The 57,671-nt window shown below is 25.7% G+C and carries 65 protein-coding genes and 1 pseudogene (1 of these 66 running past the window's edge); 35 read left to right on the forward strand and 31 right to left on the reverse strand.

From position 1 onward, the window contains the following. Positions 1–391 precede the first annotated feature (391 nt). The 35 genes from EJL03_RS12880 (at position 392) to EJL03_RS13030 (ending at position 24,806) form a co-directional block, all read left to right on the forward strand. Positions 392–634, forward strand: a complete 243-nt coding sequence (locus EJL03_RS12880) for a hypothetical protein (protein ID WP_125154381.1) — start codon at positions 392–394, stop codon at positions 632–634. Continuing rightward, positions 627–776: a hypothetical protein gene (locus tag EJL03_RS16130; protein WP_164509080.1), complete on the forward strand. Its 150-nt coding sequence runs from the start codon at positions 627–629 to the stop codon at positions 774–776. The genes EJL03_RS12880 and EJL03_RS16130 overlap by 8 nt, the downstream gene beginning before the upstream one ends. A 28-nt stretch (positions 777–804) precedes the next feature. Next, positions 805–999, forward strand: coding sequence for a hypothetical protein (locus tag EJL03_RS12885; protein ID WP_125154382.1), 195 nt, complete (start codon positions 805–807; stop codon positions 997–999). Positions 1,000–1,080: 81 nt separating this feature from the next. Then, entirely contained in the window at positions 1,081–1,320 is a 240-nt protein-coding gene (locus EJL03_RS12890; protein ID WP_164509081.1) for a hypothetical protein, read from the forward strand. A 210-nt stretch (positions 1,321–1,530) separates the two neighbouring features. Beyond that, positions 1,531–1,737 carry a hypothetical protein gene (locus EJL03_RS12895; protein ID WP_125154384.1) on the forward strand — a complete coding sequence of 69 codons (207 nt, stop codon included), beginning with the start codon at positions 1,531–1,533 and terminating at the stop codon, positions 1,735–1,737. A 3-nt stretch (positions 1,738–1,740) separates the two neighbouring features. After that, complete coding sequence (locus EJL03_RS12900; protein WP_125154385.1) at positions 1,741–1,920, forward strand: hypothetical protein; 180 nt, start codon at positions 1,741–1,743, stop codon at positions 1,918–1,920. Continuing rightward, positions 1,913–2,170 carry a hypothetical protein gene (locus EJL03_RS12905; protein ID WP_125154386.1) on the forward strand — a complete coding sequence of 86 codons (258 nt, stop codon included), beginning with the start codon at positions 1,913–1,915 and terminating at the stop codon, positions 2,168–2,170. Before EJL03_RS12900 ends, EJL03_RS12905 begins: the two co-directional genes overlap by 8 nt. Positions 2,171–2,319: 149 nt before the next feature. Beyond that, positions 2,320–2,847 carry a hypothetical protein gene (locus EJL03_RS12910; RefSeq protein ID WP_125154387.1) on the forward strand — a complete coding sequence of 176 codons (528 nt, stop codon included), beginning with the start codon at positions 2,320–2,322 and terminating at the stop codon, positions 2,845–2,847. A 33-nt stretch (positions 2,848–2,880) separates the two neighbouring features. Next, a complete protein-coding gene (locus EJL03_RS12915) occupies positions 2,881–3,375 on the forward strand; it encodes a hypothetical protein (protein WP_125154388.1) in 495 nt (164 codons plus the stop codon). A 38-nt stretch (positions 3,376–3,413) separates the two neighbouring features. Then, entirely contained in the window at positions 3,414–4,697 is a 1,284-nt protein-coding gene (locus EJL03_RS12920) for an ATP-dependent DNA ligase (protein ID WP_125154389.1), read from the forward strand. A 69-nt stretch (positions 4,698–4,766) separates the two neighbouring features. Then, positions 4,767–5,621 carry a hypothetical protein gene (locus tag EJL03_RS12925; RefSeq protein WP_125154390.1) on the forward strand — a complete coding sequence of 285 codons (855 nt, stop codon included), beginning with the start codon at positions 4,767–4,769 and terminating at the stop codon, positions 5,619–5,621. An 83-nt stretch (positions 5,622–5,704) separates the two neighbouring features. Further along, positions 5,705–6,067 (forward strand): hypothetical protein, encoded by a 363-nt coding sequence (locus EJL03_RS12930; protein ID WP_125154391.1) that lies wholly within the window; start codon positions 5,705–5,707, stop codon positions 6,065–6,067. A gap of 82 nt (positions 6,068–6,149) precedes the next feature. Beyond that, positions 6,150–6,311 (forward strand): hypothetical protein, encoded by a 162-nt coding sequence (locus tag EJL03_RS16135; protein ID WP_164509082.1) that lies wholly within the window; start codon positions 6,150–6,152, stop codon positions 6,309–6,311. A 13-nt stretch (positions 6,312–6,324) separates the two neighbouring features. Further along, positions 6,325–6,669, forward strand: a complete 345-nt coding sequence (locus EJL03_RS12935) for a hypothetical protein (protein ID WP_125154392.1) — start codon at positions 6,325–6,327, stop codon at positions 6,667–6,669. Between the two features lie 36 nt (positions 6,670–6,705). Continuing rightward, a complete protein-coding gene (locus EJL03_RS12940; RefSeq protein WP_125154393.1) occupies positions 6,706–6,894 on the forward strand; it encodes a hypothetical protein in 189 nt (62 codons plus the stop codon). Positions 6,895–6,907: 13 nt separating this feature from the next. Further along, on the forward strand, positions 6,908–7,087 hold the full coding sequence (locus EJL03_RS12945) for a hypothetical protein (protein ID WP_125154394.1): 180 nt from the start codon (positions 6,908–6,910) through the stop codon (positions 7,085–7,087). Between the two features lie 45 nt (positions 7,088–7,132). Beyond that, positions 7,133–7,678, forward strand: a complete 546-nt coding sequence (locus EJL03_RS12950; RefSeq protein ID WP_125154395.1) for a hypothetical protein — start codon at positions 7,133–7,135, stop codon at positions 7,676–7,678. Continuing rightward, the gene (locus tag EJL03_RS12955) at positions 7,662–7,880 is read left to right on the forward strand and encodes a hypothetical protein (protein WP_125154396.1); all 219 of its coding nucleotides are present in this window, start codon (positions 7,662–7,664) and stop codon (positions 7,878–7,880) included. The genes EJL03_RS12950 and EJL03_RS12955 overlap by 17 nt, the downstream gene beginning before the upstream one ends. A gap of 28 nt (positions 7,881–7,908) precedes the next feature. Continuing rightward, positions 7,909–8,052 (forward strand): hypothetical protein, encoded by a 144-nt coding sequence (locus tag EJL03_RS16140; protein WP_164509083.1) that lies wholly within the window; start codon positions 7,909–7,911, stop codon positions 8,050–8,052. A 45-nt stretch (positions 8,053–8,097) separates the two neighbouring features. Then, on the forward strand, positions 8,098–8,574 hold the full coding sequence (locus EJL03_RS12960; protein ID WP_125154397.1) for a hypothetical protein: 477 nt from the start codon (positions 8,098–8,100) through the stop codon (positions 8,572–8,574). A gap of 588 nt (positions 8,575–9,162) precedes the next feature. Continuing rightward, on the forward strand, positions 9,163–10,263 hold the full coding sequence (locus EJL03_RS12965; protein WP_125154398.1) for a radical SAM family protein: 1,101 nt from the start codon (positions 9,163–9,165) through the stop codon (positions 10,261–10,263). Positions 10,264–10,305: 42 nt separating this feature from the next. Then, on the forward strand, positions 10,306–10,572 hold the full coding sequence (locus tag EJL03_RS12970; protein WP_125154399.1) for a hypothetical protein: 267 nt from the start codon (positions 10,306–10,308) through the stop codon (positions 10,570–10,572). Positions 10,573–10,713: 141 nt separating this feature from the next. Further along, a complete protein-coding gene (locus tag EJL03_RS12975; protein WP_125154400.1) occupies positions 10,714–11,556 on the forward strand; it encodes a Dam family site-specific DNA-(adenine-N6)-methyltransferase in 843 nt (280 codons plus the stop codon). Positions 11,557–11,677: 121 nt separating this feature from the next. Beyond that, positions 11,678–13,684, forward strand: coding sequence for a toprim domain-containing protein (locus EJL03_RS12980; RefSeq protein ID WP_125154401.1), 2,007 nt, complete (start codon positions 11,678–11,680; stop codon positions 13,682–13,684). Between the two features lie 12 nt (positions 13,685–13,696). After that, positions 13,697–15,964: a DNA gyrase/topoisomerase IV subunit A gene (locus EJL03_RS12985; protein ID WP_125154402.1), complete on the forward strand. Its 2,268-nt coding sequence runs from the start codon at positions 13,697–13,699 to the stop codon at positions 15,962–15,964. Between the two features lie 63 nt (positions 15,965–16,027). After that, the gene (locus EJL03_RS12990; protein ID WP_125154403.1) at positions 16,028–16,222 is read left to right on the forward strand and encodes a hypothetical protein; all 195 of its coding nucleotides are present in this window, start codon (positions 16,028–16,030) and stop codon (positions 16,220–16,222) included. A gap of 79 nt (positions 16,223–16,301) precedes the next feature. Then, on the forward strand, positions 16,302–17,063 hold the full coding sequence (locus EJL03_RS12995) for a tetrahydrofolate dehydrogenase/cyclohydrolase catalytic domain-containing protein (RefSeq protein WP_125154404.1): 762 nt from the start codon (positions 16,302–16,304) through the stop codon (positions 17,061–17,063). 57 nt (positions 17,064–17,120) lie between these two features. After that, positions 17,121–17,459: a helix-turn-helix domain-containing protein gene (locus EJL03_RS13000; RefSeq protein ID WP_125154405.1), complete on the forward strand. Its 339-nt coding sequence runs from the start codon at positions 17,121–17,123 to the stop codon at positions 17,457–17,459. Between the two features lie 53 nt (positions 17,460–17,512). After that, a complete protein-coding gene (locus EJL03_RS13005) occupies positions 17,513–17,863 on the forward strand; it encodes a hypothetical protein (RefSeq protein WP_125154406.1) in 351 nt (116 codons plus the stop codon). Positions 17,864–17,899: 36 nt separating this feature from the next. Next, a complete protein-coding gene (locus EJL03_RS13010) occupies positions 17,900–21,199 on the forward strand; it encodes an N-6 DNA methylase family protein (protein WP_125154407.1) in 3,300 nt (1,099 codons plus the stop codon). A 154-nt stretch (positions 21,200–21,353) separates the two neighbouring features. Continuing rightward, positions 21,354–21,635 carry a hypothetical protein gene (locus EJL03_RS13015; RefSeq protein WP_125154408.1) on the forward strand — a complete coding sequence of 94 codons (282 nt, stop codon included), beginning with the start codon at positions 21,354–21,356 and terminating at the stop codon, positions 21,633–21,635. A gap of 54 nt (positions 21,636–21,689) precedes the next feature. After that, positions 21,690–21,857 (forward strand): hypothetical protein, encoded by a 168-nt coding sequence (locus tag EJL03_RS16145; RefSeq protein ID WP_164509084.1) that lies wholly within the window; start codon positions 21,690–21,692, stop codon positions 21,855–21,857. Between the two features lie 4 nt (positions 21,858–21,861). Then, positions 21,862–22,431, forward strand: coding sequence for a deoxynucleotide monophosphate kinase family protein (locus tag EJL03_RS13020; protein ID WP_125154409.1), 570 nt, complete (start codon positions 21,862–21,864; stop codon positions 22,429–22,431). Between the two features lie 245 nt (positions 22,432–22,676). Next, positions 22,677–23,252 (forward strand): RusA family crossover junction endodeoxyribonuclease, encoded by a 576-nt coding sequence (locus tag EJL03_RS13025; RefSeq protein WP_125154410.1) that lies wholly within the window; start codon positions 22,677–22,679, stop codon positions 23,250–23,252. Between the two features lie 96 nt (positions 23,253–23,348). Continuing rightward, positions 23,349–24,806: a hypothetical protein gene (locus EJL03_RS13030; RefSeq protein ID WP_125154411.1), complete on the forward strand. Its 1,458-nt coding sequence runs from the start codon at positions 23,349–23,351 to the stop codon at positions 24,804–24,806. Positions 24,807–24,976: 170 nt separating this feature from the next. Here EJL03_RS13030 and EJL03_RS13035 read toward each other — a convergent pair whose 3' ends face one another. The 31 genes and pseudogenes from EJL03_RS13035 to EJL03_RS13180 form a co-directional block, all read right to left on the reverse strand. Then, the gene (locus tag EJL03_RS13035; protein ID WP_125154412.1) at positions 24,977–25,195 is read right to left on the reverse strand and encodes a hypothetical protein; all 219 of its coding nucleotides are present in this window, start codon (positions 25,193–25,195) and stop codon (positions 24,977–24,979) included. A 123-nt stretch (positions 25,196–25,318) separates the two neighbouring features. Then, a complete protein-coding gene (locus tag EJL03_RS13040; protein WP_125154413.1) occupies positions 25,319–26,338 on the reverse strand; it encodes a tyrosine-type recombinase/integrase in 1,020 nt (339 codons plus the stop codon). A gap of 228 nt (positions 26,339–26,566) precedes the next feature. Next, entirely contained in the window at positions 26,567–27,385 is an 819-nt protein-coding gene (locus EJL03_RS13045) for a tyrosine-type recombinase/integrase (protein WP_125154414.1), read from the reverse strand. Positions 27,386–27,818: 433 nt separating this feature from the next. Next, positions 27,819–28,202: a hypothetical protein gene (locus EJL03_RS13050; RefSeq protein ID WP_125154415.1), complete on the reverse strand. Its 384-nt coding sequence runs from the start codon at positions 28,200–28,202 to the stop codon at positions 27,819–27,821. A gap of 356 nt (positions 28,203–28,558) precedes the next feature. Then, positions 28,559–29,239: pseudogene (locus EJL03_RS13055) on the reverse strand (N-acetylmuramoyl-L-alanine amidase); the annotation flags it as partial. Between the two features lie 35 nt (positions 29,240–29,274). Then, the gene (locus EJL03_RS13060; RefSeq protein WP_125154417.1) at positions 29,275–29,508 is read right to left on the reverse strand and encodes a hemolysin XhlA family protein; all 234 of its coding nucleotides are present in this window, start codon (positions 29,506–29,508) and stop codon (positions 29,275–29,277) included. 74 nt (positions 29,509–29,582) lie between these two features. Next, positions 29,583–29,801: a type II toxin-antitoxin system HicA family toxin gene (locus EJL03_RS13065; protein WP_125154418.1), complete on the reverse strand. Its 219-nt coding sequence runs from the start codon at positions 29,799–29,801 to the stop codon at positions 29,583–29,585. Continuing rightward, positions 29,780–30,232, reverse strand: a complete 453-nt coding sequence (locus EJL03_RS13070) for a hypothetical protein (RefSeq protein ID WP_125154419.1) — start codon at positions 30,230–30,232, stop codon at positions 29,780–29,782. The genes EJL03_RS13065 and EJL03_RS13070 overlap by 22 nt, the downstream gene beginning before the upstream one ends. Positions 30,233–30,510: 278 nt before the next feature. Next, positions 30,511–30,936, reverse strand: coding sequence for a hypothetical protein (locus EJL03_RS13075; protein WP_125154420.1), 426 nt, complete (start codon positions 30,934–30,936; stop codon positions 30,511–30,513). A gap of 110 nt (positions 30,937–31,046) precedes the next feature. Further along, positions 31,047–32,120: a hypothetical protein gene (locus tag EJL03_RS13080; RefSeq protein ID WP_125154421.1), complete on the reverse strand. Its 1,074-nt coding sequence runs from the start codon at positions 32,118–32,120 to the stop codon at positions 31,047–31,049. Between the two features lie 35 nt (positions 32,121–32,155). After that, on the reverse strand, positions 32,156–33,232 hold the full coding sequence (locus EJL03_RS13085; RefSeq protein ID WP_125154422.1) for a hypothetical protein: 1,077 nt from the start codon (positions 33,230–33,232) through the stop codon (positions 32,156–32,158). Between the two features lie 11 nt (positions 33,233–33,243). Then, positions 33,244–34,470 carry a hypothetical protein gene (locus tag EJL03_RS16470; protein WP_243108718.1) on the reverse strand — a complete coding sequence of 409 codons (1,227 nt, stop codon included), beginning with the start codon at positions 34,468–34,470 and terminating at the stop codon, positions 33,244–33,246. Position 34,471: 1 nt separating this feature from the next. Then, complete coding sequence (locus EJL03_RS16270; protein ID WP_125154423.1) at positions 34,472–35,185, reverse strand: cell adhesion protein; 714 nt, start codon at positions 35,183–35,185, stop codon at positions 34,472–34,474. An 89-nt stretch (positions 35,186–35,274) separates the two neighbouring features. Beyond that, positions 35,275–35,487, reverse strand: a complete 213-nt coding sequence (locus EJL03_RS13100; protein ID WP_125154424.1) for a hypothetical protein — start codon at positions 35,485–35,487, stop codon at positions 35,275–35,277. 14 nt (positions 35,488–35,501) lie between these two features. Further along, positions 35,502–37,265, reverse strand: coding sequence for a DNRLRE domain-containing protein (locus tag EJL03_RS13105; protein ID WP_125154425.1), 1,764 nt, complete (start codon positions 37,263–37,265; stop codon positions 35,502–35,504). Positions 37,266–37,278: 13 nt separating this feature from the next. Then, positions 37,279–38,418 carry a hypothetical protein gene (locus EJL03_RS13110; protein WP_125154426.1) on the reverse strand — a complete coding sequence of 380 codons (1,140 nt, stop codon included), beginning with the start codon at positions 38,416–38,418 and terminating at the stop codon, positions 37,279–37,281. Positions 38,419–38,432: 14 nt separating this feature from the next. Beyond that, positions 38,433–39,044 (reverse strand): hypothetical protein, encoded by a 612-nt coding sequence (locus EJL03_RS13115; protein WP_125154427.1) that lies wholly within the window; start codon positions 39,042–39,044, stop codon positions 38,433–38,435. 32 nt (positions 39,045–39,076) lie between these two features. Continuing rightward, positions 39,077–39,673, reverse strand: a complete 597-nt coding sequence (locus EJL03_RS13120) for a hypothetical protein (protein WP_125154428.1) — start codon at positions 39,671–39,673, stop codon at positions 39,077–39,079. A gap of 75 nt (positions 39,674–39,748) precedes the next feature. After that, complete coding sequence (locus EJL03_RS13125) at positions 39,749–41,212, reverse strand: hypothetical protein (RefSeq protein ID WP_125154429.1); 1,464 nt, start codon at positions 41,210–41,212, stop codon at positions 39,749–39,751. 29 nt (positions 41,213–41,241) lie between these two features. Further along, positions 41,242–41,379 (reverse strand): hypothetical protein, encoded by a 138-nt coding sequence (locus tag EJL03_RS16155; RefSeq protein WP_164509085.1) that lies wholly within the window; start codon positions 41,377–41,379, stop codon positions 41,242–41,244. A 17-nt stretch (positions 41,380–41,396) separates the two neighbouring features. Continuing rightward, a complete protein-coding gene (locus EJL03_RS13130) occupies positions 41,397–41,582 on the reverse strand; it encodes a hypothetical protein (protein WP_125154430.1) in 186 nt (61 codons plus the stop codon). A 13-nt stretch (positions 41,583–41,595) separates the two neighbouring features. Further along, a complete protein-coding gene (locus tag EJL03_RS13135; protein ID WP_125154431.1) occupies positions 41,596–42,024 on the reverse strand; it encodes a hypothetical protein in 429 nt (142 codons plus the stop codon). A 10-nt stretch (positions 42,025–42,034) separates the two neighbouring features. After that, positions 42,035–43,303 carry a radical SAM/SPASM domain-containing protein gene (locus EJL03_RS13140; RefSeq protein ID WP_125154432.1) on the reverse strand — a complete coding sequence of 423 codons (1,269 nt, stop codon included), beginning with the start codon at positions 43,301–43,303 and terminating at the stop codon, positions 42,035–42,037. Between the two features lie 17 nt (positions 43,304–43,320). Then, positions 43,321–46,914, reverse strand: coding sequence for a phage tail protein (locus EJL03_RS13145; protein WP_125154433.1), 3,594 nt, complete (start codon positions 46,912–46,914; stop codon positions 43,321–43,323). 16 nt (positions 46,915–46,930) lie between these two features. Continuing rightward, complete coding sequence (locus EJL03_RS13150) at positions 46,931–47,683, reverse strand: phage tail domain-containing protein (RefSeq protein ID WP_164509086.1); 753 nt, start codon at positions 47,681–47,683, stop codon at positions 46,931–46,933. Positions 47,684–47,740: 57 nt separating this feature from the next. After that, a complete protein-coding gene (locus EJL03_RS13155) occupies positions 47,741–54,859 on the reverse strand; it encodes a phage tail tape measure protein (RefSeq protein ID WP_164509087.1) in 7,119 nt (2,372 codons plus the stop codon). 63 nt (positions 54,860–54,922) lie between these two features. Then, positions 54,923–55,708: a hypothetical protein gene (locus tag EJL03_RS13160; RefSeq protein WP_125154436.1), complete on the reverse strand. Its 786-nt coding sequence runs from the start codon at positions 55,706–55,708 to the stop codon at positions 54,923–54,925. A 181-nt stretch (positions 55,709–55,889) separates the two neighbouring features. Further along, on the reverse strand, positions 55,890–56,417 hold the full coding sequence (locus EJL03_RS13165; protein ID WP_164509088.1) for a hypothetical protein: 528 nt from the start codon (positions 56,415–56,417) through the stop codon (positions 55,890–55,892). A 335-nt stretch (positions 56,418–56,752) separates the two neighbouring features. After that, positions 56,753–57,022, reverse strand: coding sequence for a hypothetical protein (locus EJL03_RS13170; protein ID WP_125154438.1), 270 nt, complete (start codon positions 57,020–57,022; stop codon positions 56,753–56,755). 144 nt (positions 57,023–57,166) lie between these two features. Beyond that, positions 57,167–57,367: a helix-turn-helix transcriptional regulator gene (locus EJL03_RS13175; protein WP_164509089.1), complete on the reverse strand. Its 201-nt coding sequence runs from the start codon at positions 57,365–57,367 to the stop codon at positions 57,167–57,169. A 220-nt stretch (positions 57,368–57,587) separates the two neighbouring features. Beyond that, on the reverse strand, positions 57,588–57,671 hold the end of the coding sequence (locus tag EJL03_RS13180; protein WP_125154440.1) for a hypothetical protein. The gene runs 366 nt beyond the window's last position; the window shows 84 of its 450 coding nt (coding positions 367–450); its start codon lies off the right edge, out of view; it ends in the stop codon at positions 57,588–57,590.

Below are 57,671 nucleotides of genomic sequence, written 5' to 3' on the forward strand. Positions count from 1 at the left end.
ACTGTAAAAGAAAGGTATACAGCATGTGTATCTGATACTAATAGATATAACATGTTGGGTGATGGTTGGACAATTAATGTGATAGCGCACATTTTAAAAGGATTATGTTAGTGTTACAATTCAAAAAAAGTCTACATTTAAGAAAGAGGGTAATAGATTGGATAAAGAAGTAGAATATGATTTAAATATGTATAGGAAATGGAAGAATAACGTTGAGTATGCTTGTAAAGAAGCGAATATAACATTTGAACAAGCAGTAAAATTTATGGATGCACTGAGAGTAAACGAAATTAACGATAAGTCATAATCACAAATATATTAATATAAAAGTTCAATTTTATAACATAAAACAATTTAAAGAGATAGTTTTAAAAAGGAAGGCGTTGAAATAATGAAAAACAAAATTTTTTCAGATGCATTGTTAGAAGTTGAAAAACAAGGTTTTAAAATTATAAAACAACCTAATGGAGAATATCATTGTATTTCACGTTGTAATTGTTGTCAGCAACTATTTCTATATGAAGTAGACATTAAAGAAACTTGTGGGGAAGTAGAAATTGATAGGCTTCATTGGTACTGCGATGCTTGCGTAAATGAAACAATTCAAAGTTATGAAGGTGATTTAAATGTGTAAACATGAAAACAGAAAACCAATTATTGAATATAATAAAAAAGGCGACAAAGTTGTATATTCAACAGTTTGTCAGGATTGTTTTCAAGAATTTGTTATAAGTCCAATGTTATATAGTGAATACATAAGAATAATAAGGAGATAAAGATTTTCTAAAACAATTACAACATGAAATGTTAACTCAAGATACTGTTGGTCAAGCTAATCCTAGATTTTGGGTTATTAAGCAAGATGTAAAAATATATGGAATTGAAGATAGTTTCGATATTACAGGGCAAACAATTATTTATGATAATGAAGAAATAGGAGACTCTTTAGTAGAAGTTTATGATTTTTTGATAGATTGTATTTATGATAACTGTTTATAATATACAATTAAATTTTTAAATGGATCAATATTCATTGATGGATTTAAACCAATGAATACAATAGGAGATGTTTTTCATTTTATGAATGATGAATTGCATTTAGAAAATATAAGTTTAGTTAATTATAGAATTGAGAGACAAGTTGCTTCAGATACAATGTTTTTAACTTTAAGAGAATGCAAAGAACATATTAAGTCAAATAATTATCATTATAAAAACCCTCGTCCATATGCTATGACTGCATGGAGAAGCCCACAGGTAGCAAGACTTTATGAAATACTTATGTATACAGATTGGGAAAAATGTTTAATTACAATATAAACAGAAGGGGGAAATAATATGTAAGTTAAATATGAAGCTACAATTAAACTTACTGCAATAGGTGAAATTTATAGTAGAGATAATCTAATAGATAATCCTAAAGAAAAATTTGATAAAAATATTAAACAAGTTTTAGAAGATGAAATTGGTGGAAAGGTAGATGTTAATATAGATTCAACATTTAATATAGAAGAATAGAGAGGGAGAGATATGAAAACAAAGATAGGATGTTTAATATTTATGATTGTATTAATTATAAATATTACTATAGGAGCATGGTCAATAATCGAAATATTATCTTGGTTTGGAAAATCAATTCCTTTATGGAGTAGTATTTTATTAGGTTTGTTTACAGGAGAATTTTTGATCCCTATAGCTATAATAGGGAAAATATTAAGAATATGTGGGGTATTTTAATAAATGAACATTAACGACAAAGAAGAATTGCAAAAGTTATTGAATTTTACTTTTTATATAAGTGGAGAATGTCCTAATGAAATTCTAGGTTGCGATATAAGTTGTAAAACGATAGAAAATTGTGTGATGTGCTGGAGAAAAGCATTAAGTGAAAGAATTAATGTATTAAAAGAAGGTGAATAATATAGAAAATATTAAAACAATATGTACAAACTGTAATAAAAAAGCAGACATTATATCTTGTAGAAGAATTGAAAAAAATGAAGTTTTAATTACCTATATTTGTCCATATTGCGGTAATGGAGATGAAGGAATCCATTATTTATATGAAAATTTATTAAATGAAAGAGAAAAACAACTTTTGCACGAAGGAATTGCTTTACTAATAGAAGAGATAGAATTAGAGTTTGTCATGCTATCTGCCAAGCTTTAGCTTGTGATGAGGTTCAGTATCAAGTTGATAAAGGGACAGAAAGTTTGAAAGAATGTAGAGGAGATAAGCTTAAAGAAATTATTCAATTAAGGAACAAAATATTATAAAATTTTAGTTTTAATAAAATTTAATTTTGGAGGGATTTATTAATGAAAAATCAATTACAAGAAGTTAAGAATCATTTTGCAAAGGAATTATTTGAAATGATGAAAATTGAAGCAAAGTGCAATAATAATATTTTATTTGATTATTATAATCTAATTATAGCAAATATAGACAAGCATAATAATATGTTTAAAAATATATTAGAAAGTGGATTTGAGAAATTGGATTATAATATAGATAGTTGGGGCTATGATGATGGAGAAATTAGTATTTATTTAAATAACAATACATACTTTAATATAAAATTAATAAGTGAATATGACAATGTTTTTGATATTTATAGAAAAAGCTATAGTATTACAAAAACATCTAATATTATAGAAATTTCAGAAGAAGATACCAATGCAAATATATTACATCAAATTAAAATAGAAACAGAAAATAAACTACAACAATTCAGATTACAACAAAAACAAGATAAGCTAAATAAGCTAAACCAAATGTTAGAAGATAGAAAACAATTAAATTTAGATATAGAAGAATTACAGAAAGAATTAGCATTTGTATCTTAATTATAAACAATTCAATAAACAAAGGAGAAAAATATGTTAGAATTACTATTGCTATTTATTTTAAAGATACTAGATAGTGGTATTTCAGTTGCGAAAACATTATTATTAATAAGAAATAAAGACTTTGCCTCAAGTATGTGTATGGCAATATCTCAGTTTCTATATTTGACTATACTTGTTAAAATAGCTAAAAATGATACAACATTAGGAATATTAGTGGTCTGTCTGGGAGCTTTTGTTGGTTCATATATACCCAAATTTATTATAAGAAAAACAGATAAAGATAAAACATGGGTTTATGAAATATTACCTCAATCAACTCAACAAAGCCAAGAAATAGCAGATATACTAAGAAATAATGAATTAGAAGTTTTTACAATAAAAGGATATAATTTTGATATGGACAAGATATTGACTATCAAAGCATTTTCAAATAATAAAGAAGAAAGCAATTTAATAGAAAATCTAATACCAAGAGGCGTATCTTTTCATGTAATAGAAATTAAAAAACAATTAAACTTATATTAATATAAAACAATTTAAAAAATATTAAAGGGGGCGATTAGATGATTGATGTTTTAAAAATATTCAATGAAATTAAATCTATATCAAGTAGAGGTATAAAAGAAGAAATCTTGAAAAAAAATAAAAATAATCAATTATTAGAAAATGTATTAAAATTTGTTTTTAACCCATATATAGTTACAGGGGTTAGCAAGAAGAAAATTAATAAAAAAGTCAACAATACATCAAACCTATCTATTCCTATAATAAGCAATATCGTAAAAATGATGGATTATTTAAAAGAAAACAATACAGGAAAATATTTAGATATATTGGCAATTCAAAACTTTATTAAATTAGCTCCAAAAGAATTACAAGAATTATACACTCAAATAGCAACTAAATCCTTAAAAATAGGAATTACTGCAAAGACATTAAATAAAATATATGGAAAAGGATTTATACCTGAATTTAATGTAATGTTGGCAAATAAATATTTTGACAGAATAGAAAAAGTAAAAGGAGAATTTATAATTACTACAAAATTAGATGGAGGAAGAAGTGTAATTATAAAAGATAATGGCAAAATTAAAATATTCACTAGACAAGGACAATCTATTGAGGACTTAGTTGAAATTGAAGAAGAAGCAAAGTTATTGCCTGACAATATGGTATATGATGGCGAACTATTACTAAGAAATGATAAAGGATTAAAAAGTAAAGACTTATATAGGGCAACAATGAAAGAAACTAGAAAAGACGGAATAAAGAAAAATTTAATATTCAATTGTTTTGATATACTGCCATTGGAGGATTTTAAAAATGGAATATGTAAAAAACCTTGTAAAGATAGAAAATCTGAATTGCATGAAATAATGAAAAATCTAAAACTAAAACATATTATAGAAGTTCCTATATTATACATAGGCAAAGATCAAAATACAGTTTCAGAATTATTAGAGAAAGCAAGAAATAATGATGAAGAAGGCGTAATGGTCAATATATCAAATGCACCGTATGAATGTAAAAGAAGTAATAATTTGTTAAAAGTTAAAGTAATGCAAAGTGCAGATTTAAAAATAATAGGATTTGAAAAAGGAGATGGTAAATTTTCTAATACATTAGGTAAAATTATAGTGAATTATAAAGGATATAAAGTAGGTTGTGGAAGTGGTTTTACTGATGAAGATAGAGAATATATATGGAATAATCAAGATAAGTTATTAGGCAGAATAGCAGAAATACAATATTTTGAAGAAACTAAAAATCAAAATGGTGGAATATCAATAAGATTCCCTGTTTTTAAATCTATAAGAGAAGAAGGAAAAGAAGTTAGTTATAAATAATTAAATATTTAAAGATAATATAGTAACAGCTCTATTGATGTTATAAATTTATAGAAAGGATTGTTTTAAATGAGTCTTAATAAAGTAGCTAAGGAAATGACTAGAGAAGAATTTTTAAATAGCAAATATGTCAAAGAAGTAGATGAAGAAGGTGATATAACGTATAAATGCATTGAAGATTATATTTTCTCTATAGATGATTGTTGTTCTAACTGTAATGGTTGTTGGGAAAATGCTATTAAAGATATTAAATTTAAAGGGGAAGATAATATGAAATTTGATTGGGAAGGATTTAAAAATAATGATTTTGTGGTATTATGCGATACAGAAGAAAAAGCAAAGGATTTTTTAAAACAATGCGATAAAAGAGCATTAAGTTGGTGTGGTGGTGAATCAGCAGAAAATTATATATACTATAAAGGTTGCGATACTTGTTATAGTTATAATTTTAATAATCATGAACATCTTCAATATAGCAGCAAGAGTTTTTATTTAGATAACGGATGTAAGGTCGTAGAATGGGGAACAGAAAATAAAATAGATTATGATAGAGAATATAATATTATGGAGATTATGGAGTTCCCCGAAGAAACAATATTTAATACTGAAGGTTATGATTTTAAAGTTACAAATGGTGAGTTGAGATTAAAAGATAACACAGGTGTTTGGATACTGGAACATCTAAGAAAAGGAATAATAACTTCTAAGTTTAAATTAGCTAAGAAAGATAAAAAAGTAAGTTTTAAAGAAGCTATACAATCTTATGGAAATCATATTTACTGTATTTGGGAAGATTGCAACGGACTAAAAAAGAGAACTTATTATTTTATAAAAAATAAATATGTTCAAATAGAAGGTGATTTTATACACTCCATGTGTCCTGAACAAATACTAAATGGTGAATGGTATATAAAACAGAATTAATTACATAAATAAGGTGATAAAACCATTCTTTTATAAATAAAATAATTTAATAAAGACAACAGAAAAATATTGGAGGTAATAAAATGAAATGTAGTTTATGCAATGAAGAGATACAGAACTCAAAAATAATTTGTGACAAATGTGGTGAAGAACAGAGAATTATGAACAATGATTTAGTTGATTATTTAATAGAAAAATATAAAGAATACAATAATAGAATTATTCAATATAGCAAAGATGAATACTATGATACTTATGAAACTAGAGCAGCAAAGCAAACTCAAATTAAAATTTATAAAGAGATTGTTACAATATTAAAGATGGCATTAAAAGGTTATACGAATATTGATATAGAAAACGTAGAAATTGAAGAATATCCTATTTCAAAACCTAGAATGTGCGATATGTATAAAGGTAAGATATGTGATGGGTGTGGAGACTGTTAAAGAATATAATAAATTAATCAATATTAATAAAATAAATGATTTATTATAATCTGAAATCATTGTGAAAAAAGGGGAAAATTAAATGATAATAGTAAATGGAAAGCTTTTAGAAGCAGATGAACCAAGATTTTATTTAGATGATGATAATATATGTTATGGCTGTCAATATTATGGCGAAAATGGTTGTGAAACTAAAGATATTTGTATAGAAGGACAATTAAATGATTATAGACTAGATGGCTAGTATAGGAGGAAATATGAGCATAAAAAATAAATTAAAAGAAAGACTTTTAGAAATTCCAATAAATCATAGTGCATTTAGAGAAAAACATAGATTAGTAAATGATTTAGAAATTGACTTCAAAAAAGTTGAATTTTATCTAACTGAATTAGTTGAATTAGGTATTTTAATAAAGAAAACTCAATATATATGTCCTAATTGTGGTGATACAACGACTATGGATAATAAATTGTTAAATGAAGTAGTTGAAGATGGGTATTTTGAGTGTGATAACTGCATGGATTTTATAAACCCTAATAAAAATATTACAGGATATGTTTATTATGATATAAAAGACAAAGCATTATTAGAAACTTGGTAATTCGCAATTCAAATATATTATAAAGGAGTAATAACTATGAAAGTAACAAAAGTATATGAAGTTGGAGATGTTTTCGATAATTTCGGAGACAAAGAAATTTTAGTATGGATAGAAGATGATAAATATACTATTAGAATATGTTATCCAGACGGAATAGAGCATTATACTGTTAATAAAAAATATCTTGATAAATTAAAATACGTTGAAACTATTGAATTAAAATAAGGAAGTGGTTATTATGAAAGAAAATAGAATTTATTTAGATGGTAGATTAATTAATATTTGTTATAACGAATTTGCTTTAATGAATAACTTTACTAGCTATGTCAACAAATATGGAAAAGATAGAATTACATTAAAAAGATTAGATGAAACTGTAATGGATAAAGAAAAGAAAGAATGGTTAGATAGTTTATAAAATTTAGATTTTAACTTAAAATAATTTATTAAATGGAGGGACTATATGAAATATATAAGTGTAGAAAAATTTTTAAAACAATCCAAAGAAATCCAAAAGGCATTTATAGATTGGTGGCAACCTGAATTTGGAGATTTGTTTTTAGAAAATTATTTTGATATGGATAGTATCATAAATGTAGTAGGTTGTGTACCTATTAATAAAAAACATTTTGAAGATTATGATGGAAATATACATTATAAAACAGATTTAGTAATATCACTATTAACAGAAGGACAATTAAGACAATTTATAGAAGACAAAACAAAATGTAAAATAGAGTTAGATATTAGTAGTGATATAGGCTATAAGGGGTATAATTTATACTTACGAAAGAATTGGGGAAACGACGATTATGAATATCCTTACAAACCATTTGAAAATCTTAGTAACAATTTACTTGAAGCATATTGGCAAGTAGCTTGTCAAATAGCAGAAAAAGAAACTAATAATCAAAAACAAAGTATAATATCAACAAATAAACAAGGTTTACCTATTATTAAAGGTGGAGGTAAGACTATGAGGGAGATGTATAATGAAGGATACAAATAATAATTTAAAAGATAAGGTTAAAATGGATTTAACAAATTTCTTAGCTTTTATAGGTATTTTTAGTTTAATAGAAATTATAGCAGTATTATCAGAGTTATTTATACATAAAAATATTCAATTTAATCCTATAAACAATGTTTTAATTTCTTTTTTATCAATATCTTTATATTACAATTATAAAAATTGGATTAAAGAAAGGTAGTGATTTTATGGTTGATAAGAGGTTAAATATGGATCTACTAGACGAATTTGATGTAAGTATAGACAGAATCGTCACTTTATTAAATGGTCTTAAGGATAACAAACTATTAAATGAATTAGAGAAATTATCTAAAGAATTATCTAAAAACAGTTCGTGGAAGAAAATATCATAAAAAGTTAATTTTATATACAATAATTTGCTAAAGGAGAAAATAAAAATGAATATCATATTTAGCTTAATGTTACTGTTACTGGGATGCTTCTTGTTAATAATAATCATGGGTATAACCGCACTTGTAGAAGGGTTTAAAGATAGAAGTATATTCTCTATCTCAATTGGATTAATAGCTATATTAATAGGAATTGGGCTACCTTTAGGTAAGTTTTATGACTATAATCAAGATTCAAAAGCAACAAAAGATACAATACCAGTTGCTTTAAAAATTGAAAATAAAGAGCATAAAAATGCATATACTCAAGTTATTTCTAATGGTAAAACTACTTCTTGTATATATCATGCTGAACAAAACAATATAATCGTAACAGATGGAGAAAATGAAGAAACCATAGATAATATAACATTATATAATGCACTTAATAAAGGTGATAAAGTAAAGGGTTATAAAATTTTATATAAGAAAAAGAATGGCGAAATATATAAGATTAAATTAAAAGTTAAAGAAGATAATAAGTAATAATTTAATAAAGGAGATTGATATAGTGGGAGAAGATATATTCTTAGATAACTGGACGGTATATATTGATGGACAACCTTTTAATGCGACAATAACAGAAATAGATTATAAAAAAAATATCAGAAAGTCAACCAAATAACATTCAATCAATCAAGCTATTTAATACTTCTATACCTATAAAGCTAACAGATAGTAATATTAAAAAATTAATAAATATCTATAGTAAGACTAAAAAGTTTAGAATTAAAAAGAAATTAACAAAAAGAATAAATGATTTTATTAGCTAAACTTTAAGAAAAAAGAGAAAAACTAAGGAGGTTTTAAAAATGAATAAATATCAAAAACAATTAAGCAAAAGAATAAAACGATGCTCTCGGATACTAAAAGAGGATTATAAAACAGTGAGAAATTACTACATAAAAGGAAAAAGTAAAAGACTGGTATTAATATAAATAATAATGATAATACATATAAGCCTTTAAAAGAAATTTTAGAAGAAATATCTGATAAGTGGAATGAATTAATAAATTAGCTAATAAAATATTGCTTTTATATTAATGTAAAATAATTTGATAAATTATAAAGGAGATGGTTAATATAGAATTTAAAAAATTCAACCCCTTAAATGTAAGTAGTAAATTTGCAATTTGTGGTCTTCCACTAAGAGTAGACACATATAAAACTTGTTCTTTTAATTGTAAATATTGTTTTTCAAATTATAGAGAAATAATGAAATTTAAAAAAGAATTACAAATAGCAAATTTATTTATGTTAGAAAGAAAATTAAAAAAAATAAAGGAAGAGCATCAAATTAAAGAAAATAATTTTTTAGATACTTTGATATCACAAGATATTACATGGCATTGTGGAGGCATGTCAGATCCTTTTCAGCCAATTGAAGAAGAATTACATATTACAAAACAAATGATAGATATAACAAATAAATATAATATACATATTTTATTCTCAACAAAAACAGATAATCTGTATAAATGTAATGTAATGCAGAATTTACATACTTTTCAATTTAGTGTTACTAATTTAGAAAATAAAAAAGATATTGAACCTAACGTACCAGATATAAATAAAAGAATAAAGCTATATAAAGACTTGAAAAAAGATGGATTTAAAGTTGGAATTAGAGTACAACCGTTTATTCCTAATATAACAAAAGATAATATTGTTGATGAATTTAGAGATGCGGATTATTTCACTATAGAAGGATTGAAATTAGTTCCACAAAACAAAGAACAAAAAGAATATTTGTTAAAGTTATTAAATTTGAACAAAGAAGATTTTACTCAAATGGGACTACTAAATCTAAAGCCAGAAATCAGATTGCAAATGTATAAAAATTTTATAAATAAATTAAAGTCTTATAATATACCATTTAGTATTGCTGACAATGATATGCATTACATATCTTCAGGGAATTGTTGTTGTGGAGACCCCTTAATACATAAATCTACGTCATTTAATAATACTTCTTTAATACAAAAATATGGAACGAATTATTCATTGGAAAATGTTTTAAAAGAAGTAGATGCTTGTGGGGGCTGTAAAGCAAATCAATTGTTTACATCAAATAGACAAGAAGGATGTGTAAGTGTAAACGACTTTTTTATAAAAAGATTTGACAGAAAAACGTCTCCTTTTTCTCCTAAGTTTTTATATTGCAACAAAAGCTAATATCAATTAGAAACAATTTAATAATAGAAAGGAATAAAGACAATGACCGATGAAGAAACAATAATATTTTGTGCATATATGTTTTTATCTGCACCTTTTACGGTAAGTTTAATGATACATACATTTTTCAACTTAATGTTTAGATGGATTAATGATAGAAATACTATATTAGAAGATACGAAAGAATTTTATTCAAATAAAAAACATTTAGTAATGGCAATTATATTTTTCCCAACAACATTAGGAGTGTACTTTATAATGAGTGTCTTTTATATATTTGGTAAATCATTTGATTTTTTAGAAAAATAATAAAAATAAAACGTTGAAATATCAAGATTTTCAATGCCTAAAATTACTATAAAAGACTTGTTTTAAACTAATTACAAAGGCGAGTAAATAATATCAATTCATATAATTTAGATGATTATTATATAAAAAGGAGATAAACATATGAAGTTTCAACCAGTAATTAAATGGAGTGGTAGTAAAAGAAGTCAATCAGAAGAAATCATAAAGAGAATACCTAAACAAGAGTATAATACATATCATGAAAAATTTTGTGGAGGATGTTCTATTTTGTATCAACTATTACATAGTAATATTAAATTTAAACAATACATATGTAGTGATATTAATAGAGGTTTAATTGATTTATGGAATGAAATTAAACAGAATCCTAACACCGTTTATGAAGAATATAAAAAAAAATGGGAGGAGCTAAATATAGATGATGATAAGGAACGTAAAAAACAATATTTTTACACAGTCAGAGAAAGATATAATAAGGAACATAACCCATATGATTTTATGTTTATTATGCGTACTACTACTAATGGTATGCCTAGATACAATAATAAAGGTAATTTTAATAACTCTTTTCATGTAACAAGAAATGGAATTAAACCTAAAACTTTAGAAAAAATTATATTAAAGTGGTCGAACTTATTAAATAAATATGATGTGAAATTTATACATAGTGATTATTGCAATATAAAACCTGATAAAAATGATTTATTATATCTTGATCCACCATACTCAGGAACTAAAGGAATGTATTATGGAACAATAGATTATAATAATCTATGGGATTATCTTAAAGATTGTAAATGTGATTATTTATTAAGTTTTGATGGTAAAATTACATCAGAAGATAAAACATATGAAGTGCCTAAAGAAATATATGATAAACATGAATATATATATAGTGGTAATAGTAGTTTTAGAAGAGTTATAGGGAAGTCAAATAAAGAATATGTTGAAGAAAGTTTATATATAAAAAGTAATATAAAATAATTTAATAATAACTTGACAAAATATAGGAAGGAGGATATAATTAGAGTTGTAATTTGTTCTTATTCCTATATTTTATAATTTAAAACAATTTAATGATAAAAATATTAAAGGAGGCAACTTGATGTCAAAACGAATTAACTTTTTTGATGATAGAAGTAAAGCAAGGAATAAAATTGGTGTTTGGTTGGGTTCAAATACACATCAAGCAGTAATACATACTATAAAAGAATTAACTTCTAATTCTGGAGATATACTTATGGAAGGGTTTGGAGATAAAATCATATGGACTATCTATGATAACAAAACAGTAGAAATATATGACAATGCTATAGGATTGCCTATAGAGGGGAAAACAACAATAGAAAAAAAAGATGCAAGGGGGAATGAAGTAACTGAAGAAAAATCCAACTATGAATTGTTATTATTAACACTTTTTGCAGGGACAAAACATAACGGATTAGAAACAGGTGAGGCTAATACTGGAACTAACGGTTTGTTTAATACGGTTTTAACCTATACATCTGCGTATATTGAATATGAAATAGGTAGACCTGATGGCAATATATATTTCTGCTCTTTTAAAGAAGGATTTATTGACAAAGAGTTACAGGTGATAGGAAAAACAAATAAGACATTTACTAGAATAAAATATACGTTATCTGACCAAGTATATACCGATAACTATTTTACATTTGAAGAAATATGTGATATTTGTCAGAAACAATCTGCGTTAATACAAAAACCTATTCAAATAATTGATAAAGTAAATAATCAAGAAAAAACTTATTGTCTCTCAAATGGTTTACAAGAATTATTTAATGTTTTTGTAAACAAAGAAGAAAATACTTGTAAAGACATAATAATAAAAGACAGTTTTAGTAAGAATGTAAAATTCGATAATAAAAATTATATTGATAATATGGAGTACAATCTTATATTAAATTATAGTAAAAATGAAAACACTATGAATATGGATTTTTTAAATAGGAGTGAATTAATACATCATGGAACAATCTATGAAGGGCTAGTAGATGGTTTAAGAAAAAGCATTCATAATTTTATATATAAAGAAGGAATGTACAATAAAAAAGAATCTAACATAAACAAAGATGATATATTATGTGGATTAAATTTTATAATTGATTTTAAATCATTGCATCCAAATATGTATAGCAATCAAACAAAATTTGAAACACAAATTAAATATTTTAAACCACTTGTTACTCAATCTATCATTGATTTTTTTGAAGTATACTCAATTGAAAATAAAAATGAAATGATGAAAATAGCCGATAAATTATTAATTAATAAAAGAAGTCGTGAAAAAGCTGAAACAAATAGAAAAGAAGCAAAGAAAAAACTAGAACAAGATGTAAATAAATCTACAAGTAGACCTAATAAGTTTGTACCTTGTACATCTAAAAACAAGAATGAGAAAGAATTGATATTAATAGAAGGGGATTCAAGCTTAAATTCAGTTAAACTATCACGTGACAAGTACATCCACTCTATATATCCATTGAAAGGAAAACCTTTAAACGCTTTAAAGAAATCATTAGATGAAATATTGAAAAATGAAGAAATTATGGATATATTTCAAATTCTACAATGTGGTATGCAATATAAGGGGAAGCCAATTAAAGGAATTAAACAATTCAATATAGGTGATTTAGGTGTATCTAAAATAATTGCATTTTGTGATGAAGATGAAGATGGCTTACATATTCGTTCATTATTGATATGTATTTTTTATGTGTTAGCACCTGAAATAATAGAAAAGGGATATTTTTATGTTTTAGATTCTCCTTTATATAAAATAGATACAAAAAATAAAACATATTTAGCTTATAGTGAAAAAGAAAAAAATGATATAATTAAAAATTTAAATACAGACAACATAAAATTCACAGAATCAAGATTTAAAGGTTTAGGAGGTTTGTCTGTAGATTTATTATCAGAAACAGCTATGAATATAGAAAATAGAAAATTGACACAAATAACTATAAATGACGTTGAAAAAGCAAAAAATACATTAGAAATGTTTATGGATGATGATTCTACAGATAGAAAGAAATATATAGAAGAGTTTGGTGAAAATTATTTCGATTATTCAATATATGAAGATTAAGGAGAGATATGAATGATAGTACAATCAGATTTAGACAAAGCGTTAACGGAATACTATATGCCTTATGCAATGAAAGTAATAACAGATAGGGCATTACCCGATGTAAAAGACGGGTTAAAACCTATAGCAAGACGTATTTTATGGACACTATGGAAAAATGGTTCAAAATATAATACACCCAAGGACAAATGCGGAAAGATAGTTGGTGATGTGCTTAAAATACATAATCATGGAGATATTAGTGCATACTTAGCTTTAGCACTTCTAACAGAACAAAATGAAAGTTTGATTTGTCCTTTTATAGATGGAGGAGGGGCTTTTGGAAAGATATACTCTAAAGACAAACCTTCTGCTATGAGATATACATCAGCTAGATTAAATGAATTTTCAGAAGAAATGTTTAAAGATATAAACAAAAATATAGTTAAATTTATAGGTGAAGATAAGGATCATATGCAACCTTTATTTTTAAGTAATACATTCCCTAATATCTTAATTAAACCTAATAGTGGTGTTGCGGTAGGAGAAGCTTGTAATTGGTGTAGTTTTAATCTAATAGAAGTATGTAATTTAACTCAAGCATATATAAAAAATAAGGATATTAAAGTTATAGATTATTTACCCTCACCTGATTTTACTACAGGTAGTTACATAATAACTAATTCTAATAATTTAGAAAAAATATATTCTACAGGAAAAGGGAGCTTTAAACTCCAAGCGAAATATGAATATAATAAAAAAGATAATACAATAGAAGTTTATGAAGTACCTTATAACTCCACTGTTGAGGATATTATTAAAGATGTAAATGGATTGATTTCTTCTGGTAAAATGAAAGACGTAAGCGATATTAAAGACACTACAGGATATGATAAAAAAAATAAAAAAGAAGTAGTAGGTATAACAATAGAATTAAAAAGAAATGCTAATCCTGATAAAGTAATGAAAATTTTATATAAAAAAACAAGACTTATGACTTCTTTTAACTGTAATTTTAATTGTTTGGTTGACTATAAACCAAAAGTGTTGGGAGTTAAGGAAGTTTTAGATGAATGGTTAAAATTTAGGGTTGATTGCATTGAAAAGTCATTACAATATGATATATCTGAAAAAGAAAAAAATCTTCATTTTTTAAAAGGATTAGAAAGAGTATTGTTAAACATAGACAAAGCTATTGGAATAATAAGACATTCCGAAAGTGATGAATTGATTATTGATAATCTTATTACGGAATTTAACATTGATGGGAAACAAGCTAATGATATATCTAATATGAAACTAAGAAATATAAATCAACAATATATAATAAAAAGAACAAAAGCAATAAATAAAATAGAGCAGGAAATAATTAAGTTAAAAAATACACTAGATTCTAAAAAAGCTGTTAACAATATAATAATTCAAGACTTAGAAAAAGTTAAAATAAAATATGGGAAACCACGTAAAACAGAAATATTGGATACTTCTGATTTTCAAGATATAACCACTGAAGATTTAATAGAAGACAATACTGTGACATTAGTATTGACCAAAGAGGGTTATTTAAAAAAGAATCTTAAATATTCAGAATCACAAAAACTAAAAGAACAAGATGAAATTATACAAATGTTCCAAACTACAAATAAAACAGATATTCTTTTATTCACTGATAAGGGGAATGTATTATTACGTAAAACTTATGAATTAGATGAATGTTTACCATCATCATATGGTATATTTATATCTAATTGGTTAGGTGAATATTTACAAGAAGGTGAAAAAATTATCTATATGGCAACTACAAAAGACTACAAAGGGCAAGTTCTTACTGTATTTGAGAATGGAAATGTTGCTTGTACAGACTTAAAAAAATATAAAACAAAAACTAATAGACAAGTACCTATGGATGCTTATAATACAGCAAGTAAGCTAATAGATATTAAAGTAACTACAAATGATGTTGATATATTTTTATTAACTGATGAAGGCAAAGCATTAATAGTTAATACTAAAAAGTCTGAAATAAGACCAACTAAATCAAGGGATACAAAAGGTGTAGTAGGTATCAGATTAAAAGGAGATAATAAGGTCATAGGTGCTATTATTGATTGTAAAGAAGATAATTTCACTATATATACTAAGAAAGGCAAGAAAATTGATTATATGCTTGACGACGTAGCCAATAACATAGAAAAATCATGGAAAGATTATTTAACTATGAAAAGAGGAAATCAAGGGAACTTCATGTACAATACCAGGCAGAAAAAAGATAAAATAATTAAAATGGAATTAAGAGAATAGTTGTTTATTTCATTAATGTAAAATAATTTCATTTTAATTTATAAAAACAAAGGAGATGTTGGCTTGATTAATAAAAAACATAAGAAGTGTGTGTTATGTGATGGAGATGCTGTAATGAAGTGTAGTAAGTGTAATAAGGACATTTGTTTAAAACATGGCTATTGCTATATTGACGAGTCCAATATAGCAATAACTCAAAACGCACCTATGTTATGTGGACAGTGTTATATTAAAACTTATAGAATAAAGAAGTTTTGAGTTTGTTGAAAAACATGTTCAAAGTGATATAAAAATTAGAGTGTTTAACCATAAAACAAAGCAAGGAAAGGTGATTTGAATGGCAATACTACAATGTAATCCTATAGCAAATAAAATTACATTAGAATTACAAGAATATATAAAAAATAACAGAGTTATTAAAAGGTTAGCTATAATTTATGAGGGTAAGGAAAATGGACAACAATCGTACATAAAAAATATTATACGATATTGCAATATCTATAATATTAAATATGATTTGTGGAACGTCAAAGAAAGTAATTTAAATAAAGATGATATTTTTGCAATAAATCAATTATATGATTCTATAATGTGTGTAAAACCATTTAATAAAGTAACCGCAAAATTATTAAAGGATAGTATATCAATAAAGAAAGATATAGATGATTTTACAGATCAATCAGATTTTATGTCTTGTACAGCAGAAGGAGTGCTAAGTATATTAAAACATTATAATATCTCTACCGTACAAAATCATATTGTAATTATAGGAAGAGGGGAGGGTGATAAGGTATGTAATTTATTATCAAATAAAATACATAATGCAACAGTAAGTAAAATACACTCAAAAACATCTAAAACAATGGTAAGTAAATTATTAAGTATTGCAGATGTAATTATATCAGCAACTGGATGTAAAGACACACTGAATATTAACAATATACCTTCCAATAGTAAAAAAATAATTATTGATATAGGTAGAGGTGATGTTGGGAATAAATTATATAACTATGATAATTTAAAGATAACTCCTAAAATAAATGGAACAGGATTAATTACTACACAAATATTAATGAAGCATATAATCAAAGGGCAATAATATTTGCACAAAACATCAAAATATTTATAATAAAACATAGTTGAGAGGGGTATATTTATGAACTCAATTTTAGGAGCAAGAATTAGAGCTTTAAGAGAAGCTAAAGGTTTGACACAGGAGCAAGTTGCAGAAAAAATGAATTGTACTATACAAAAATATGTTAGAATTGAGAAAGGTTTAGTGGATATCTCATATGCAAGTATTACAACTATTGCTACAATTTTAGGAATAAAGACCAAACAAATAACTTCTGCTGTAAATGAAACTATATTTGTAAAAAATAACAATACTGCTTGTCAGGATAAATTTGAGTATATAATTGAAATGATTAATACTTTTTATGCTCATAGAAACCTATATCAAAGTGTAAGGCGTGGGAAATTTAAACCATATTAATGATTTTAAAAAAGAATTGAAAATACATAAAATATTTAATGGAGGTGTTCATTATGAGTGAAATAAATCACCTATTTACAAATGAGATTGTGTGTCCATTTTGTGGGTACGAATTTGTGGATAGTTGGGAATATGGCGATAATTATGAAGATGAATTGGGATTAATAGAGTGTAATGAATGTGGGAAACAGTTTTATACTAACAAGGATGTTTCAATAACTTATTGTACATATAAGGCTGATTATGGGACTTGTAAACACTGCAAAAAAGATAATGTAGTTATTCAAGATTATCATTCAACAATAGGTAGATATGATAGTTTATGCATTAAATGTGGTAATTTAGAAAAGCAACGATTGCAGAAGAACTATATTAATTGTATCTGTAACAAGAAAGATTACTAAATATAATTCAAAACAATATATAAAGGAGTATAAATAATGGATATTGAGAATACGGTTGATAAAGTACAATTAATCTCAGAATTAAAAAATATTCATAGTGAATTATTTAAAGTATATAGAAAACTATTTGATTTTAAATATAAGTATGATGAGAATTTTAAATTATTTATAGAGAAGGAATATAAAGAAAAGGGTATAACAAGCAAAGGAAAGAAAGCATGGAATGATAACTTCTGCCATAGAGCCTCGTATACTTTATTAAATAAAATATTATTTGTAAGAATATGTAAAGATAAAGGTTTTATACAATGTACAAGTGACTATATATGCAATTTAGTTAGCAATTATACATTAGGTGAACTAATTAAATTTGCTTTTGATGATATGAAAAAATCTTATAAAAACATAAATCTATATAAGAAAGATGATTATGAAATACTTAATTTTAAAGATGAAGTATTTAATTTAATGTATATAGAGGGAGATAAGGGTACTAAAGAATTAGTTTTAGAATTTGAAAAGTTATTAAATAGTATTATAGAAAAACTAGATACCAATAAATTTAATTTTAAGTATACAGATGGAAATATTTTAGGGGATGTTTATGAAAAGTTCATGGATAAAGAGACACGAAAAGCAATAGGTCAATTTTATACTCCAGAATTTGTAATAAAATACATACTAAAAAATACAGTAGAAGAAGCAGATGTTGTAGAAAAGCCTTTTGTAACTGTTGCAGATATATCTTGTGGTTCTGGACATTTTTTAATAATGGCTTATGATATTTTAAGAGAAAAATTCTTAGGAAATCTTGATGTATTAAAAGAAAAATATGCAGATGAAATTTATACAATAAAAAAAGACGGAAAAGAAATAGAATTAACAGGAAAAGAATATTGGGTAAAAGAATATATTCATTACCATATATTAAAACACTGTATCTATGGTGCGGATATAGATAGTTTTGCTGTGCAATTAACTACTATAAATCTACTTCTTAAGGATTTGGACAATTTTACTGATGAACTAAACATTATTGAATGTGATAGTTTGATAAAATGGGAAGAAGATTATGATTGGAAAGATTTAAAGAAGCAGTTAAAAGATAAATATGTAACTAAGACTTGTGTAAGTGAAGATTTCTTTGGTAATAAAGAAGAATTTTTAAGAACAGAAGAAAATCAGGAAAATTTTAATTTAAAGTATAAAGATATATCAGGAGTACAAAAAGAAAAAGGAATTAATAGGGAAGAAGCAAAAGAAATATTGCAACTATGTAAGTTTTGGAGTAATAGATTTGATTATATAGTTGGGAATCCTCCGTATATAGGATTTGGCAATAAGATAGATAAAAAATATATCGAGAATAAATATGAATGTTTTATGGGAAAATCAGATATTTTTATTGCGTTTATTGAGTTGGCTTACAATAAATTGAAATTAAAAGGAGATTGTGGATTAATATTTCCAGTTACTTTTTTAAACCATCCAAATAATGAAAATATACGCAAAAAGATAATAGAAGATACTAAGATTAAGAATATAGTAAATTTAGGTGAAAAAGTATTTGAAGATGTAAGAAAAAATACAATGTTACTTATATTTAAAAAGGAAAGAATAGATGAAAATTATTTATGTACAACACAAGACATTTCAAAAATAAAGAGAATAAATGATAAAGAAAGTGATTTATTCAGTAATAATGGATGTAAGAAAGTGCAACAATCTATATTTAAACAAATGCCTCTAATGATTTTAGATACTTTTTTAGAAGAATCATTAATTATACTATTTTTAGATATTTACAAAAATAATAGTAAGATAGTTGATATTGGAAAGGCTTTAGATGCAGGAATTGATTATAATAAGAAATCAGTTTCAGAAAAGGTATTTTATAAAGGTGAAAAAAGTAATATTAATGATCATGAAATTTTAAGTGGAAAGAATATAAACAAATTTGTAACTTACAGTGCTGATAAGTATTTATTAGAAAATTATAAGGAAGAAATTCAAAAGGGTGAATATATAAAAGTTAACGAAGATGTTTATGAATTAGAGTCTAAAATTATATATAGACAAACAGCAGATAGAATTATAGCAACAATTGATGATGGTAGAAGATATTTTGACAAAAGTGTTCATGCAATTAGAATTAATGATATAACACTTAATAATAAGTATATAGCATGTTTATTAAATAGTTCTTTGTTCAAGTTTTTTTATGATATTTTTGCCGGTGGGGAAATTAGGTGTCATTCTGATTTCCCACAAGTTAAAACTATATTTGTTGATAATTTGCCAATTAAACTAAATATATCTAAAAAAACAGTTAAGTTAATTGATCAATTAATTAACAAAATTTTTGAGGAACAAAATAATTTAATAAACTTGAAACTACAGGACTTTTATATAAGTAATTATATAGAATTTGAAGAAAATAAACTGGATATTGAATTAAATATATTATATTTGACCATTATCTCAGATTTAATTGTATATGATATATATGAAGTAGATTGTTCGGTAAGATTAAAAATATTAAAAAGCATAGATAAAGAAGAAAGCACGAAAATGGTAGAAGATATAATTAAAAGAAAAAGTATAAAAATTAATTATGATAACTATTTTGAAAGTTTAAAGGAATCTGTGGATTATCAAATAAAAGAAAGCATAGATGAGGTTATGGAAATAATTACACCTGAAAAACTAATTTATGAACATATCCAAAACAGAAAAGATATTGACAAAATTTCTCAAGAGTATGGAATTAATTCAACTATATTGAAATTAGTAAGAAAGAAATACTCTCAAGAGCAGTTTTCTAATTATCCTTTGAAGTTTTATAGTTTAAAAGAATTCTGTAATGTGATTAATAATTATTTAAGAAAAATTATAATTATAGAATTAAAAAAGAAAAAAAGTGTTAATGATCTAGATGATATAAAGAATTTTCTTGAGAATAATAATGAAACATTCACTCTATTAGTGGATGTTTATAGACAATACAAAGAAACGATAAAGACGAAAGATATAGTAAAAGAAGCACTAAACCCAGATGCTTATACTTGGAATGCTTATAGAAAAGATAAGGCTAAAGATAAAGTAAGTAAAACTTTTGTAAAATACTATGATAGCAAATATTATGGATTGTCAGAATGGTCAGATGAAATTCATAAGCAATACTTTTTGGATGCTATAGATGAATACACAGTAAATAGTCCTAATGAAAAGAAGGCAAAGGATATATTAAAGCTGTTTAAAGATTTAGATATAGAAGATAAGGAAGACTATATAGATGTTATTGAAGACAAGATAATATCTACCCAAAATCACTAAATTATATAATTTTGAAACCTCTGCAAATGGCTTAAATTAAGTAATATGATTGTCAATAATGGAGGAAAATACTTTAAAAATTAAAAAGAAGTTGCAAATTTATCTAAACAACAATAAATAAAATGATAATATTATAAGAAAGTGAGGAATATATATGGAGTGTTTGTATTGTAATGCTGAATTAGAATGGCAAGATAGTTATGGGAATTATGATTATATATGTCATGGAGATATAAATGGAAAAGCAGGAGATATTTATAGATGTCCTAATTGTGAAGGATTCGACGATAAAGAAACGGCTATTCAATATGCAAAAGACAATGACATAGGGTATCAAGATTGGGAAGAAATTTGTTGTGATAGTAACTATCATAGTGTATGTGGTGGTTTTTATACTGATAAACAAGAAAATCTATATGAAGGCTATCTATGTTAAAATGTTAGATAATAAAAAATAATCTAATAGTAAAATATAAGGAGTGACTATATTATGAATATAAATAAATACATAAAGATTATAAAAAAACATATACCAAAAATAAGTGATGTACAAGCTATGGAACTTATAGAAAAAACTAATTACAAATATGATATAGATAAAGAAATTATAGAACAATTAAAACATAATATAAAACAATTTAAGAAAGGTGGTAAATAATTAAATGAAAAAAATATTTATTATAAGTGGCAAAGCAAGAAATGGAAAAGATTCTACGTATGAAATCATGAAAAAACACTTAGAGTATTACAATGAAAAATGTTTAAGAGTGGCTTATGGAGATTGTGTAAAATTCATAGCAAAACAATATTTTGGATGGGGTGGTACGAAAAATGAAAAGGGAAGACAGCTTTTACAATATATTGGGACTGACTTAGTTAGACAAAAACTAAATAAACCTAACTATTGGGTAGATAGAGTTATAGATACTATAAGAATAGTAGGGGATGAATATAATTATATATTTATTACAGATGCCAGATTCCCTAATGAAATAGAATTAGTCAAACAAGCATTCCCTACCATGGTAGAAACAATAAGAGTAAGTAGAAAAAACTTCATTAGTCCTTTAACTAAAAAACAGCAAATGCATATATCTGAAATTGCTTTGGATGATTATACGTTCGACCATTACATAGAATCTGAAAATGGATTAAATAATTTAGAAACCAAAATATTAGATACTTTTAAATTTATTAAACCTATGAAAAACTATGAAATAGGGGATTTATAAAATAAAACAAATTAATGATCCTAAGAAGGCTAACCACTTAATAGAGTGCATAGGGCAAACAACTGAAATAAGAAAAAAGGTAATAGCTGATTTACCAGAATTAGAAAAATACTTAGTTCCACATTGTAAATACCTATTATGGTGTCCTGAAGATAAGTTATTTGAATAATTAATAATATAAAATAATTTAATAATATTCCAACAAAGGAGTGATATATATCGGTAACGCTAAGCAAGTATTAAAATTGATATGTAAAGATTTTATAAGTGTAAATCATTATATGTCATATAGATCGGTTAAGAAGGGCAAGTTTAATATGGTTATGGCATATAAACCTAAAACAACTAAGGACTTTGAAAAATCTTTTGGTGAATATGTCAAGCAAGAAATTAAAAAACAAGGATGGATTAAACCACCTAAAGATAAATTTATAAATTTAGATACTGTTTTTTATTTTCCTAGAGTAGATATGGATGCACAGAACTTTTTCAAATCGTTAAGTGATATTTTAACATCTAGTGGTGTTTGGGAAGACGATAATATTGTCTTAGAAAAAGTACATAGAATTTATTATGATAGTGAAAACCCTAGAATAGAATTAAATGTAACCGTATCAGATCACATAGGTATATTTGATAATCAAGAAGATTATAAAAATTTCATAAATACATATTGCAACAATTGTAAAAAAGGAAATAAAATAGGACAAAAGGGTGGCTGTTCTATATATAAAAAAATATTAGAAAGTAGAATTATTGATGACATAGAAATTAATTTTAACACCGGAGAAAAGAAGTGCTTAAAATTTAAACAAAAATAAATGAATTACATATTTAATATTTAAAAATGACTATGTTTTGGTTATAATGACTAATATATGGTCATTTTTAAATATTAAAAGAAAGGATTTTTTAAAATGGAAATTAACTTGATACCGTTTGTTGCTGAAGCACTAAGTGTAAATAAAAGAATATATAAAGATATCGATAAGATTTATAATAACGATAAATTAAAATTTATTAAATTAGCTAAGCATAACGAGTTTTACAATCACGTTATGAGTCAAGAAGGTAATGTTGAGCAAGAATATTATTTTAAAAAAGTATTAGGTATATTAGAAGGTACAAATTTTGATGAAGATGTATTAGAGGGTGTGTTATTGATATTAAAAAAAGGCTGGAGATATACTTATACTTATGTTTGTAATCATAGTCAAGTAAACGTCAGTATTTTCTTAAATAGATTGATTAAAAAATATAAAGGCATCGATAATTTATCTGATGATGAACTTAACTCTAATGTGATAGTATTATTGATATTATCTACATATTTTGAAAAAGAAATCAACAGAGAAGATGAGATGTATAATACTTATATTAATTCTTGTGCTATGAGATTAGAACATTATAAAAATTTTAATAGAATTAATTTAAATAATATTACTAAAGAGCAAAAGGAATTGATTAATAAATTAGAATTAAAATTAAAAGCACATGAAAAAATTTCTCCTATTACACCTTCTTCACACAGATTAGATATAGACAAACAAAAAGGACTACTAGTAGATATCTCTAAATTAACAAAAGATGATAAGAATTTTTTACCTTTTGAGTATATTGGAGAACTGGAAAATATTTCATTGATAAGCATTATAGGCGATGATTACTTTAAACAAAGAGATATTCAAGAATTAATTTATACTTATAGTCAATTTCAAAATGAAGAAACTATAAACTATGATGACTTTTTTAGATATATATATCCGGCTATTGAACTAAGGTATTTATATAGAGAATATAGAAATGCCAAAAAATATTTTTTTGAAAACTTTGATGAAGAATTATATAATGAAATAAGTAACAAAGAAATTGAAAATAAAGAAATTAAAAAGAATAATATTATATTACAAGATGAAAACGAAAAATTGAAATTAGAATTGGAAAAATTAGAAAAAGAAAATAAAAAACTAAAATTAGAAATTAATAAAAGAGAAGATTATAAATCTGAAATAATACCTTTAAGGGAATTTATTTTTAACTTAGATGATATCGAAGACTATAAAACAGAAATGTTAGACTATAATAAGTTGAAATCACTAAACGCAATAATTGTAGGAGGACATCCTAAGTGGCAAAATAAAATGAAAGAATATTTGCCTAATTGTAAATTTATAAGCATCGATATGCTTCAATTCGATACAAAAATAATTAATAGTGTAGATGTAGTATTTATATATACTAATTATTTAAATCATGCAATGTATTATAAAATTATAAATATAATCAGAGAGAAGGGATTACGATTAGAGTATTTGAAAAGTAATATTAATATTGAAATTATTTTAAATCAAATTTATAATTTTATAAAAGAATAATATTGGTTATATTTTGACATTTTACTAAAGATATTGTATAATTAAGGGACTAATTATATTATATTGTATATAATACCAAAACTATAAAAAGTAATATTTTCAACCCCATTGGACTTATTCTTCTTTTCTATAGTTTTGGTTTATATAATTTATTTTTATTAAGTATATAATTATTTTGTTTTATCTAATAGTTGCAACAATGATTCTATTTTTCTTATAGTATCTTCTTTTCCCTTTATATATCCTTTAGAAAAATCAAAAGTATGTGTATTATGGAATTCTGTATGTGTGTCTTGTAAATCTTTATATAGTATTTGCATAACTTGAGTTTTAGTTATATGGGTATTAGGAAGATTAATTTTCTCAATATTTATTTTATTATTGTCCATTAAATTCACCCTCTTTTGTAAACGTTTAATTTTGCTGTTGGTTTAGAATAAAAAAAATGAATAAGTTAAATATTCTACTATAAATTTATTTATTTGTTCTTAAATATTTAAATATAGTGAAATTTATTTTATGTTAGATAAATTCTTAATTTGATTTTTGATCTCGTCTCTAATTTCTGTAGAAGATTTCGGCTTTTGGTAAAATGATAAAGTCGTTGAAATATCTTTATGATTTAAGTATCGGCTAACTAGGCTAGGGTCTATTCCAGTATCTAGCAAACTATTACTTTTTGTTTTGCGGATACAATGTGCATGAAAGTCATCTAATCCTATTATAGTACCAATCTTTTTTATTCTTCTTTGTAGAGTTCCTTTAGTCATTTTATTATATTTCCCATCATATCTTGATATAAACAATGCATCTATTTCAAGATTATCCATATGTTCTTTTCTATATTCTAACCATTTTAAAATTAATTCTTTTGTATTTTCATTGAAACTTACATCTACTATATAACCTTCTTTTTCACGAATATTTTTAAAGCAACAATTGTCTAAATCTAATTGAGATAAAGTCAATCTATTTAATGCTCCAATTCTATTAGCACTATCTAAAGCTACATTCCATAATACCAAGTCTAATAAATCAAATTTATTACCTTTATTTTCTATTAATCCTTTATTGATTTGTCTTACCTGTTCTTCTGTTAAGAAATAAGCATTTATAATTTTTTCTTCCCTTGCTCCTTTCATTCTTTCTAATCTTTTGTCAAACGGATGAAATTCTATATGTCTTCTTCTCATACTCCATAAATAAAAACTAGAAACAGCAGATATTTTTGTATTTATTACTTTTTTATTGTTTTTTAAAGTATCTTGACAAAATAATATAAAACCTTCCATTATGTCTATTGCATTTTCCATAAAATCTGCATCATATAAATCAACATTATCCCATTCTTCTGCTAGATACACTAAAAAATGTTGCATATAATTTTTGTATACCTTGTATGTAGTATTTTTAACATCTTTATTTTTGATTATATTGCTTCTTAAATACTTTTCATATTTATCCCAATTACTTTTACTAATTAAATCTAATTTTTCTTTGGTAAAATATTTAATTCTTTTAACTTTAGCCATATATTTTCCTCCTTGTAAAATAACATAATTATTAAATTGTTTTTAAATTAAAATCGTACTAATAAATTCCCAATCTAAAGTATCTTGTCCATTCTTCTAAAGCATTTTCTAATTTGCCATTTTCATCAAATATAAATATTGCATTTTATCATCACTTTTATTAAAAATACAAAATAAAAAAAAGAGTAGGCATTACCTACTCAAAATCATTAAGTTTTATATTAAACTTTAAATATTATTAATTATATCTAATAATTCTTTTTTTGTTTTACGAGTATAAATTCGTGTGGTATTAATATTCTCGTGTCCCACAATATCAGCAATAGAATCTAAAGGAATATCTTTGTCAACTAAATCCTTACAAAATTTATGTCTTAAATTATGTGCATGTCCTTTTGATTTTTTTACTCTTGCTTGTCCAGTATAGTATTTTATAATTTTATCTACTGTCTGTCTTGTAATAGCTCCCTTTTGACCTGTAAAGAGCATTTCACTTTTATCAATCCTAACTGCAACATATTGTTGCCAGACTAATTTTAATTTTTCTGATATAAAAACATTTCTATATTTATTGCCTTTACCACATATAATAATAGTATCCTTGTCAATATCATGTTTTGTCAATTGTAGCATTTCACTAACTCTCATTCCAGTTAGACGCAATGTCATGATTATTGCTTTTGCACGCAAATCATTTTTCTTATTAATAGCCCTTAAAATTCTTTCTAAATCAGAAGATGAGAATATATCATCTAAAAAGTTTTGACTCTGAACCTTTTCTTGTTTTATATCTACCGCAATACCATTAAATTTTAAATATTGATTAATTGCTACTAACTTTTTATTAAGTGTTTTTATACTTAATTCTAATTCTTTAATTATAAATACTTTATAATTATCTATATCATCATTTGTAATATCTTTTAATTGCTTATCTTTAAAATAAAATAAGAAGTGTTTGATATCTCTAATGTATACTTCTATAGTTTTTTCACTTTTTCTATTTTTCAATAAATGTTTTTTAAACTGATTTAATTGATAATCCATAAATATCACCCTAAGTATTTTATTTTGACAACATATGTACAAGGCTTGATATTATTATATCATAGAGTATTAAAAAAAACACTACAAAATATACATTCTGTCACATATTTGTTTGTTGACAAAGTCGATTTGCAACTTTTTAGAAGATTTCAATAAAACACTATTTTTATTAAATTATTGTGCTGGTTTAAATCTAAAACTAAATTTTAATACAATATACCAATATAAAAACATGATTGAATAAATTTTAAAATTATATTTTTTAACAGAATCGATATATTATTTTTACTTATATTTTTTAGTTTTTGATTCACTTATAAATAAATGAATATTAAAATGTAAATAATAATTAAACATTCATTTCATAAAACAGATAGGGGGTATACCTATCCATTTTATACTTTATAGAAACCCGATAACTATGTGTGGTGCTTTAATCAAATTCTTTAGTATCTGAGGCTATATTTGATTTTTCTACTATTGGTGTATTATAGAAATTGTTTATAGTTTGTATATCATCATCTTTCTTTTTATTGTTATTTAACATATTAGGAAAATCGTGTGATGCAATTGCACTTAATCCAACAAATATACCATTCATAAACATTATGTATAAATCTTTCACCATAAAGCAATCATTTACTAAATGTCCAAAAATAACAGTTAATATACCTACTATAATTGCTATAAATTTAGTAGGTATATTTTTTACAAACTTAATTTCTTTAATTAACTGAGTTAATGTGAAACAAATCATAATGCAACACATAGGTTGAATTAACATTTCCCTAGTAATAAAACCATTCATTATATCCATATAAACATCTCCTTAATTAAATTATTTTATATTATGATAATTTACTTTATTTTTTTAATATAATCAACCACAGCTTGTGCAGTATCAAATCTACCACCGTTGGAAATTAAAATAGTATTAGATATAGGCTTTTCACTTCCACCTACCATATAAATTTTTCCCACATTTTTCTTTAAATTTGAATTGACTTTAAAATCTGCCAAACTTAAAACTGGTAGCTTTAATTTGTCTCTTAATAAATTAGCACCATACTCATCAACTGAACCAAAATATAATATTAAATCCATTTTCTTTTCCTCCTTTTTTATCGGCTTATTAAGTTTTTGAACTATATTATCAGATATGTTATATAAATTTACATATTTTTTACTAATAAAACCTCCATGTGGCGGGTAATAGATGTGAATCCAATCTCCTTCAACTTTATATACTTCAACTGATTTATTATTAGGCAATACACCTAAAATTTTAGAAGAAGTAGACTTTTTCTCTCTAACATTTAATGCACTAGCTGTAACCACTGCTGTTGGCTTAGATGGTGATGGATTTGGACTGGAAACGCTACTACCTAGTTGTGATTTAAACCAATTCCATTTTGCCCAATTATTCGAACTCATACTGCCAGGACATTTTTTTCTACTTGCATCATAGTGCCTTACCACTTTATTGATAGGAATACCAAATTGTTTCATCTTATATTTAACTAAATCTATTGTATTAGAAATAGTCTTATTATAATCACCATCAGAATTTATACAAATTTCAATTCCAATTGAGTTTCCGTTGGAGATACCATACATTCCGCCTCCATCACCGCAATGCCAACTTTTATTCCAATCTTCTATGATTTGTATAATATTGTTACCATCTACAAAATAATGTGCAGAAGATTGTCTATCTCCTCCATTAAAATAATTATAATGTGCATTTGCATTAGCTCCTCTATCTGTATTACCTGTGTCATGTATAACAATATACTTGACATTATTACCACTGGAATAATTGTACTTAATTAGTTTTTTTTTAATCGGTAACATTTAATCATATCCTTCCTACACTATATTCCTATAAATTATTTAAGCAATCCATACTGAACCATATAAAAAAAGAACCCAAGCAAACCTGATGCTCCAAGTCCTATTAACCATTTGATAGCACTTGTTAATCCTTTTATATTCTCACATAAGTTTTTAATCTCTATTCTAAATTCTCTACCATCCTGTTCTATTTTATCTAATCTTTTATCATGTTCTTTTAATGTATCTGTATGCTCGTTGATTTTCATTTCCATTACTTCAGATTTCATATTAATCACCACCATATATTTATTATAATTTTGTACAAAACAAAAACTCCTAATCTTTACCTAATTAGAAGTTTTTAAATAACACTATTAAAATACTCTTCTGAAACTTGCAACTGTTTCCTAAGTATTTCTTTCCACATATGATATTTTATTTCACCTGTACCTCTTGATACTTTTGTTTTTAATATTTTACCTTTGTTACTTTTTTTTCTGTAATAATAATGGTCAGTACTTTTATATAATTCCCAACCGTCCTTATCACAAAATCTTTTTAATTCTCTCCATTTTGGCATCTTATTATATCTCTAATTTCATCATCATTAAATTTTTTAAACAGCTTATATAAAAAATCTACTTCCTGCTTTCTTTCTTTATCTCTACACCAATATTCAGATTCGTTCATATAATCTTCTACATATTCTTTTAATTCATTAATTATAGATTTAATTGCATTCTCAAAATTATCTTCATTCACTACAATATCAAAATCTTGTAATGATAAAGTTGTACTTCCGTCATTTTCTAAATATTTAATACAATTTAAAGAACAGTTCTTAATACATGAATTAAAATTTTTTATATGCAATTTATTAGAGAACTTAGGTATATTAATTCTTTTAGATATAGCTGATTCCATATTCTCTCCCCCATTTTGTTTTAATTTATACAATTTTACTTTTATAGGTTTATCTAAATTAATATTTTTCCATTTCTTTAAGTTCATTTTATCACCCCATATGGCAGAATACAATAATTTGTCGAACGATTACTATCAATATCTATAAATAATATTAATAATAATAGTTGACCACACTTTATATTTTACCATATTTTGTAATTAGATTAACTATAAATCGTATCAAAAATATAGACAATATAAATGAATAAAACTATAGATTATATACCAAAATACACAGTTTTATTGACAATTTTATTTGTTTTTATATGTCCTTAAACTAAACGAATAAAAAATTCTAAAGTTAATTTTGTGAAATATTTTACTTATATTTTTTTTAACGACATAACGTCAAATCCCTCATCTAATAAGGCATATATATTATATCTTTCACAATCATATTTTATTAGTTTTTTATTATCATCAATATCCATCGAAATAATATTATCTTTTATATCGTTTGAATTTAATTCAAAATCCGTTTTCCATATTTCATTTTCATCTTTTGTCATAGGAAATTCTTTGCTGTTTAAGTATTGAGTTAAGATATTTATTTCATCTACACCGTATTTAAAATACCAGTTTTTTAATTGATTTTTATCTATAGGCTTCCCAAGAGTAATAAAGTTATTTTTTATTGAGTAATAACTATTATTTTGTTTTATTAAATGTTTAAAATTTTTACACCTTACCCATTGCACTTGTCCATTACCATCTAATGCATTTCTATCCCATTGTATCCCGTAAATCATAAAACCATCTCCATTTATTTATATAAATTATTATTTTTATTATTTTAAATTTTTTCACCTTATTTAATTTTTGTTATTGAATTCTTATATAAACAAAATAATCACAAAAACTAAAAAGAAACCGAAGCAGTAGTATCATTCATACTACTAGCCCCACCATTAATATCAAACTGGAAAACGCCCGAATTATCTTTATGGCACCAACACCCACCGCCTATAGCAAAGCCACTACAAGTGAAAACTCCGTAATCATATAAATTACCTGGATCAGATTTGTTGTTTTTAGACGGAATAAACCCACAATTTTTATTAATTTGTATGTTTCTAATATAACCGACAAAGGTACCAATTACCCCAAAATTTTTATATCCACTTCCTGTGTTATTAAATCCTTTATTGCTTATTAATATATTATTATAACCCCTAAAAAAACCATCCATCCAATACGCACAATTACCCCAAAAATCTTCTATTCCTCTATAAGACATTTGCTTTTTACCTGTAGTTTCTCCATAACTATGATTACCATATTGTAAAGTTCCGCCAGTATTTATTTTTCCAGTTTCTAAATTTCCATCAACATATCCTCTACCTAATGCGGTCTGACTATCATAATCTCCATATTCTATAGAGTACAATAGCTGGATTGCAAAATATAAATTATAATCTAATATACTCCAACCATTACCATTAGCTTTGGCATAATCTCTTGATTGACTTATAGTTATTTCCACCTTTGGATTTTTATTAGGTAAACTTCTTAAATTGCCATTTATAAAACTACCTAAAAAAGCAGGAGCGTATCTATATTCTACTTTCTTTACTTCACCTGTGGGGTCATCACATAATTTATCTCTGCACCTCATAAATGCAGGGTGTAATTCAAACCCATCATCAGGGATACTGCTGATATACCAAGCATGACCATTTTCAAAATCTGTGTCATTTTCATTAAATCCTACTTTTTTAAAATAAAACTTAGGTATTTCTACCATACAATTCAATCCACTTTTTTCATAATCAAGCCAATCAACCTTTGTCCCGTCTTCCCATAAATTTGTATTATCCTTATTATGATACTTGAAAACTGTCCCTGATTTTGTTAACGCACATCTTCTCATCCCTTTCCAAGGATAGCATTCATCGGGATTAAACGGTCTTTTATCTAATAATTTTATGCTCATTATCACCACACTCCTCTGTGAACTTAAAAACTATTTTAATATAAAATAGTTTTCATTAATACTTCAAATCTACCATTGTTATTTTCTTTAATTTTATCTATTATTTTATACTTACCACAATCATATTGAATAAACTTTTTATTATATTCTTCTGTAATATTTATGTTGCTTCCTAAATCATTTAAATTAACATCCAATGAAGTATAATAACCATCTTTTAATACTACAGGTATTCTTTTGCTATTTAGTTCGTTAGTGAGTATAGATAAGTCATTATAACCATAAGTATTAATTAAGTCATTTAATTCTTCATTATTATTTATATTTCCTAAATTTAAATAATTGTTGTTAATTGAATAGTAATTATTCTTCTGTTTTATTAGAAATTTGTCTAATACGTTTAGTTCTAAAACTGGTCTCCAACCAAAATTATCATTAGCAGAATCATATCTCTTATCAAAGGTTACGTAACTACAAAATTTAGCCGAATAACGTCCTCTAAAAAAACATATTTGATTATCTCCATCACGCTTATCTACATTATACCAAGAACCATTTCCCCACCAATTCCATAGGTGGTTATGTTCGCTATCAAAAGATTTATATGTGTTATCTATCCTTTTTAAATCATAGTCTTGTGGCTTAGGTAAACCTAATATATTATCTTCATTTGCTATAAATCTATCCCACTCATTATTTGTTGGAAATCCTCCAGCGTATGCATCATCATTTCTTCTATCACTTCCACCATTAATTAATCTACACAAGTATTTATTTCCATCTATTACAATCTCTTTTCCATTTACATATCCTGCGTTATTTAAATCATTCCATGAAAGCCTATTTAAAATATTTCTATCACAAATATATATAATTTTATTTCCATCTTTAATTTTTATCCATTTCAATTTATTTTCTTCTTTTTCAGAAGTATCTCCTATAACCCATTTATTCATATCTTTCATATCTGTAAATATAGGAGTGTTTCCCGTTCCTTTTTTAGGAAGCTTGTAAGGATGACCTCCAGAACGCCAAGGTTTAGTAGGTAAAGGTAACTCTTCACCATTTTTATAAAAAGTTCCTAGTTTCACAACTCCTAAAAATTTAACCATAACATCACCCTCTATACTTTCTTAAATAATATATTACAAGTAGCACTATTCTTTTTTAACTTATCTATTGGTCTAAAACGTTCACAATTATAAATCATTTCGCATTCTTTTTTTTCTAAATTATCTGTATATACAAGTAGCTTAATTCCTTCTAAACTTTGAAATTTACTCAATAATAAATCTCTAGTTACTAAATCAATATCTGTAAACCCATTATTTATAAAGTTATTTTCATCTAATATTTGCGATGGAGATTGTAATAAATTATTTTCATTTAGTGTATATAAAATATTGGTTTTATCTTGAATTAAATATTTTTCTATTTTTTCAAACCATAACCTAGGATATTCACCATCTTGTAATTTCCAAACAGAAGTACCATCTTCAAGTTTTTCTTTATCCCAATCAGCGTCTATGAAGGTTTGTTTTATTTTTAATTCTTTTTCTGTTATACCCTTCCCCTTATCTGAATTTTGATTAGATAAATCCTTATTCCAAAAGCAATTAACTATTGACTTATTTCCATTAATATTACTTGTTAATATTCCTACTGTATTAGTTCCATTACAAAAGCAATTTTTTATCACACCTCCTCTACCATCTGCTAAACCAATTAATCCGCCTATTGGTTTAGAAGTGATTAAATCGCAGATGGCAAAACAATTTATAATATTACAATCGAAACCTATAGAACCTATTAAAGTAGACACCTGTTTTTCTTGACTAAATTGTATAGTTCCCTTCTTTAAATAGCAATTCTTTATATTACAGGAATAACCCACGCCACCACATATTCCTCCTGCGCTTAATTTACTAAATCTGGCATTTATTTTTGATACAGAACAATTTAGTATATTTGTATAACATGTGGATTCGCCCACAATTGTGCCACTGAGATTGGATGCACAAATATCAACATTTACTATGTTTAAATTTAAAATTGTTGAATTACTAGTCCTTCCAAATAAGCCTTGAAATGTATTTGGTGGTCTATTTATATATAAATTTTTAATAATTTTGTTATTCCCATTAATATTTCCATTAAAAGGATTTTCATAGCCACCAATAGGATTCCATCCTTCGCCTTCATTAAAAGGTTTTATATCTAAATCAATATCATCAATTAATTTATAACATTTATCTAATCCATTTCTAATTGCATCTAAATCAAAAACATCTTCTATTAAATATGGATTATTTGCACTTCCATCTCCGCCTGCAAAATTTCCGTTTGCCATATTATCTCACCTCACTCATACTCATAAAATCATTATTTAAATTAAATTCAAAGTATTTACCTTCTCCCAGTTCTCCTTTTTTAATACCTTTAACACTTCTAGTGTTAATAGTCTCAAATATTGTATTTATATTATTCACGCCATAATTTTTAAAATCATTTTGAGTAAGTATATCTTTATCTCTTAACTCTTTAATAGGAACGTAATTGCCATTTTTATAAAATTCTGATTTAATTGAATAGTAATCACTCTTCTGTTTTATTAGAAATTTATTTAAATCAGGATTATATGGTTTTAATTCTCCATCTTCATTTATATCTATAGCATCAATATAAAAACTTTCTGAACCCAATCTACAAAGTTGAATAAAATGTTCTCTGAATGGTAAATTATTTAATTCATAGTTTAAAACTTGGTATATTGTACTATTGTTATATTGACCAAAATTGCCTATATGTTTGCCATCTAAAATAACTTCTATATTTCCTGCTCCACATAACCTAGATAACACACCAATAATTCTTATTTTATCGCCAATAAAATTAAATCTAACAATGCTATTAATATCTTTATCTTCTTCATGATGATAACCACCTTTATACGCAGAGGATTCTTTTGGTTTTTTCATATTTATATATTCTATATTACTATTAGTATCATCATATCGCATCCAACCTAATTCTGGTTGTAATAATTGTTCGCCTAATTTTGCCATATTATCTCACCTCATTCATACCTTTAAAAATTACCACCTCTTGTTAAGTTAACAAATAGAATTAGTAGTCATAATATTAAATATGACTACTATAATAATTTTTTATATCTTTTAAAATTTTCACCTTTTCTATTAGACTTTACTATTTCTTTCCTAAGACAAAATTCACACACCCTATCATATACAAAAATCATTTTATCTTTTTTAACCATCATTTTGTTGACTGGATTACAACACCACTTGTGATTACAACCCAAATCACCCTCTACTTCTATATTAATTATTTTTATAATTTTATCCATTTTTTCACCTCTTATTACATTATAAAAGCATAGATATAGCCAGTTTCTATATTTGAATTTTCACCAATTATAATTAAACCATTCAAATCATCTATGTCCATAGCTTGTACTTTCATGCATCCATCTAAATCATTTTTAATATTAGTCTTAATATTCCCATACAGTTCACTTAAAGCATTTACGTTTATTTTACATTTTAAATCATTTACAGCATTAACGTTTACTAAACCATTGAATCCAACAGGATTAACTCTTATACTTCCTTGAAGGTCATATCTTAATATTGTATTTATCAAACTTTCCATTTCTGATATATCTTTATAAGTTGGTCGTATATATCCTTCTAAATCATTTACATACATTACTTTTAATTGTCCATTTAAGTCTTGTTTATATTTAACTTCTAATCTTCCTAATATATCATTTTTGTCACTAACTTGGATAAAACTCTGTAAATCTTTTCTTTTCATAGGAACAACATTTATATCACCTAATATATTAGATTTATATTTAACTTTCAATCTTCCTGACATATCATTTTTGTCACTAACTTGGATTTTAGAATTTATATTTTGTTCCATTAAAGGTCTTATTTTATTTATACTGCCATATAGTTGTGATTTATATTTTACATCTATCAATCCATCTATATTAGAATTAGGCATAGTTTGTATATAGCCATACAAGTCTTTACAAGCACTAGAGCAAATAGTTCCATGTAATTTTTCTTTACTAGAGAATATTTCACCTTTAACATCACTTCTCAATCTTTGTGTTTTTATAACTCCATTCATATTTTTGAACTGTGCTACATTTACTTTACTTTCTAACATATTCATATTATGAACATGAATGTTACCATCTATCAAACTTTCTCCCGAATGTCTAAATACTGATATGCCACCATATAAATCGGCATTTCCTGTTCTTTGCACTTTTACGCTACCACCTATTATTGAGCCTGTAGTTAAAAATAAATCTTTATCAAAATATTCAATTTCTAATTTAGGAGGATTTTCACTTTCCATAGTCCCAAAGTTTTTAACTTGTTTAATTGTTTCATCTTTAGATTTTAATATTAATCCCTGATTCTCATATGGATATAATACCCATATATCTTTTACTAATTCAGTGATATCTATAATATGCTCATATTTACCTTCTGGTAAATCAGATATTTTTACAACTCTTTTTCTTGAGGGTTGTCCATACCAAACTACATTGTATTCCCCCCAAGCCTTACTGGGTACTGATATTTCCAAATCTTTAAAACTATTAATATCGTCTGAATAAAGTTTTAATTTGGTTTTTGTTATATACATTGTCTGTAAGTCTTTAGGGATTTTAAATTCTAACAAACCTCTATAAACATAATTGTTTTTATCTGTACCAACTTTCATGATACTGCTTTTTCCATAATTCAAGCTAGGTTTTAACTCTGTAACATATGTATCCTTTATAGTTTTTAACTCCACAGTGTTTCTTTCTGGTAATACCGAACTCAACTCGGCTTCCATTTTATTTTTAGGTTGTTTATATATTTCTATATTCCCTTTGAAGATATCGCTTTGTTCACTCGTATTAATCACACCATTTATTTCAGTGTCTTCGTGCCAAGTTACATTAAAATCTGACTCCATTGTACTTGAAAAGGTTTTTTTTGTTTCTATAACCCCCGTAAGGCTATCTTCTTGATTAGTAACCTCTAAATTTCCATCTATTCCATCATTCCTATACCAAGTCATTTCAAACTCAGCTTCCATCGTACTTATATCCATTAAAGCAACCTCCTTATGTTACGGGATGTGCTTCTGCTTTTATTTCAAATTTAGCTCTTCTATACTCAAATTCTACATCTGGGTATATCCTTAAGAATAATTCTACCTTATCTTTATTCTTTATTATATTATTATTTGTTAATTCTTCATCACTTTCTATCAATGTATAACTTTCAAAACCATAAAATACTGTTAGTTTTTCTGGTTTCTTTTCTGGTGTTATGCTTATTTTTAAATTTTTTATATCTACTCCTGTATTATTTTCAATCATAACCTTTTTTATATCACTTAAATGTCCAGCAACAATTTGTCCAAAATTTAATCTTTTTAGAATTTCTCCTATATCTGTTGAATAGTAATCTCCTTTTTCATCAGTGAATAACAACCCTATATGTTCTCCTATAAATTCATATATAAACGTGTTTTTTTCGCCCCAATTATCGATTGCGTTAATCTCAATTTTATTTCTTTCTCTAATTATTATATCTTTTGATTTCAATTTGATAATATTATTTAAAGGAGGCTCATAACCTGTGTATTCAGAATCTTTTGGGAATATTTTATTGTTGTTTAAAAATACATTATATTTAACTAAGTCATTTGCTTCATCTCCTATTTGTACAAATAATTTATCTCCGTTTACTTTTCCAATTATAGTAGGAGCTTGATTATATAATATTACTTCTTTTGAAAAACTTTGTATTTGATGGTTTTCAAAAGATACAGTGATTATAATATTATATGAGTTAGTAGAAGTAGTAATTAGATTAATTGGTACTAAGACTTTTTCTGTTAATTTTTGTTCAATACTTATATACTTTGATTGACACTCTTTTATTGTTTTAATAACCTCTCCTTTTATATTTAATAACTCTACTTTGTATTTTAACTTTGCTTTAGGAATACCTGTAATACTTAAATAGCCATCTTGTTCATTTTGAATTTTATCTACTCTTATCCAATCTTTCTTAAATAATGAAGTTTTATAGACTTCATTATTTTGCAAATCCTCATAGAAATCTAATTTATATTTTTTAGTTGTCAAATCATCTTCTGATTCCACTGGTGGCTCTAGTTCAAATGTAAAATCAAAATCTATTCCTTTATAGACTAGCAAACTTCCCTTTCCTACATTTATATTTACATTTGCCAATTGTCTCCACCTCCTTATATTCTAATAAACCATGTTAATTCTCCGCCAATATTTTTCTCTAGTGGTGCATGGATATTGTATGTTTTTAGATTATTTACTTTTATAACTATTTCGCCATCCAAGTCTACGTTTGAAACTAACCATATTTTAAAATTAGTAGGTTGTCCCATAGGTATATTTATAATTGGTTTAAAATAAAAAAAAGTTCCATCTTCAAATGAAACTTTAGCTTTATATCCATAATTATATCCACAAAAATTAGTATTACTCATTCCACCATATCTAATTTGAGAATAAGCATTTTTAAAATAAATAATATCATTATAATAAGTATCATTACTCATTAAATTATATTCTTTTTCTTTTGTTTTATAAAATACTTCTATTTTATTTTTATCAAACGTAAAAACACCTGTTAATGCATTAAAATATGTTCTTAATCCGTTGCCTACCAATCCAAATCTAATTAATTTATTCTTATCTATTTCTTTTACTGAATTATATATCTTTTTTTCAGGATTAAATTCAAAAAGGAAAGTATTATTTAAATACTCTCCTACAAACATATAGTCCATTTCTCTACTAAAGGAATAAGGATGGACTTTTTCATATTTGTTTAACATCATTATTTACCACCTCATTGCATTGAGTTTTTGCTTTATACGTTGTAATATACTCTAACTATAAATTTGTTTTTTTCTGCATCAGCAGAAGGCGGAACTTTTACTTGTGCTTTTATTTTTGCAAAATTATTTTTAGAACTTTCTGTTTTGAATTTACCATCATTCATTTGCCCACTTATTGTTCCAGTTGACACTCCCGTACCATCTGTACTCCCCATAGCTGTAATCTGAATATCTTTCTGTGTTAATACACCATTTTTAAAAGTAGAACCTATTGGTATATATATTTCAGAATCTGATGAGTCGCTTGATAAGACATTATTAATCCTTACCCATTGCTCTATAACCAAAGGTGACTTCATTTCTCCTGCCATATAGTCTTCAAAACTTCCGTCTTTAGTTGTAACTCTACAATTAACCATATCTGGAACATTGTTATATTCAGATGTGCTAGATGGTTTTTTATTATTCCATATATAAAATGTATGCGTTGTTAAATCTGGGTTATTATCCGCATCTACTACTCCTAAATCCCATAAGTTATTTGGTACAGGTCTTTGTTTCAACTGCCCATCATTAGCATCTATATAATCTTCCCACCATGTTATTATCGGTTTTAATGCTGTTGACATAATACTATCACTCCTTTTATTATCTTCATTATCAAGTATCTTTTCCCTGATAATGTATTTGTTGTTATACTTTAATTAAATTAATATATTTACATTTATAGTTATATTTTCTATACCAAAGCCGACATGTTTAACATTTAATCTAAATACGTCATTAGCTTGGACTTTAAGATGTACTATATTTCCTACATTAGCTTGATACTCACCATAATCAAATATGATTTCTTTATTTTCTTCACACACACCTGTCCAAGTATCTATACCATGTTGAAAATCCAATTCAGATATTTTTTCTAATTGTATAGATGTGTGTTCTGTGCCAGTGGTTTGGCAAATTCCTTCAATAGTATTTATTACCCCTTCGTTAGGAAATGTAATTAATACATTTTGAACACCTTGTTTTAGTTTATCTGTTGATAATACAAATACCATTGTCTTTGTATGAACATAATCGGGTAATGCGTTTTTAGCATCCTCTCCTACATAGTTCTTCTGTGCTTTATCTTCTATTTGATTTAATTTTACATAATCATCTTTTCTCATGAGTCCATCCATATCTTTTTTTACTAATGGTATTCCACCTTTCATGTTACCTATGTATTTCCATGATACATTATCCCATCTATATAAGTTTCCATTGTCCATAGTCATCACTAACCATCCAATATCTGGATTAGGATGTTTAATATCAATCTCCGCAAAGGAATTTACAGGCTCTTTCCATATCAGTCTAGTATTGAGTCTATCTATCTTAATATTTTCAGTTTCCTCTTTCGCCCTATCTGTTGCATCAATACATTCTTTTGTTTTTTCTATAGACAATTGAGTTGCTTGATTTGCTTTATCTGTGACGTTAATTGCGTTTTTAGTTGTTATTTCGGTTTTTTCTTTTGCTATAAGTGTTTCATTCTTTACTTTAATAGTTTCATCAGTAATCTTCTTACATTCATTAGTTTGCTTCCTCGACAATTCAATATGAACATCAACTTCTCTAATTTTTGACTCTGCTTTTTCAATAAAAGTATTTACATAAGCAACAAATTCATCAGTCTTCTGTTGAACAAAAATAGTAAATTCATTTGTCTTTTGTTCAATAAATGTTATTGCTTTTGCCACAGATTCTTTTAATTCTTGCTCTTTTTGATAAATAAAATCTATTAATTCTTGTAAATTGTCAACTGCCCATGGGTTAGGACTATGTACATAAATTCTTCCAGCTGGATATTGAATAATGCCCTTCCCTTTATATTCAATAGTAACCGTCTTCCCATTTTGATTAGGACTAAAAGTTATTTCCCCGTTTGAATAATCCACATAAAACTCATTTTCAGCCAATACTTTTCTACAATCATATTTCTCTCTGGGAACTTCCACATATTCTTTAATCCTAACCTTATAAGTTATGTCAGGAACTTCATCTAAGCCTGTCCTTCCATTAATTATTGTATACTGACCTGTTTTTAAAACATAAGGATCATCATCTGTCCCTTTTCTCAATTTAAATCTTACAGCGTCAAAATAATATTTTAAATTTTTCATCTTGTCACCTCCTTTTAATGGAGTATATTTTATTCATCTTGAATAGTTTTTAAAGAGTTGACTACATCTACAAACAGTGGAACTTCCTTCCCCTCTAAAGGAACTCTATTTAAAAACATTTGTAAGTATTGTAAAACTTCTTCGCTTATCTCAATTTTATAATTCATTTAACTCAGCTCCTTCTTTATTTAAACCAATTTTTGATAATAAATTCTTTATTAAAGAATTGTACTTGAACATTACAATTACATATTAAATTACATTCACAATTTGAGTTGCAATTACAACCACAATAATTTAACAAATACCTTTCTTTAATTTCTTTTATTCTTTCTTGCAAATCGTTGTTTAGCTCTAATATCCCTTCCATGCTCTCACCTCTTTTAGTTTGAAGACGGATGATAATTACAATTGCAACTACAATAATTACAATTACAGCGACATACATCACAATTACAAAAACAATTTGTGTTACAACCACAATCTTCTATTTTTACTGCTACACATCTACATACTCTCGCAGGTTTTACATAATCTAATAACTCTCCTAAAGAAACTGTTGATTTAGAGTAATATGATGTAAGAGTATTACTTGCACAGGTAGTTTTTCTATAACCGTTATGTAGTTCATTTCCATGGCAATTGCAACCATATACTTTTGAAATCCCTTTTCTTGTGTCAACCAATTCATTTAGTAAATTTCTTAAATCATTTAAATCTCTGCTTAAATGAGGTTTAGGCTTACTTAAGCTACCTTTTTCTTCTTCTATATATTTTCTAACCCCACCTAAACTAACATCATTTGTAGGCATAATTGACCACCTACCCTTTTATTATTTTTAACATCTCATTTTGATTTTTTATTATTTGTTTTTGATTTGTTTTCATTTCATCTACTTCAATAAATAAAACCTTCATAGCTTGTGCTAAAACATCTAAACTTTCGTCTATAGTAAAAGAAGCTACCGAATTTTTATCTTGATAAAGACTTAATTCAGTAGCTTTCTCTTTCATATATTCACATATTTCATGTTCAACGTGAGCCATTTCACAATAATGTCCTCTTATCTGTTTCTTTATATCACCATTTACCATATAATTAGCTCCCAAACACCTATAACAGTTATAACACTCACATTGTCCGCAACCTTCCATCTCTTCATTCTTTAACTTTAAGAATGGTTTTCTTTTTTCATCGTCTATACCTTCATATAAACTACCTATCCTCATTTCACCTTTAAAATCATTAAAGTAAAAATGATGACATGGGTATATGTCTCCATTAGGAATTATCGATATATAAGTTTTACCTGCATTGCAAGGAGGATTTACCCAACTTCTACCTTCTAATAGCTTACTTAATGGACTAAAGTTTTTTAATTCATCTATTCTTTTATTTTTTATCATATCATCTAATATGTAATCTGATATTTTTTTTAATTGTTCTCTATATATTCCTACATCATTTATATCCCATTGTTCCTCATGCACAGGCATAAACCATATTCTTTCGATTCCACAACCTTCTCTAAAGAATTTGTAATTTTCAAATAAATGTGGCAAAGATTGTTTATTTAAACAACCATGAACACTGAATTGTTGCGGACTATCTTTAAAAAGTTCTTTATATATCTTTATATTTTTTTCTACATATTTAAAACTACCCTCCCCATTTTCTCTAACCCTATACATATCATGTGTTTCTCTATTTCCATCACATGATAACTGTACCCCAAAATTTAATTTGTCTTTGTATTTAATTATTAATTTCTTAAGTTTCTCACTTACATATACACCATTTGTAATTAATCCTATCTGACATTGGATACCTGTTTCATTTTGTCTTTTAAAAGCATGAGTTAATAAAATATCAATTTTTTCAGGAACTAAAGTTGGTTCACCACCAAAAATACTAATATTAATTGATTTTTTTCCTGCCTTTTTAGCATTATTTAGCAAATAATCTATCCCATCTGTTATTACTTCGTCTTTTATTACCTCATGTCCAAACTTGTGTACAAAACAATACTTACACCTATTATTGCAATTTGTTGTCATTATAAAACTTGCATCTGTTGGTAAAACGTTCACTTTATCAATCCCTTTCTTTACTTTAAAATAATACAATCAAATTGGGGGTTAGAACCACCAGAATTATATATCGTAACTGAATTTGAACTTTTTTCTATGCTTATTTCTCCTACGTATGTCAAAGAACTTTTGCCTATAGGAGTTACAGAAACAACATAGTCTAATGTTCCTAAATTATGTGTTATTGTTGTTCCATTCATTCCTGAAAATCTAGACGTTGCTTTAAATAAAGCAGGGAGTCTGTATGTGTAATCTGCTTCTCCTTGAATTTTACCTTTTTTAAACCATGCAATTCTAAGATTTCCTAAATCTGTCACATTTAAGGTTATTCCACCTTTGCCTAAACTCACACTACTAAGCCTTCTATTTGACATAATAGTAGACCCTGTACTTTGATTTAACTCAAAAGCACTACCATTCTTATCATACATACCAAAATTATTCTCGTTATTGGCTGTTATAAAAAATTGTTGTGAATTATCGTAAGAATTAAACTGCAACAACCCACCTGTTTTTCTATCTCCTGATACTACATCTGACATATTATCTGTTGAAGATTTTGCTTTAATCATTATTTTTACATTATTATCTTCCCCATATAATTTAACCACTCCTTGATTCAACTCCGCATCTTGAGAAGACATAAACAATTTAGGCTGTTCCAACTTATTATTTAACCTAATAGTCCCCCCTGTATCATCACTTCCAGTTAATTCAACTATTTTTTTACTTTCATTATTTTTAATCCTTATTATCCCCATATCATTCAAGGATTGAGTCCCCATCTCAATCCTTTCTTTTGTCATATCACCATTATATAGTTTCAGAAATCCGCCCGTATATTTATAATCAGGAGCAGAGCCTAAAAAAGCATTTATATTTCCATCCCAATCATTTAATAATAATTTTCCACCATTACCTTCATCTTTATATAAATCTGCTAACCAGATTTTATTTTTAGAATTATTATATCTAAATACTCTAAACCTTCCATTAGCATCAACTTCACCATCTATATTAACATTAAATACATCGTCTCCATTTTGATTATTTATCCATATACATCCATTATCTATTCTCAATCCCTTGTTATCTAGAACCGAATGTGTATTTAAAATATGAAATGATTTAGCCCATACAGAACCATCATTTCCGTCTAAAAAAATCACATCCTCCCAAGGATATCCTTTCCCATTTCTTTTTTGAAGTTTAATGCCAACTTTAGGATTTAAAAAAATTCTATTTTTATCTTTGTTGCCTTCTAAAGATAAATCCATATTTATAGCTTTCATATGATTTTTATCAACTAAAAAAGAAGATTCTCCTTCATCGTTCATATTTGTTATAATAAGTTTATTTGAGCCTACCAACTTGCCATAAATTTGTTCAGCTACGTTTCCATATGGTGTGACAGCTGTTGAAACTGTTTTCCAATTATCTTTAGTCATAACAAGGCAATTATTTACAATTCTTAATTGTTCGTCATCAGAAAACATATCTTTCATATGTATTCCTCTTTCGTCTATCCTTATATTTTGATTCCTAGCACTTAATATCCTATTTTTCGCACTATCTAATACATTACTCATTATTTGACTTACTAAATCAGTGTTTCTCTCACTTAAGTTCCATATAGGTTTATACATATCAACTGTATTAGCCACATCATTTACGTTTTTCATTAAGTCTGCTAAGTAACCTGCTGTATTATCTGCATCTTCCTTATTGCTAATTGTAATGTTTAAACTATTTTTATCTATTTCATGTGTTATATTTATAATCCTTACTTTATATTCGGTATTCATTCTATCTGAATATATATGAATAAAATCTCCTAATTTCAATTTATTCCAATCGTGTTGACATTCAACTAAATTCAAAAAATTCACTATATCTAAGCTTAATTCTATAATTGGCTGAGACAAATTATCTAATGCGTTTTTACCTGCTGATAGTAAATCTTTATTATCATAATAATTTTCATTTTTCCACGTATCTTCTTTTATAAAATCATCTAACACATTCAATTGTGATGTAGTAAAATTATTGCTTTTTTTAAGGCTTTCACCTAATTGTTTTATACTATTATTATTTTGATTTATGTCTAAAACAACATTCTTAATCTCTTCTTCTTTTTTTTTCATTTTATTTTTTATGTCATCTCTTATTTTATTTAATTCTGTTAAATCTTTAGCTTTATCAAAATCAGATAAATTTACTTTTAATTCCTCTGATATATCTAAAGTACCGTCATTTACTTTTGATATAGGCTCATCTTTATTTTTTTTGTTAAATTGTATTACGTTATCTATATTATCTTGTGCAATCTCATATTTCACCTTTAAATCAACTAAATCATTTTCTAATTTTGCAACTCTTGAATCTAAAGTATGTCTTTGTTTTAATAAATTATAAAATATAGGTGTTTTTTCTTCTATTAACACATCATATTTATTCAAAGCATCTAATAAATCTTGTGGCATGTATTTTAATGTTCTATAATATGAAAAGTTTTCTATATAAGGCATACCAGTAGGATTTATATCTGTTATGTTTAAGTTATCTTTTCCATATATATTTAACCTTGTTATTAAATCATCATCTTTCACATGCCTACTTATTTTTCTTGCATAATTTTGTTTTGAAATATATAATCCCTTATCCTCAGTTATATTATCTATATGATAAATATTTATAATTTTACTTAAACTATCAAATTGTAAAACACAGTCAAAGGATTTCTGGATGTCTTCTCTAAGAAAGCTTAGCCAATCTTGTTCAGATATATTAAATACTCTATACTTACGATGATTTTGCCCATCGCTTCTATCTTCCCTTACTTCAGGATCAACATATCCTATTTCCCATGATGTTTCATTTTCTAATATATTTAATATTCCATCACCTGTTTCCGATATTATCTTTATACTCACTTCTATTTTATAGTTAATACTATCAGTTACTTTATAAATTACATCTATATTTTCTAATTCGTGTAATTTATCTTTTGAGTTCCATTTATATGTATTAATTTCTGTATCGTTATGGTCATAAACTTTAATAAATAAGTTTTTGCCTTCCTCCATAATAAATGAATTTGTATAAGTTACATAATTAATATCGTCAAAAGAATACTTTATTTTGTTTACTAATGTCTCTGAACCATCTCTGTATAATTGTCTTGTCCCTACAAAATTAACTAATTTTCTTTTAGATAGGTTTATTTCTCTACTATAACAATGAATACTTTTTACATATTTCTCATCGTCATCATCTTCGTACTCATTGATTTTGAACATATATTTATTATTTACTTTAACTAACATTCCATCTTTAATAGCATCAATGTTGGGGTTTTTTATTTGCTCATGTTGCCTTTTGATATAATATGGTATTTTAAAACTTAGTTCATAAGTATCTTTAAAAGGAGTTGTAAAAGATATATCATAGGCATCTTTTAACATAGATATTTCAGTATCATCTTGTCTACATAAAATTAATTGAAAATCTTCTTTTGCGGTTTTTAAATCTCTATTTATTTTCCCTAATTCAAATTTATTTTTTACTAGACATTCATCTACCCTTTCGCCATTTAGATATACATAACTCATAAAAAACACCTCCTTTTTATATTGCTATAGGATAACAACATCTAATTGATACTCTTACATCCCCTCTAATTTCTAGTAAATTATATCCTCTTACTAACCTAATCCAGTTTTTATTAAAATTATCTAATCTATACGTATTAGGTAGGTTACTTTTAATTCTTTGCATATTATTGTCAACATATATAATTTCATTTTTTATTAAATTGTCAATCTTAAAGATTTCACCAGCATTACTTAAATTTTCTATTTCTATACTTGTATCTCCAACCATTTCTATTTCTATTTCAGGATAATAATATTTTTTAACATTACTTAAATTTTCTATTTCTAATATATTTGAATTAGAAATAGAAAAATCCCATGTATATATATATGTTGGAGAATAAGCATAAGGGCTGTTACATTCCATTGTTAATGTTATATAACCCTGCATTGCTCCAGTATCAAATCTTCTTGCATCCCCGATTAATTTACAATAATAAATAACTTCTGGATTGTCTAGTGATATAAATGGCTTATAGTCATCTTGAAATAACCATTTAACTACATCTTTTCTAGTTTTATAATCCCACAATAAATCATCATCAGTTATTTTTGCTAAAGTAATTTTGAACTTTAATGGGTCTGTATTAAAACCATAGGAGTATATGTTATCATTAATTTTGTCTATTCTATTCTCTCTTTTGTATCCAAAAATAGATTCTATCATATCTGTATTTGTATCTACCAATGTTAATCCCATATCAGAACCTTTTATCCCATCGTACATAAATTGTGTACTTATAAACATTTATCTCAAATCACCACCTTAAATTAAAATACTCTATTATTTATATATACCTCTTTTGTTGTATGCTTTTCTTAATTCCTTTAATACGTCATTTTTAAGAACACTTTTTAATTTTGGAAATATATTCTCGTCAACATTTCCTTCAACATTTAATAAATTCCTTATTTTTATAACTCCATTACCATTTTCTGGCATAGAGTTTGTATTAATTTTAGGAAACATACACGCTAAATTATCTCCATTAGGTAAATTCTTAACTACGCTGTATAACTTCTTTGCTTGACTACTATTAAAAATTACTTCTGAATTTGATTGACTGCCATGAACCATTGCTAATCCAGAATAGTCCATTACTCCACCTTCACTAAATTGTGGTACTCCTCCATGACTAGCCCATGCGATAATCCTCTCCAAAGTTTCTTTTGAAGTTACACCACCTAATCTAATCACCCCTATTGCTCTCAATATATCATCTGAAACAGGAGATACTCCTTTTTCACCTAAAACAATATCCCCCTCTCTTAAAATTTTTTCTAATTCTTCCGAAGATAAATGTTGCGTATTAACAAATTTATACCCCATAGCAGATAACCACTTTTGAGCATTTTTTAAATCTTCGCCCCAACCATAAACAGTATTTTTTATTTCCTTAACATCTCCTGCGATCATTTTTTTTTCATAATCAGCATATCCAGAAACTATTTTATCAGTCTCATATCTATCATTTCCTTTTAACCTTCCTGCTCCATTTAAATTTTTATTATTTAATGCATTTCCAATAACTAAATCATTTTTATCTAATTTTATTTTGTCTAATTCATTTTTAGATAGTTTAGTTATATCAATTACTTCATACCCTAATTCTGATAAATATTTTTGTGCAATTATATAATCGTTTATTTTATTATTTCCATCAGACTGAGCATATACTTTTTTATCTTCACTTTTTGTAATAGAATTGTTTTTTTTAGGCTTTTCTATCTCTTTAATCTTACTTAAAATATTATCTAAATTCTGTGCAGTATCTATCGCCTTTTGTAAATTATCAATTAAGTTGGATTTAATTTTTGTTCCAATTAAACTTAATCCTTCTCCCCATTCATCTTCATATTTTAATATAGCATCTGTTAAATTCATCATTTCTCCATTTATATATTTAATTTGATTTCTAAATATAGCTTTTCTTGCTTCTGAATATAAATTTTCTTTCTGCATTAGTTTTTTATAATACTCTTCAGTATTTTTTAATTCTTTATCAAGTCTCTCTTTTGTATCCTCATATTTTTTATTTTCTGCTTTATTCTTTTCTTCATATTCTTTTTGTATATCTTCTAATTTATCATTAAGATTCTCTTTTCTTAAATCTATTTCTCTTTTATGTCTAAAATCATCTATTTCTTCTTGTTTTTTATCTATTTGTTCTTTTAAACTATTCTTTTTTACTTTACCCTCAAGTGTGTCTACAAGCATCCAAGAATTGTATTCATATTGCAATTTTAACTTTTCACTTATTAAAGTATTTAATTGTTTTTCATAATTGTCTGTTTTTTCATTTTTATCGAATTCTTTTAATTGTGATTTTATTATTTCTTCTCTTACTTTCTTTTCTTCATTTAAATTATCAATTGATTTTTTATGTCTTTTCTCTTCTAAATCTTTTTTTTCATTGTATTGTTTTTTATATTCATCTAATTCAGTCTCATATCTTTTCTTAATTATTTCTATTATTTTTTGTTCTAAACTCTTTAAATTATCCAATTCGCTTTGTAAATTATTTTTTAATTCTTCGTTGTTTTGTTTCATAGATTTTGCAATATCTCTTATTTTTTCATTATATTCTTTGGCTTTATCATTAAGGAAATTCCATTCATAAGTATTCTCTTTTAACAAATCTCTTTCTGCTAATAGTTCTATTTTCGCCTTTTGAATATAAATAATATATTTTTGTTGTTCGTCAACCTTTTTCGATAAAAATCTTGTCTTGTCTTTCTCATAGAATATGTCTTTTACATTTAAAAGGTCTATTTTATCTTGCATTTCAGTTATTTCACTATCAAATTCTTTAAAATATCTATCATCAAATTTAATTTTAAATTCCCATTTAGTTTGAAACGCATCTTGTAAAGCCTTTGTCATCTTCTCAATTTCACCTACAGTATCTTGTAGGTCAAATCTCATTTTAACAATTTGGTCTGAAGTATGTCCACCATACCATATTTGTTTTTGCATGTACTTTTGTTTTTCTAATAATACTCTATTTTTTTCTTTAATTTCATTTGTGTAATTATCAAAATTCTTAAAACTATCAACAACACTTGTAGACCATTGTTCAGCTCTGTCCTTATAGATAGATGCATTTACATTAGTTCTTTTTATTTTATCATCAAAAATTCCGATTGTTGATTCATATTTATCCACTTTTAATTGGTTAAATTGGTCTTTTAATCCAATTAATTGTTGCTTTAAATCCTCTGCTTTATTCCATGCTCTATCTGCCCTTTCTTCTGGTGACACGTCTTTTACAGAGTTTTTATTTTGATAAGATATCTTACCAGAAGAATAACCTCCACCTGATAATTCATTATAAATAGATTTTACAGTAGGTATCCAATTTTTATTCAATCCATTTGGGTCATTACTTGCACCTATTGGAGCATATTTTGCACCTATTTGCTCTATTGTTGTTAATCCTTGATTAAAATAAAGATTCTTTAAATTTCTTGCTGAAAATTCTATTCCCTCAGCAATAGAATTAAAATGTTTTATTGTTTTCCAATTATTTTCCCAATCCATAATACCCGATGGATTATTATGATTTCTAATCGCTGGAGAAGTACCTCTGCCAGATTCAAACATAGAAATTGATGCCAGTAAATATGGGTCTATTTCATATTTACTTCCTGCATTAACAAAGTCTTGTCCATGACCTCTTAAAACTCCTTGTAACTTATTATCTAAATGTGTATTGCTATAACTACTTGAAGCCACACCCGACCTAGCACCCTCAACATTTTTATAACTACTTGCTAATTGATTATTCTTTTTAATTTCTTGTTCAGTCAATTTAATTTGTTGCTTGATTAGATTGCCTTTTTTGTCTAACGCCTTTATATAGTCCCATGAATTTTTATATAATTTACTATTAGAAGAATTTAACTTATCTAACTCGGTTTTTAAAGCTTTTATAGAATTGGCATATTCATCTGTAGCATATTTAGCTTTCTCAGTGGATTTTGTAGTATCATCTAACGAAGGTATGTATTCATTATTATTTGTTGATATTATTTTGTCTAAATTTTTTAAAGCTTTTTCATAAGATAAGTCAATTTTATCTATTTCATCTTTTAGTTCATTTTCTTTCCCTTTTTTTTTATTAGCTATATCCGTAAATATACTCGCAGAAGTAGGACCGCCAATTAACTTCGACCCTATATCTATCACTGAAGGGTTTTTTTCTGCTTCTTTAGCTTTATCCATATAAAAATTATATTTTTCTTGTAACACTTCAATTTGTTTTTTAGCTTGTACATATGTCATTTTGGTTATGCCCTTTTGAATCATTGCATCTTGTTTAGACGCTTCTAACTTTGCCTTCGTTAAATCTTGAACTGTTAATTTTTTATTACCTAGTATTTTTATCTCATTTTTAATTAAATTCATATTTTGTATACTAGAAAGCCCAGCCTCGTCCTCCACTGTAATCAAACCTGAAATAATAGGCTTTAGTTTATTTGAAATATCTGACATACGTTCTTTTTCTTCTATATTTTTATTTTTTATATCATTTAATTCTAAATACTCATTTCCAAGTTCTTTAATTGTATCCTTATATTGCAATTCAACTTCGTTAGTATTTTGTATACCTTCAATAATTTCATGATTTTGCAAATTGTTTGTAGCTTCTGTCACCTTGTATATCTCACCAGTATATTCGTTAAAAGCTACTCCTGCGTCAGTTAGAATTTTTTTTTGGTCATCTATCTTTTTATTAAAGTTGTTTAAATCGCTTTCTGCCATTTTGAATATCATCCAATTGGAGACATTCCATGAATCTCCTTTATCCCAGTTACTCTTTTTTTCATTTATTTCTTTTTCTAATTTTTTTCTTTCTTTAAGTAATTCTTTATATTCATTTTGCTTTTCTTTTAATTCATCTACAGTTGATCCAATTTCAATTTTATCGCCATCTTTTAATGCCTGATTTAATTTATCATAGCTTCTTTTAACCGAATCAGTTGATTCTTTTAATTCTTTTTGATACTGTATATGTTTGTGTAATTTATATGTAGCTACACCTAAAATTGCTATAAACCATGTTAAAGGATTTTTCAAAAGAGCTATAGTTACTCCAGTTATACCTTTACGTAATGCAATAAATGTTTGTGTCAAAGCTGTTATTATACCATTTTGTTTGGCTGTATACAGAAAACCTTTTAAAACCCCTTTTAATTTGTTTAATCCTTTAGTGATATAAGACGTGTGCTTAAATAAAGTTACCCATGCAAATCCCAACCCAAGTACAGCAACACCTGATTTTTTTGATGTAGACGTTATTACATTAAAAGTATTAATAATTTCAGTACCAGCTTTAATAAAATTATTTATAGTATCGGATTGAATTAAATTTCTCCATAAATTTTCTAATGCTCTTTTGAAATCATTAATTTTTGCTTCATTTGATTGACTGTAAAAACTTTCAAACTTCTGCTTAGCAGAACCACTAGCGTCTCCAACTTTTTCTTGTAACTCAGCAACTTTATCAAGATTTTGCATCAATACTAAAAAGTTTTCTCTTTGCCTTGTACCTGCGAGACTTTTAGCTATATCACTTTTTTGTAAATCGTTTAAATTACCCCATTTATTTCCTAAATCTTCAATTACTGTTGAAAAACTTTTAAAATGAGTAGCATCTTTTCTAATTGCAACACCAATTTTATTAAGAGACCTTTCAACATTTGAAAGAGGCTGATTTTCAGCATCAAATTTTTTTCCTTGCTTAATATCCTGATATCTTGCAAAAATACTTTTAAAAGACTCTCCAATACTTTCCGCAGATTTCCTAGTTGTAGAACTAACTACTCCTATATATTCTGAAAGCCCTTCCATTGACACTCCTGCCATTTGTGCGGAACTCGAAGAACGTTTCATTCCTTCTGCTAATTCTGCAAAACTAGTAGCCGCATTGTTATCAATCGTACTTAGAGTATCTACTACTTTCATTGTTTCTTTGGCTTCCATACGAAATCCATTAGTAATAGCAATCAGTTGTTCAGACACATCTTTTGTACTTTGTCCAGACAGTTTTGCTCCTATTGTAGAACTTTCCAATAGTTTTCCTGTTTCCTCTACATTTCTTCCAGCTCTAAAAAATTCAACTGAGCCTTCCATTATTTCTTTAGTAGTAGTATGCAATACATCCGCCAACTTACTGTATTTATCGGTTAGTTCCTCTATCTCAGCCTTGTTCATATTTGTCACCATACCAACATCAGTTTCTACTTTATTTAAGTCATTTATAAAAGAAACCCCTTCTTTTAATTTTCTTAAAACCCCAAATAAAGCTGTTCCTGCTATAGTAAACCTTACCAAACGCTCAATACTAGTTTTCATTCTCTCTGCAAACGTAGTCTGTTTTTTGTTTATATTCTCAATTCCTGTAGCCATGGAATAAGTTGACTTAGTAGTATTATCTATAGTCATCTTATATTTACTTAATCTTTTTCCGCCTTCATTTATATTCACATTAACTTGTTTTATTTTGTTACCCATACTATCTACACTATTAGCTATATTCGAAATACTAGCATTTAGTCCATATGTTTTTTTTACAAATTTTTCAATATCTTTAAATGAAGAATTTATATTAATTTTTCCATTTACTTTATTACCTAATTTAATAATTCTTTGTTGTTCTTTTAATTTTGATTCATATGCATCTAATTGCTTATTAATTTCATTAAAATCTTTAACTATATTTGAAGATTTAGGGTCTAGCGAACCTATTGATAACCTTAATTTATTAACATCAGTTTGATTTGCTATACCATTATATTTCTTAGATATTATATCTAATTGTTTTTCATACTTTTTAATATTATTATTTATCAATATATATTCTGAAATCAATCTCTTTAAATCATTAATCTTACTATTAGTATTATGTTTTTCTTCTAATGTTAGTTCATTACTTTTCTTTTTATAATTATCTAATTGTTTTATAATTAAATTATATTGACTATTTAGTTGTTTATAAAAATTACTATTTGTATCAAATCTTTTATTATAATTAGATTTCATATTTTTTAATTTTTCTTCTTGTGTAAAAACATAATTCAATGTTTTACTTTGTTCTTCAAATACATTTTTAGTGCTATTAATTCTATTTATACTTGCTTCTTTTAATTTTTTTTCTTCTTGAATTAATTTTTCATATTGTATAACTAAATCTTCTAATTGTTTTTTAGATTCATCTCCATTTAATAAATTTATCTTAGATTCAAAATTTTTAATTTTATTTTCTGGTAAGATATTATTCTTATATAAATTAGTAATTTTATCATTATATTTAGAAACAAAATTCACTGTATCTTCCAGAATTCCTTCTTGTAATTTTTTATTTTTCTTCTTAATTTTATCTGTGTTGTCAATAATACCCCTATTTACTAAAGTATATTCATCATTTAAAACCTTAAAATGTCCATTTCTTAAACTCATTGGATTTTTAGCAGTATAATCAAACTTTTCAATTATACCGTTAGCTTGTTTTACTGTTGCTGTAAATTTTAAGATATCATTTGTTAATGTATCAATTTGATTTGAAGTTATTTTTACCTCACCAATATTAGATAAATCATTTTTTACTTTTTTTATAGAACTGCAATAATTTTCAACATTTTTTATAACACTATCAAAACCTTTATTACTATTATTTGAAAATTGTTTTATTTGACTATCTAAAATAGACACATCTAAATTGTTCATTATGTTTTCTATTTTGTTAAGTTGTGTAAATAATTTATCCAACCCATCAATATTTGTATTAATATCAATTTTTTTATTTTTCAAATTGTTTATAATTGTATTTAATTTATTTTGGTTTTTATTTAAACTACCAAAATCTAATTCCAACTCTATTTTATATGGATTTAAGGACATAAAAATCCTCCTTTCTTTATTTTGATAAAATAAAAAGACAGGCATTGATACCTGTCTTAAAGATTATAAATCATTTAATTTTTCATAATTAAACTTTTTCTTAGCCTCATGTCCGTTAGGGTATATAATAATTACTTCTAATTCTTTAGGGTTTAAATTCATTATTTCATCTGCTGTAAATGCCCCAAGTATAGTTGCCTGATATTTAGGTGATTCTGGGAAAAATTTTGTTACTTTAATATCATAATATTTGTCTTTATGAACATTTTTAGGCTGTATAATTTTTTCTGTATTATCTTTAGTATATACTTTTAAAACTATATGAACATCTTCTATAAAATCATCCTCATCTCCCCCAACATCACTGTATGCTATAAAATTATTAAGTCCATCATAATGTTTTTTTAAATGTTCTATGACATTATTACTATTTGGTTCAAGATATTTTCTTGAAATTTTTTCAGATACTTCTGCTACAACAGTGAATGGCGTGTCAAAAGAGAAAACAAACGCTTTTGTTTTCTGTATGTCATCATTCGAGTTAAAACTAAACCTCTTTTTACTTACTCCACCTTTAATATCTTTATACTTCTTCCCAATCTCTATTGCTTTATAGAATTCTTCTTTAGTTAAAGGCGTTATATCGTAACCATCTATAAGCGTTTTATTATCTTCTTTTTCTTTTGACACAACTTTTTTTTCTTTTTTATCCATATCTGTTGTTTCACCTTGTGTAGATGAAGCAATAGCCTTTTTTTGTTTGTTATTTTTTAAATAATATACTCCAAAACAAATACATGTTATGACTACTATTGAAACTATAGTTACAAAAGTTTTCTTTCTTTTCATAAAATCTAGCTCCCTTCTTTTGAGTTCAATATAGCCATTGTATCATAGAAAACTTACCTTTTTCAACTAATTTTACCAATTAACATCTACAATATGAAACATCTGTATCTTTGCTAATTCGTGAAATTACCTCAAAAAGACAAGCCATTATGAAAGCTAAAGTCTCTAGTACTACTTTATTTTATCCCATTTTTTCTAAAATTCTTTTCTTTTGACTCTCTAATTCTATTTCTTTTATCTCTATCTGCTCTTGAACGTTTTCTTTGATAAATAATATATTTATCATCCTATCTATGTTGACACAATAATTATATCTTGTTCCATTGGCATAATTAGTCAAATATGCTTGTGCTTCCTTTATTATAATTTTTACATTTTTAGTTATTTTATTAATATCTGCTTGATTTTCTATGTTATTTTTATAATAAGAACTAATATATTCCTTTTTTATTGGAAACATTTTAATATAATGTAACCCATGTTTTCTATGTTTATGAGTTGTTTTTCTTGGTGGCAATGGATAAAACTCTTTCCTACTTGCTTTGCCATTTATATTTGACCTAAAAGGTATCGCAAAATCATATTTTTTATCTTTATATTTTAATTTTAATATTATTAAACAAGGTCTTTTTTTATTTTTTTCTAACTCAATAGAATCATCAAACATATCATAAAAAATTTGTTTAATAGAACATACTCTTACCTTCAATGTACCCATCTACCTTTAACATAGAAATAACCTCTTTAAAACTAAAGAGGTTATTGTGTTATATTCTAAATTAATGTCCCGTAACACTTCGGAGACCAAACGAAATATTAATGATATTCTACATTTTTACATCCCCGTCATTGCGGAGGATAAACACGCATAAGCGTTATATTCTAAATTAATGTCCCGTAACACTTCGGAGACCAAACGAAATATTTTATTGTATATAGTATATATTATTTATTACATAATGTCAATAATTTTCATATTTATCTTCAATTTTATCCCACACCTCATTGGAATATTTAATGTTTCTTTAGCTTTTTTTTATATAATTAGTAGCTTAATATTAATTCTTTATTATAGTTTTTACAAATTAAAGTTAATACATCATCTAAACTTTTGTTAAATTTAATTAAATTGTTTTTTTTTATTTTAATTTTATAATTATGTACTACATCAAATTCAGTCTCAACATCGCCTTTAATAGTAATAAAATTATCATTATCTTGAATTTTAATATTATACATTGTAGGTACATCATCGTTTGTGACCCAGCTTATAAAGCTAGTTTTTCTTAATACATTTAATAAGTTTTTTATCATATTAAACACATCCCTATTATAATATTTGTAAGGTTTAGATTAATTGGTTTGTTTTATCTTACAAATATTATAATACACCTTATAGTTGCGTGTGTCAATACTTATTTATTAATATTTTAGTAAAATTATATAAAAATACTAATTTTATTTTTCATAATAAAATATATCAGTAAATTCTACTCCTAAAACATCTGCAATTTTAAACCCAAGTTCAATAGTAGTTTTATATCTATTATTAATTATATTAGATATAGTAGATTTATTAACTCCTACTTCTTTAGCTAACCATACTTGTTTTATACCTTTACTATCTATTATTTTCTTTAATCTATTTTTGACTGCCATAATTATCCTCCAAATTAATAAAATGATATTATAATTATAACATAATAGTGCTATCCATCCCATGCCTTCAGGTGTGGGATTTTCGCATCTTTTTATAATTATATATTATCAAATTATTTTGTGTTTGTCAAATGCTTTTGGGAATTCATCTCGTGATTGAAGTCACAAGAGTTCTTGGTAAAAATATATTTAAAAATAAAAAAACTAAAATCTTAAACCACTACTTTATTTTTATTCCATTTTTTCTAAAATTCTTTAATATTATCCTATCACCATTTTTATTAATTTGCTGTTGTGTTTTATC

This window comes from Clostridium rectalis (genome assembly GCF_900626095.1).
GTDB lineage: Bacteria > Bacillota > Clostridia > Clostridiales > Clostridiaceae > Clostridium_AS > Clostridium_AS rectalis.

What these genes read in the sequence shown, in the direction of transcription:
- EJL03_RS12935 (WP_125154392.1), top strand. Translation starts at nt 6,325, where the DNA reads ATGAGCATAAAAAATAAATTAAAAGAAAGACTTTTAGAAATTCCAATA.
- EJL03_RS12910 (WP_125154387.1), top strand. Translation starts at nt 2,320, where the DNA reads ATGAAAAATCAATTACAAGAAGTTAAGAATCATTTTGCAAAGGAATTA.
- EJL03_RS13000 (WP_125154405.1), top strand. Translation starts at nt 17,121, where the DNA reads ATGAACTCAATTTTAGGAGCAAGAATTAGAGCTTTAAGAGAAGCTAAA.
- EJL03_RS13175 (WP_164509089.1), bottom strand. Translation starts at nt 57,367, where the DNA reads ATGGCAGTCAAAAATAGATTAAAGAAAATAATAGATAGTAAAGGTATA.
- EJL03_RS13045 (WP_125154414.1), bottom strand. Translation starts at nt 27,385, where the DNA reads ATGGATTATCAATTAAATCAGTTTAAAAAACATTTATTGAAAAATAGA.
- EJL03_RS12975 (WP_125154400.1), top strand. Translation starts at nt 10,714, where the DNA reads ATGAAGTTTCAACCAGTAATTAAATGGAGTGGTAGTAAAAGAAGTCAA.
- EJL03_RS13130 (WP_125154430.1), bottom strand. Translation starts at nt 41,582, where the DNA reads ATGGAAGGGATATTAGAGCTAAACAACGATTTGCAAGAAAGAATAAAA.
- EJL03_RS16155 (WP_164509085.1), bottom strand. Translation starts at nt 41,379, where the DNA reads ATGAATTATAAAATTGAGATAAGCGAAGAAGTTTTACAATACTTACAA.
- EJL03_RS12915 (WP_125154388.1), top strand. Translation starts at nt 2,881, where the DNA reads ATGTTAGAATTACTATTGCTATTTATTTTAAAGATACTAGATAGTGGT.
- EJL03_RS12890 (WP_164509081.1), top strand. Translation starts at nt 1,081, where the DNA reads ATGAATGATGAATTGCATTTAGAAAATATAAGTTTAGTTAATTATAGA.
- EJL03_RS13020 (WP_125154409.1), top strand. Translation starts at nt 21,862, where the DNA reads ATGAAAAAAATATTTATTATAAGTGGCAAAGCAAGAAATGGAAAAGAT.
- EJL03_RS16145 (WP_164509084.1), top strand. Translation starts at nt 21,690, where the DNA reads ATGAATATAAATAAATACATAAAGATTATAAAAAAACATATACCAAAA.
- EJL03_RS16470 (WP_243108718.1), bottom strand. Translation starts at nt 34,470, where the DNA reads ATGGCAAACGGAAATTTTGCAGGCGGAGATGGAAGTGCAAATAATCCA.
- EJL03_RS12925 (WP_125154390.1), top strand. Translation starts at nt 4,767, where the DNA reads ATGAGTCTTAATAAAGTAGCTAAGGAAATGACTAGAGAAGAATTTTTA.
- EJL03_RS13145 (WP_125154433.1), bottom strand. Translation starts at nt 46,914, where the DNA reads ATGAGTTATGTATATCTAAATGGCGAAAGGGTAGATGAATGTCTAGTA.
- EJL03_RS12995 (WP_125154404.1), top strand. Translation starts at nt 16,302, where the DNA reads ATGGCAATACTACAATGTAATCCTATAGCAAATAAAATTACATTAGAA.
- EJL03_RS12885 (WP_125154382.1), top strand. Translation starts at nt 805, where the DNA reads ATGTTAACTCAAGATACTGTTGGTCAAGCTAATCCTAGATTTTGGGTT.
- EJL03_RS13170 (WP_125154438.1), bottom strand. Translation starts at nt 57,022, where the DNA reads ATGATAAAAAACTTATTAAATGTATTAAGAAAAACTAGCTTTATAAGC.
- EJL03_RS16270 (WP_125154423.1), bottom strand. Translation starts at nt 35,185, where the DNA reads ATGGCAAAATTAGGCGAACAATTATTACAACCAGAATTAGGTTGGATG.
- EJL03_RS13085 (WP_125154422.1), bottom strand. Translation starts at nt 33,232, where the DNA reads ATGGTTAAATTTTTAGGAGTTGTGAAACTAGGAACTTTTTATAAAAAT.
- EJL03_RS13150 (WP_164509086.1), bottom strand. Translation starts at nt 47,683, where the DNA reads ATGTACGATGGGATAAAAGGTTCTGATATGGGATTAACATTGGTAGAT.
- EJL03_RS12930 (WP_125154391.1), top strand. Translation starts at nt 5,705, where the DNA reads ATGAAATGTAGTTTATGCAATGAAGAGATACAGAACTCAAAAATAATT.
- EJL03_RS12965 (WP_125154398.1), top strand. Translation starts at nt 9,163, where the DNA reads ATGGTTAATATAGAATTTAAAAAATTCAACCCCTTAAATGTAAGTAGT.
- EJL03_RS13080 (WP_125154421.1), bottom strand. Translation starts at nt 32,120, where the DNA reads ATGAGCATAAAATTATTAGATAAAAGACCGTTTAATCCCGATGAATGC.
- EJL03_RS12985 (WP_125154402.1), top strand. Translation starts at nt 13,697, where the DNA reads ATGATAGTACAATCAGATTTAGACAAAGCGTTAACGGAATACTATATG.
- EJL03_RS12945 (WP_125154394.1), top strand. Translation starts at nt 6,908, where the DNA reads ATGAAAGAAAATAGAATTTATTTAGATGGTAGATTAATTAATATTTGT.
- EJL03_RS13060 (WP_125154417.1), bottom strand. Translation starts at nt 29,508, where the DNA reads ATGAAATCTGAAGTAATGGAAATGAAAATCAACGAGCATACAGATACA.
- EJL03_RS13155 (WP_164509087.1), bottom strand. Translation starts at nt 54,859, where the DNA reads ATGTCCTTAAATCCATATAAAATAGAGTTGGAATTAGATTTTGGTAGT.
- EJL03_RS13105 (WP_125154425.1), bottom strand. Translation starts at nt 37,265, where the DNA reads ATGGATATAAGTACGATGGAAGCTGAGTTTGAAATGACTTGGTATAGG.
- EJL03_RS13100 (WP_125154424.1), bottom strand. Translation starts at nt 35,487, where the DNA reads ATGGATAAAATTATAAAAATAATTAATATAGAAGTAGAGGGTGATTTG.
- EJL03_RS12880 (WP_125154381.1), top strand. Translation starts at nt 392, where the DNA reads ATGAAAAACAAAATTTTTTCAGATGCATTGTTAGAAGTTGAAAAACAA.
- EJL03_RS13050 (WP_125154415.1), bottom strand. Translation starts at nt 28,202, where the DNA reads ATGGATATAATGAATGGTTTTATTACTAGGGAAATGTTAATTCAACCT.
- EJL03_RS16140 (WP_164509083.1), top strand. Translation starts at nt 7,909, where the DNA reads ATGGATCTACTAGACGAATTTGATGTAAGTATAGACAGAATCGTCACT.
- EJL03_RS12960 (WP_125154397.1), top strand. Translation starts at nt 8,098, where the DNA reads ATGAATATCATATTTAGCTTAATGTTACTGTTACTGGGATGCTTCTTG.
- EJL03_RS13015 (WP_125154408.1), top strand. Translation starts at nt 21,354, where the DNA reads ATGGAGTGTTTGTATTGTAATGCTGAATTAGAATGGCAAGATAGTTAT.
- EJL03_RS12970 (WP_125154399.1), top strand. Translation starts at nt 10,306, where the DNA reads ATGACCGATGAAGAAACAATAATATTTTGTGCATATATGTTTTTATCT.
- EJL03_RS12955 (WP_125154396.1), top strand. Translation starts at nt 7,662, where the DNA reads ATGAAGGATACAAATAATAATTTAAAAGATAAGGTTAAAATGGATTTA.
- EJL03_RS13005 (WP_125154406.1), top strand. Translation starts at nt 17,513, where the DNA reads ATGAGTGAAATAAATCACCTATTTACAAATGAGATTGTGTGTCCATTT.
- EJL03_RS13115 (WP_125154427.1), bottom strand. Translation starts at nt 39,044, where the DNA reads ATGATGTTAAACAAATATGAAAAAGTCCATCCTTATTCCTTTAGTAGA.
- EJL03_RS12940 (WP_125154393.1), top strand. Translation starts at nt 6,706, where the DNA reads ATGAAAGTAACAAAAGTATATGAAGTTGGAGATGTTTTCGATAATTTC.
- EJL03_RS13035 (WP_125154412.1), bottom strand. Translation starts at nt 25,195, where the DNA reads ATGGACAATAATAAAATAAATATTGAGAAAATTAATCTTCCTAATACC.
- EJL03_RS13070 (WP_125154419.1), bottom strand. Translation starts at nt 30,232, where the DNA reads ATGAACTTAAAGAAATGGAAAAATATTAATTTAGATAAACCTATAAAA.
- EJL03_RS13040 (WP_125154413.1), bottom strand. Translation starts at nt 26,338, where the DNA reads ATGGCTAAAGTTAAAAGAATTAAATATTTTACCAAAGAAAAATTAGAT.
- EJL03_RS13120 (WP_125154428.1), bottom strand. Translation starts at nt 39,673, where the DNA reads ATGTCAACAGCATTAAAACCGATAATAACATGGTGGGAAGATTATATA.
- EJL03_RS13075 (WP_125154420.1), bottom strand. Translation starts at nt 30,936, where the DNA reads ATGATTTACGGGATACAATGGGATAGAAATGCATTAGATGGTAATGGA.
- EJL03_RS13010 (WP_125154407.1), top strand. Translation starts at nt 17,900, where the DNA reads ATGGATATTGAGAATACGGTTGATAAAGTACAATTAATCTCAGAATTA.
- EJL03_RS13065 (WP_125154418.1), bottom strand. Translation starts at nt 29,801, where the DNA reads ATGCCAAAATGGAGAGAATTAAAAAGATTTTGTGATAAGGACGGTTGG.
- EJL03_RS12895 (WP_125154384.1), top strand. Translation starts at nt 1,531, where the DNA reads ATGAAAACAAAGATAGGATGTTTAATATTTATGATTGTATTAATTATA.
- EJL03_RS12980 (WP_125154401.1), top strand. Translation starts at nt 11,678, where the DNA reads ATGTCAAAACGAATTAACTTTTTTGATGATAGAAGTAAAGCAAGGAAT.
- EJL03_RS12900 (WP_125154385.1), top strand. Translation starts at nt 1,741, where the DNA reads ATGAACATTAACGACAAAGAAGAATTGCAAAAGTTATTGAATTTTACT.
- EJL03_RS13125 (WP_125154429.1), bottom strand. Translation starts at nt 41,212, where the DNA reads ATGAAAAATTTAAAATATTATTTTGACGCTGTAAGATTTAAATTGAGA.
- EJL03_RS13160 (WP_125154436.1), bottom strand. Translation starts at nt 55,708, where the DNA reads ATGAAAAGAAAGAAAACTTTTGTAACTATAGTTTCAATAGTAGTCATA.
- EJL03_RS16135 (WP_164509082.1), top strand. Translation starts at nt 6,150, where the DNA reads ATGATAATAGTAAATGGAAAGCTTTTAGAAGCAGATGAACCAAGATTT.
- EJL03_RS16130 (WP_164509080.1), top strand. Translation starts at nt 627, where the DNA reads ATGTGTAAACATGAAAACAGAAAACCAATTATTGAATATAATAAAAAA.
- EJL03_RS12920 (WP_125154389.1), top strand. Translation starts at nt 3,414, where the DNA reads ATGATTGATGTTTTAAAAATATTCAATGAAATTAAATCTATATCAAGT.
- EJL03_RS13135 (WP_125154431.1), bottom strand. Translation starts at nt 42,024, where the DNA reads ATGCCTACAAATGATGTTAGTTTAGGTGGGGTTAGAAAATATATAGAA.
- EJL03_RS12950 (WP_125154395.1), top strand. Translation starts at nt 7,133, where the DNA reads ATGAAATATATAAGTGTAGAAAAATTTTTAAAACAATCCAAAGAAATC.
- EJL03_RS13030 (WP_125154411.1), top strand. Translation starts at nt 23,349, where the DNA reads ATGGAAATTAACTTGATACCGTTTGTTGCTGAAGCACTAAGTGTAAAT.